Below are 51,658 nucleotides of genomic sequence, written 5' to 3'. Positions count from 1 at the left end.
TGATACCAGATCGGGCATCAATCCAGCGATCAAGAGCCAGCCTGTCCCATATCAAGCGGCGAACGCCGGTCTTAATGGGCGGGATTTCTTTCCCGATGGTAGCCTGGAATGCAGGTCGGGACAGGCCGACATATCGTGCAGCTTCCTCTGCCGACAAAAGCCGTGGCGTGATCTCACCCATTCCCACCCTCCATGGCTGCATCAATGGCGGCGCGTAGGGTGGGTGCTGTATATTTTCCATTGATAGCAGCGGGTTGATAGGGTGCATTTAGCTTGAGCATTTTTCCCAACCACTCCAACCGCCGCGTATCAGCCGCACATTCTGCCCGTGCGCGTTCTTCGGCTTCACTAATAGCGGCGGCAAGCATCATCCGGAGATTATCGGGCGTGTAATCTTCGTGGCACAAATAGGCAGAATTAACCTGCACCATTTCTTCAATTTGTTCCTCTCTCGCCCTCATGCCGCGGCCCCTAGATTGCGGATTGCTTTGGCGATATCGTTTGCTGTGCTGGTCTGAACAACGTCCCAATCACTGACTGCGTGTGGGTTTGCATTTGACCTGTGTTTCTCTGCTTCTTTTGCTGCACGCTCCCGTTCCGCCGCCAGCATTTCGTTTATCTGCGTGGGGGTGAGGACGGGGCCTTTGTAAATCCAACCACTGGTGTCTTCCTCTCCGAGAAAATCATCTGCATTCTGATAATTATATTCAGTCCACCCGCCGCCATTCTGATGCCAGTAATAAATAATATCAGTGCTTTCTAGGTCGGGCACTTCGATTGCATGTGCCCCATCACGCTCTGCAAACATAGGCACGCCGGGGCGCTTTGGGTCGGGCCAGTTTTGGGTTGTCATAGTCATGCGTGCCCCTCTTTCAAAACTGATATGCCCAATACTTCTGTTGCATATGCTGGTTCTAATGGGGCTCGTAATTCCGTGGCATCCGCGTTTACCTTGGGCGCATGTGGGCTCGCGCCGCATTCAAGGCCGATAAATCGAAATGGCAGGCCGCACTCAGCGCATTTTATGTTTATGTCTGCTGTGTAACCAGTAATAGGGCCATTATTTACAGTGGACAATCGTCCTATCGATACATTCGCAGAGAAATTCTCATGCTTGCATTTTGTATCCATCACGCCTTCTCTCCTGCGCGGGTGTTCCGTGCGGAAAAAGCTGGCATCCCAGATTCCGTGACAAAATGGCTTGGCAATTCATCATACTGGCAAAGGGGTGTGTCTTTTTCTGATGTACGCCCACAAGCGTGGCAACCAAAATTACCTCTGCATAATGGCCTTTGAAAAAAACCATCTTTGCAAACATGCCCATCAGGCTGGTAAGACCGACACGGCTTCAATTCCTCGCTCATGCTTCCTGGCCTTTCAGGGCTGCCTCAAGCAAATAAGCAGCCTTCATTGGGTTTCCATTGGCAATGCTTATGCGCGCGCCGGTCACTATCTCGTTCAACTGCGAAATAACCGCATCCGCATCGGCCTTCATAACCACGGCCCCAGATACGCCAGCGTTTGGCTCTGCTCGTAACTGCGTTGTATTGATGCCGCTGGTTGGGTCGCGTAGGGCGTCTGCCACCAGTGGGTTGATGTAGCCAACTATGGGAAGGGGATGGGTCATAGTGCATACCCCACACCTGTAAGAGCCTGATAAGGGCACTCAAAAAACAGTTTGCCATCTACCCAAACGCAAGCGCGAGTGCGCATACAATATTCACCGTTAACGTCATGCTGCAAGGTAATGCGCTCAACTATAGGCCATTCGCTTTTTGGCTTGCATGCAACGTAGCTAGGTTCCCCAACCTTAAAAAATGGACTGTCTCCGTCCGCATCAGGTGTGCCAGTTATATAGAGGCACTCTTTTACTTCATAATCGGCCATTGCAGATTTATCGGTCATTCGCCTTCTCCCGGCAGCACTTCGCGGACGTGTATTACTTCTTTTCTATACTCTGGTGTAAACGCCTGATGCGCTTGTTCTGGGCTTGTGCATGTTATGCGCCCACCAGAATTGCTAAGCGCCATCCAGAATTCACGCGGCTGCGGGACTTCCTCGGCGTTCTTTATATCCAACAGGCAAGCAATAAACCCTTCATTACTTTCGGGCCTGCTAATGAAAGCAAGCTGCCCCAAAACAGCATGAACCACGCACACCTCACCATTGAAGGCATAAGGCCCCTCATGTTCTGGCGTGTAGGGGCCGAGGATTTTTAGTTTCCGGGTCATGCTCCAGTTCCTTCCACATCACGCAGATGGAAGAACAGACGAGCGCATGCCCGAACATCCACCATGGCATCATGTGCGCCTTTGAGTGTTTCATTGAAGAAGTGCTTGATGCATTCTTCCAGTTTTGGTGCTTTGGGCTTGTCGATGCCAGCAGCGATCATGCGTTCTGTCGGCGGCAGGTTCACCAGCGGGGAGGCTGCATCCATCGTGCAGAACTTCTCGCCCAGCAGACGCCAGCCACGCGGCACACGCGCAAACATAATATCGATGATCTGCACATCGAATTTGATATTGTGCGCGACTAGAAGATCGGCCTTTTTGGTCAGATCATAGAAGGCCGCGGCTGCGATCGCTTCACGCACACCGCAACGCTGAGCCATTTCCGTTGTAATACCATGAACCTTTGCTGCCGCTTCCGGTATCGTCCACCCATCAGGATGAACGATCAGGTTCAGGCTTGCGCGTTTTGTGCCATCGTCTTCCGTCAATAGGGCCGCAAGCTGCACGCAATGCGGCTGCCGGTCGGAATTGAGGGGAGTGTACCGGTCGGGGAGGCCTGTAGTCTCCGTATCGAAAAAGAGGATCATGCCGGCACTCCATCAACAGGGGATTCGGCAGCTTTCTTGTCCAGTTCCTCGCGGCGATCAGCGATCATGTCCTGCACAGCTTCCTGCACTTCTTCACTGATCGGACGGCCTGCCTCCTGAGCCCGAGCGATAGTGGTCTGCCATAGGCTCCACTGGCTATCTACGCACGCAACATCAGGGCACTTTTCCAAGCGCGTGCGGAATAAGGCGATGTGGTCAACTGGTGGCGCAACACGCTGCTGTGCTGGCTTAGGCGTTACATCCACTGGCTCGGCCGGAATATCCTGTGCTTCTTCGCCAGAAATTAGGCCGCGCAGAACATCTGGGAAAGCATCGCGTAGAGCAAAGCCGCGGGCACGCATTTGAAGCATACGGCGCGTGTATTGCTGCCATGGCCCTTGCTTGCCAAAGAGGTTCGCTCGTTTGGCGTCTGCAATACTGAAATCGCCTATTACTTCATCACCATCTATCCGCTTGGCAACGCATACAGCGCGAAGGTTATCGCCTTCTCCTTCAAAGTATTCTTTAACCGAAGCGCATTTGCCGGATCCACGCACAAGCGCCAGCATGGCATCACCCCAAACACTAGGACGCCCATTGATCACGGCAATGTTCTGGATAGCCTGCATGGGGGCCAGGCCAAGTTCAGAACCCATCTGCACAGCGATCATGATGTTTTCTGGCTTACCCTTGTAGTCCTTGGGCATCAGATCTGAGTTTGCTGCCATTTTTGAAAACGTGAACAGCTCATTGAATGTGCTGATCTGCAAAACGGGTGCATGTGATGTCAGTGCATTACTCATTTCAACCATCCTTCCGGGCGCTAACAACCAAAACGGGAGCGCCGCCATTGCTCATTGTGACGCCGGGCAAATCTTGCTTCCGGGCCAGTTTCTTCATTTCTGTGGTTTGGAACTTATCCGGCTGGGGCTTCCAAAGTTCGGGATGGGCGGTTTGAAGCGCCTTTTCATCCGTGACCATTGGCTCCGGCAACCGTTCGCGCAGGCTGGCTTTCCAGTTGTCAGACTGAAAACCTGTTACGCCGTCCTGCTGCATCGTCTTTGCGAGTTCTGAGCGCAGAAGCTCTGCTGCCATCTTTGCCTTACGCACCAGATCCTCAGCCGCACCAATAGCTTCAAGGGCGCAGGCGTCTGTATTGGCTCCTTTCGCTCTGGATGCGATGATCTGGCTGTTCCACGCCTGCATAGCTTCACGCATGTAATCAGCGTGCGCTCTGTTGAGGGTTGCGAGGACGGCATCCATCACGCAGCCTCCAGAGCACGAAACGGATGCGCACGCCTCACCGCTTCCATGGCGTCCCGGTTTTGCAATTCCAGCCGCACGTATTCGCGTGTCAGATTGGAAAGTGCCTTCATTGCCATGTCGCGTTTATCATCTGGGACATGCTGCAGGATGAGAGAGTGCACGACCGATTCGTGTTCATTCCACGCGCTCATGCCGCGCACTCCGCAACTTTGCGCATGTCGTCATTATGTGACAGGGCGGCAGACTTAATGCTTTCCTTCCGCTTTTCGCGCAGTTCACGCACAGCGCAGACCATATTGTCGATAGCCTCTTCTGAGTATTCGATCATCGTGTCTGCAAAATCACGGTCTGAAAATTCATCCCGCTGCATGCGCGTGATGATCTGGTAGTGATGGTCTATTGCCGCTTCATATCCGCGGATTTCACGCGATACATGCTCCGGAACATTGTCCGTATTAAACATGCCATCACGCACGGCGTTTGCGTACGCCTTGTTTGTGTAAGCCATTTTCTACTCCTAGCGTGGAGAAACATTCGGCCAATGCGGCCATGCAACCCGCTGCGGACAGCGGGAAACATTGCGGCATCAGTAGGGGTAGGGAGCGCCGAACAGATTGCAGCCGATCATGACAACTAGCTCGATCAGATATTCAGCTATTTTGCGGCCCGGCTCCGTGAGAACGATGAGTGCGAACAGGCCGTAGAAAAACACAGCCAGACAGAACAACTGCCCCAGCGCCGTAAACTGCAACCAGTCGCATACATCCCGCGCACCGCTTCCGATGCGTTCGGGCCATTCTTTGTTTTGGAGAGTGTTCATTTGCTTTACCCTCAGTGCTGGCCAGATATTTTGACGAGGCGCGTAATGCCCTTTGGTGTGAAAAACACCTGCGGGCTAAAGCGCTCATCGCCGTCACGGTCGCGGTATGGGTGAAACTTTACGTAGCAATATCCAGCCTTCACCTTGTCGGAGTAGGCGTTCCATTTTCCGTTCTGTTTGAAGATGAAGCCGTTTTGCATGTGCTGCGCGTGTGAACTGGCTCAAGGGCATCTGTGCGGCTTTAGCGGACAGGTTCAGCGTGTAGAGGCCATCACTGTCTGCGATCTTCTCAGCTACTTCCGCCTTGGGGGCGAGGATGGCATTCTCTGCCTTGAGTTCTTCGACCTGCCGGACAGTGATCTGTAGCGCCTGAGCGACAATTTCCTGTTCGCTTAGTGCGGGTGCAGCGATCTGGCCCGTTACCAGTGCGTCAAAAGCGCGAATGACAGTGAGGTGGAACGCTGGGCTGATCCACATGGCGTAGGCGTAGACTAGTTCTTTTACCGCGTAGGTCCCGCCGTATCGGCCAGCCTTGGAAGAAACAGGCTCAAATTCTAATTCCCCATTTTTGAGGAGTTCCTGAATGAGGCCTTCCGTTGATGCATTGCGCGTAAAGTGCTCGACCTGCGTAGCCTTATAATCATGGCCCGCAGCGGTTGCTGCCTTATGGCAGTCGTTCAGGCAGAACCTGCCTTCCACATCCTGCCGTATCTTCGTTCCGAGAATTGAGAGAGAAGCGTTCATCGCCCATCACCTTTCGTTCGTGATGGGTGCAGTATCCACAACGGATACCTTGCCGTCAATAAGAAAATATCCTTTTTGGATACTTTCTCATATTTTTAGATCGGCGATATTAAAAAGATGCGCGGGGGATGCTTTGGTAAGCTCCCACAACAACAGCTAAAATCTGAACGTCTGGGGCCCCGTTAGAGTGCCCATCCATACCATTTCCATAGTCTCCACTTCTGTCTGCATGAAGTATCACAGGCTTGAAGTCAGGGCTGAAACTTTGCGGCCATAATATCATATCGCCGTTTTCTGACACCTGGACAGCTTTCACGGTAGCCTCAAATTCGCTACCGCATCGGGACCGTCTCAGAGCGACAGCATAGTCGCCAGTTCGCGGGCTCCTGCCAAGATCAGCATAATTTATTACAATCACAACTGTGCCATCAGGGAATACCTTATTCATACTGTCGCCACGCACTAAGAGGCCGTATCTGGGTATATTCCCATATGAGGAATCAACGGGAACGGTGATTTTATACCTATCAAAAGGTGGCCATTCCATAGCCTCCCGCCATACACCGGCCTCAACATCTCCCCGTACTTCTATTGGGGCGGCATTTACTGGATAGATGGCTTCCATAGATTTCGGGGGTTCAACATATAGGCGACGCCACTGATCGTCTTTATACCCAAGCCACGACCATATCTTCATGGCGTCTTCCGCCTTGAGGCCGCGTTCGCAGTTTACAATCTTACTAATCCCGGCCTTTTGCTTATTAATGACATCCGTTAATTCCACCTGCTTCTTGCCGTGGAAGTCGAGATAGGCGCGCAAATATTTAGCGATATTGCCACTTGGGATGGAATCTTGTGTCATGTGCTGATTATAAGTTTCCTATCTTCGGGTGTCGGTATCCGTTGTGGATATTTTTGCATTGACATTGAGTGTCCATAGCGGATACTTAATCCATGCAGCTTTCAGAATATCTTTCTCAGAATAATGAGACTGCCCGTGCTTTTGGCAGCAAAATTGGCGTCAAAGGGCCGGCAACAATCTACCGGTATATGCAGGGCATTCGGTTTCCGTCTGCTCGCATTCTCAAGAAAATTGAAGAGGCTACTAATGGAGAAGTAACGGCTAACGACTTCTTGTCGGCTTCGTGTGTTGGCACCCCAGCGCAGGAGGCGGCGCGATGAGTGCAGGAATAGCCACGCCACGGCCAGAAAGGCTAATTCCTACGCTCACAGGGTTTATTACTGCTCCTGACTGGATGTCAGACGAGGAGGTTGCTTATTATCGAGCGCCTCGCGGAGGATTTTCTTTAACCAAGCCGTGCGCTCTTTCGGAGAGAGATCGGGAGTCATTGGCGCGGTCCATTTCGTCGCGCCTTTTATCCGGCGGGGATCAGACAAATCCTTTGGTGCAGAGGTGGGCAGAATGTCCCATTCGGCGGTTATCTCCATCATTGGCATGTCTTTGTGAGGTCTTTCGTGCGCGTCCAAGACGCGCTCAGACCAAGCTGTCAAAACAAATTCCATTTTTTCGAATCTCCATGGTGGTTGTGGCGATTACCATGGTGGTGGGGCTTCGGGTGCTGGTCAATCAGCACTCGAAGCATACCCGTACAGACGGGGAGGGTGTGTGATGAGCAAACCCAAGCCATGGACGTCTGAAGAAGATGCAAAGCTAGAAGCATTGGCCAATGCCGGCGAAAGCTGGGATGCAATCGCTGCAACTTTAGGGCGGCCAAAATCTGCGCTTTGGTGTCGGGTTAGATTTGTGGGGATGCATTTGGGGCCAAAAGCCCAGAAAATTTCCCAAACAAAACAGAAGAATAAAGTGGCCAAACGCACGCGCGCCGAAAGCATAGCGATTGTTGCGCGCATGATGAAGGAAAAGGCCTCTCCAGAAGAAATAGCCAAGGCATTAAATGTTCGTGTTCCCACGGTATTTAATTGGACAGCAGAAGCGCGAAAGATAGCGTTTCCAGAAAAAGCCAAGCCGCAACCTATTAAGAGCGAGAAAAACAATTCTCGAGGGGTTTTTGGCGGCCCGCTTCCAGCGGGGCACCCGATTGCCATGAAAGGTTTATGGCGTGGGCTTGAACACTGGCGCATTCCCGGATTCCAGAAAGTGGTGAGCGCGTAATGGCTGGTTCCGTAAACAAGGTCACGCTTGTTGGTAATCTGGGCAAAGATCCGGATGTGCGCACGAGCCAGAGCGGTGCGAAGATCGTGTCTTTCTCGCTGGCCACCAGTGACACATGGAATGACAAGTCGTCTGGCGAAAAACGCGAACGCACGGAATGGCACCGCGTGGTTATTTTCAATGAACGTCTGGCAGATGTAGCCGAGCGTTTCCTGCGCAAAGGCCGCAAGGTTTATCTGGAAGGCTCCCTGCAAACCCGCAAATGGACGGATCAAGGCGGCGTAGAGCGCTTTACAACGGAAGTCGTTCTTGCGGCTTATCGTGGCGAGTTGGTGTTGCTGGATAATAAAGACGCAGGCGATGCCCCGCGCCAACAGCAGGGCCGCAGCCAGAACAATCAGCAGTCCGGTAGATGGGATAGCCCGCAAGGCAATCCCGATCTGGACGATGAAATTCCGTTCTGAGACTATCCAATGCACGCCGCATCAACCCCCAGCTTGTCGGCTACGTCCTGTAGCAAAAGCACGCGCTGCCTGATGGTGGCGTGGGGGTTGAGCTGCGCCCAGATGATCGCGCTGCGCACAATAGCGTTCCAGAGGAACGGTGTGCCGTGCGGGATGTCTGGGGCTGCATCGCAGGCATTCAGTAAATCGGGGGAGTATGTGCCCCCGAATTCTACAGTTCCGAATTCAGTCTCCTTCTTCATCGTTTCTCCGATCTCCCGTTCTCACAAAACGGAGAATGGAGGAAAACGATGTGGAATGATCGGGCAATTCACGCCCTTAAACAGTCAAAAAATGACCGAAAGTTTCCGCAAATGATGGGCGCCGTACATACGCCTGTCCGTGACAGGCTCTTGAATATGATCAAACGCGAGTTTGAGCCTTTCCGATTTGCGGCAGAAATGCTGGCCCGTTCTGCGATGAAAACGCCGCGGGCCGCGCGTAACTGGCTATCAGGAACCAATGCGCCCGATGCTGAGGCGCTTATTGAGCTGATGGCCTCCTGTGACTCTATCGCTGACGAAGTGAATGCACTCGTTCAGCAGCGCCGCAAAGAGCGCGAAGGAGAGAAATGCCGTGGATTAAACTCAGGCTCTGCCGTTTCGCATGGTTCCGAACACACAGCGGACCGCCTCCATCCGTCCACGTAACATGGGTTCATGTGTCTTGGTTTGATTGGGATACGTGGGCAGACAAAATGGACCGCGCGTTGAAGGCGGCGAGGGAAGAGTTAAAGAAATGACCCCGTTCCCAGTATCCGAAATCCGTAGCCGTTTAGCTGATGCGGTTGAACTGGCCGGTGGTCAAAGTGCGTGGTCACGTAAAACTGGTGTTTCCCGCTCAGTTGTTTCGGAAGTCCTGTCGCACAAACGCGACATACCAGAAAGCATTATCAACGCCCTTGGCTACATCGTTGTGCCGATGTGTGTGCCTGCAAAAAGAGGAATGAACCGATGAACACAACAGAAATGGCAGGCCACAACAGCAACGACCCGGCAGTTGGTGGCATTGCCGCTGACCGCCTGCGCTCCATAATCGAACGCGTTGAGCGCCTGGAAGAAGAGCGTAAGGCACTTTCAGGCGGCATTAAGGATATCTTCACGGAAGCCAAATCCGCTGGCTTCGATGTGAAAGTGCTGCGTCAGATCATCCGCATTCGTAAGCAGGAACCTGCCGAAGTGGAAGAGCAGGAAACCTTGCTTGACGTTTATCGCCGTGCATTGGGAATGTAACCATGTCCCAGCACGAAGAAGATAGGCTTCATACGTTCATCTGGAAAGCTATGCAGTTCATGCTGCCAGATGATGCTGTGGCGTGGAGCAATGAAAACCGCCAGTGCGGCCCGCGTGAAGGCTTTCGGCGCAAGCAGCGTGGCTGTGTGCCTGGTGTTCCCGATATGGTTGTGAACTGGAAGGGTAGGCCGCTCTATATCGAGATCAAAACGCCCAAAGGCACGGTCTCGAAAGTGCAGCGGGATATGCACAAGCGCCTGAAAGCAGCCGGTGCAGCCGTGGCTATATGTCGTTCGCTAGAGGATGTTGTGTATTTTCTAGAAACGCATGACGTGCCGCTGAAAGGTGCGGTGATGGCATGAGGAAAATTCCTGTATCCACAACCAACTTTTCACCTGCGACCCCGTACCCAACGGGGCGCAACCCTGCTAACATGACGAAGGCCGCCCGGCTCCCCCGAACCAGCGGCCTTCTGACCACAATCTTGGAGTAGCAAGACGATGGCTAATCACGCTATAACACCAGTGTACAATGATTTAAAGCTGATTTCCACCCCTGAAAACATCATCAGGACAGAAGGTATGCGCCGAATATTGGCCTGCCGACGTGCGCTCATGTCTGCGCTGAAAGATGCCATCAACTATGGCTATTCAGATGCCGAGATAGATGAACTGTATGAGACAGAGGCATCTGTTTTCAAGAATATGCGTGAATGGGAGGCGCTGTAATGGCTTCTCGAAATTGGTCTAAGTTTTGGTGGCAGGATTGGCAGCGTGATCCAGCACTCAATTTGTGCTCGTTAGAAGCGCGTGGCCTGTGGATGGATATGCTTTGCATCATGGCTGATGCGGAGAAAAAAGGCTTTTTAATCATCGGAAAAACGAAAGTTTCTTCAAAAGAACTCGCGCAACTTTCCAGAATTTCTGAAAAGAAATGCAAAAAACTTGTCGAAGAACTCGAAAATAATGGCGTTTTTTCTCGCGATGAAAACGGTTTTATATTCTCTCGCCGCATGGTTCGAGATGCTGGAATTTCGCGGAAATCTGCCGAAAATGGCAAGAAAGGTGGTAATCCTGCCTTAACCCAAAATGGCGATGGGGGGTTAACCCCCGGCTTAACCAAGGGGTTAAACCCCACGCGGATAAAAGCAGAAGCAGAAGCAGAAGCAGAAGCAGAAGCAGAAGAAAGAATAAATAAGAAAGAAAAAACCAACAGCTTAGGCGCTGGCAAACACACACGCCCAGACTGGGTTGAGAAATCCATTCCGCTTGGGAATGAGATTTTGGAGATCGTCGGGAAAGACCCATCTCGTGAGCGAGTGGATTTTGGCATTGTGCGCCAATGGCTGGCCGATGCCCATGACCGAGGGTATTCCGCAGAGCAGGCTCGTGAGGCGATCTTGGACGTAATCCGCACCCGTTGCGAGCGAGGGAGCGGGAAGGGTAAGCTCCCAAGGTGGTTTAATACCCCCGTGCAGGAAGCTCTGGCCTCTGGCGCCATCGCCGCTTCTGAAGCAACTGCCGCCGCAGCCGAGTCAGAATGGACGCGCCAGATGGGCAAGGATTACACGCTCTACGCTCGCAATGCGATCGGGCGTCAGGAGCGGCCCATTTCGATGCGTGAGTTTCAAACCGCGTGGATGGCGCAGCACAACATTCCGCAGGGAGAGGCGGCATGAGCGGCACATTTGACCGGGCAGAGCTAGGCGCTGAAATGCCGTTCGATCTGCAGGCTGAGCAAGCCATCCTTGGCGGGGTTATGACAAATTCCCGCGTTTATGACGATGTTTGCGATGTGCTGGAGCCGCGATATTTCTACTCTCCGCTCAACCGTCTGATCTACGAAACATCCGAACGCCTGATCATCGCCGGGACAGAGCCAAACCCGATCATGCTCCGGCAGGTCTTGGTCGGCAGCCCGGAAGTGGAGGCCGCCGGTGGATGGGAGAAGATTGCTCCGATCATCACCGGAAGCCTTGTGGGTGTGATGGGAAACCGGCGTTACGCGGAAACGGTGCGGGATCTGTGGGTGCGTAGGCAGATGCTCGAACTGTCGGGCGATATGCGGGAAATGGTGACACGCCCAGATGGTAGGACGGCGCAGGATGTTGTCGATCACGTTGAGGAAGCCATGCTGACCATCAGCCGTGATCGTTCGGACATTCGGACGGTTGGCGTGAGTGATTCCATGGCGTCCGTGCTAGAGGCGGCGCAAAGGGCTTCGCAGATCGATGGCGTAATCGGAACACCAACTGGATATGCTCGGTTCGATGCTATGTCCGGGGGGCTGGAAAACGGCACGCTGACCATTCTGGCAGGCCGTCCAGCAATGGGGAAAACCGCAGCGGGGGTTGGCATTGCCATTCGGGCAGCCAAAGCAACGGGCAAGCAGGTTCTTTACTGGTCTGGAGAAGTGAGTGACCGGCAGATTTCCCAGCGCCTCCTTGCTGCAAAAACCAATATTCCCGTTCAGTGCATCCGTTCCGGAAAGAACCGCGGCGAAGAAGTCGGGCAAGGCGAATACGCGCCAGGCACACCGTTGAGGCAGGAGCAGTGGGATCGAATTGTATCAGCCCAGCTAGACGCTGCTAAGATCCCGCTGGTGATCAACGATACTCCGGCAATCACGGTCGCAAAGCTCTACAGCGTTGCGCGGCGTATGGCGCGCTCCAAGAAGGGGCTAGCCATGGTTGTGGTGGATTATCTGGCGCTGATGCGTGGCTCCCAAACAGCGCGAAAGCAAGGACGCTATGCAGAAGTTTCCGAAATCTCCGCCGATCTGTTGGCCATGGCAAAATCTCTGAACGTGCCAGTGATCGCGTTGCAGCAGTTGAACCGAGACGTGGAAAAACGGGACAACAAGCGGCCAACAGGGGCTGACCTGCGAGATAGCGGCAACTTGGAGCAGGACGCCTCCATGATCGTGCTGCTTTACCGGGAGGAATACTATCTCGCGAAAGAGGGGCTGCCGGAGCAGAAGCAGGGCGAGACGATGGATAAATTCATGCAGCGGCAGGAGGACTACTACCGCAAGCTGGATGCATCGCGAGGTAAGGCCGTCTGGATTGTGGACAAGAACCGCCAAGGCAGCACCGGCGATATCCCAATGCTGTTCAATGGGCCGCAAACATGGTTCCGCGACATGTCCGAAGGTGAAGAAAGCCCAGCATGGTGAAAACAGCCGCGAGGTTTCACGGAGAGCGCGGTTAGAGCGTGAGAACGATAAATGGCCGCATGAGTGGTTACGGTGTGCTCTGCGGGAAGATATGGGGATTTTAGGGGTATGTCTGAATTGAACGAATGGAAGCTGATGGATACTGCTCCAATGGAGGGAACTGCTATTCAAGCGCGCATTCCCGGGCATGGTGAGGATAATATCATCGCTTGGCTCGAGCATTATGTGGATGAGAACGGAGAGGATGTTGGTGGATGGACTTTTGTTGAGGATCAAGAGCCGCCAGATTGCTGGACGGATGGAGTGTGTTGGGCGTCAAACGAAGATGGAAAGCCTTCTGTTCAGCCCACTCATTGGAAGGAGATTTCATGACCAAACCCGACCTAATAGGCTGGCACGAATGGCCGACAAACCGGCGTGAAACAGCGCAAGAGCCACACACCAATCTGCCGCCCATACACGAGCCAGAGCCGGGGTTGCTGGATGAGGAAATCCTGCCGCTTCGGGATGATTGGATGAAGGGGCCGAAAGGGTAAGTTTTCCCTGTACTTTCTGGGCGGTTTGTGATTCCATCTGCGTATGCAGGAAAAGCCGCCAATCACTAAAAAACCCTCAAATAGACCAAGGAAATCTCCTTGGGTCTCTCAAAAAGAGAGATCTGATATGTTTCGGTCTTGGGTTAATGAGGCACGCGATGAAGCTGCAAAAGTTACTCCGCGCAGGTGTTGGTTAATTCATGCATGGTCAATGTGGGAAACATTGGAAGTCGATGGAGACCAAGGATTGAATTGGCAAACGCGCCGCTGCGCTAGGTGCGGAAAGATAGAGGATAAACGCCGATGAAATGGCGCGAAAACCTCCCAGACTTTCTAAAACCCGGCAACGTGGAAACATACACAGCGCCGGTTGATTGGAATGTAGCCTGTGCGTTGCAGAATGTGCGGGCTGGCGTGCCTTTGACTGAGGTGCAGAAAGAGCTGGTCAAGAATGCGCGCGACTGACCGCACGCCGCCACGCATCGTGATCGGCCTTTGGCTGGCGTTGGCGCTTTTCGAAATTATTGCAGGACTGGGTGGGTAATATGCAGAAAGTCGCAACGAAACCACGCTACATTATTCCCCATGCGCAGGATAATAGGCCTACGCCTGAACGGGCGGCGAAATCTGTTTTCACCCGAGGCAATCCACCTCGCGTGCTGACAACTGTGCAATCATTGCTCAATGCCGAGGACATCACGCAGGACGATGCAAACGCAGGTGAGCGTTGGTATCAGGATTATACCTTCGCGTATGAAGGCATCATCGAGTTTCCAGAAAACCATGTGTCGGACACAACCGTGAAGCATGATGATCTTTCTTGGAACATGACGCGGGCAAATGCTGCAGGACGATTGTTCGATGTGCGCAGAGCTTTGGGTGAGCGGGCAAACCAGATCCTGCGGTTGATGTTGGTGGATGAGTTGAGTTTTCGGCAGTTGGGGGAGATGTTCTTTCCGCGCGTATCATCAGGGTCCGCCCATAGAAAAATATCGGCACAATGCGCAATGCTGCTGGGCCAGTTGAACGAGTTCTATAGGTCGCTGCGGTGCAAAAATAAAAAGACTTGTACCCCTAGCGAGGTTTCTGTATACGTTTAACCACAATGCAATAACTACGTTCACAAGCCGCCACAGTGCGGCTTTTTCTTTGCCCGGACAAAATGCAGATGCTCAGGCGTGGCGCTCTGTGCCTTGGTATTGTGTCCGGCCTGTCGCTTCTTTGCGACATCGTGCCCGCAACAGAAAATACATGGCACCGCGCAGACTTGCCGCTGTCGATGATGGAATGCGCGAATACGGGGCTTCGTCCTGATGTGCGTATCCGGTGTTGGCCACGGTTTGGTTTGATGCGTGGGAATGTTTCGGGGCGCGCCTCCAATGCGCTGCTGATTGCAGTCGATGGGCGTGTTCAGCGTGAAGCAATGTTGCGGCAGTTCGAAGGTAAATGGGCTGCAAAAGCCTGAATTAATAATTCAAAAAAAAATGAATGAAATTGTTAAAAAACAACGTGGTAGGCCAAAAGGTAGCCTAAGCCAAAGTGGGCGTAGAAAACGGGCGCTAAGAGACCGGGTTGAGAAAGATTTAGCGAAAAATAAAGCTACACCTCTTGAAATCATGGCCCGCGTTATGGCTGGCGACACTTCCGTAACCGAAATGCAGTTTGAGGCAGCCAAAGCGGCTGCTCCATATATCCACCCCAAACTTTCAGCAGTCCAGATGAACGCAACGGTTAGACGCTCCGTTGCAGATATGAGTGATGAGGAACTTGCCGCGCTCGCAACTGATGAAGGTGGTGAGGAAGAAGGCGCAAGCTGAAATCTCTGCCCGGCAGGCCGCACGGACTGGATGCCTTGCATTCGCTCAATACACCATGCCGGGCTATAAGGTTGGCGCGCATCACCGCTTATTATGCGAAAAGCTGGATGCCGTAGAGCGCGGAGAACTTAAGCGCCTGATGGTGTTTATGCCACCACGCCACGGCAAGTCAGAACTAACAAGCAAGCGGTTCCCTGCATGGTTTATGGGACGGAACCCTCAGAAGCAGATTATTACCGCATCCTATGGCGCGACATTGGCGCAGGGTTTTGGCCGCGATGTACGAAACATTGTGGGGTCTTCTGAATTTGCAGCACTCTTTCCGGGTGTAGGCGTAGCTTCTGATAGTTCAGCGCGCGATAACTGGCACACCAACAAGGGCGGTATTTATACCGCTATGGGCGTTGGTGGCGGTCTGACCGGCAAAGGCGCTCATGTGGCGCTGATTGATGATCCGATCAAAGATCGACAGGACGCAGAGAGCCCCGTTATTCGTGAGGCTACGTGGGACTGGTATCGGTCTGTTCTGCGTACGCGATTGATGCCGGGCGGCGCGATTGTGCTGGTGTTGACGCGCTGGCACCCTGATGATCTTGCAGGTCGCCTGCTTGACGAGATGGAGAACGGAACCGGCGAAAGCTGGGAGGTTCTGTCTCTCCCCGCGATCTGTGATGCCGAGCCAGACCCGATAGGGCGCGATATAGGCGATGCGTTGTGGCCGGACGTATTCCCTGTTTCCGAGCTGCACCAGATTGAAAAATCTGTAGGCCCTCGTGAATGGTCTGCGCTTTACCAGCAGCATCCAACCCCCGGCGATGGGGTTCTGTTCAAAACGGACATGATCTCTATCGTGGATGCACCGCCTGCATCCGGTGTGGTGTTCAGGCGTTGGGATTTGGCCGCCACAAAACAGATTGGTACGCGTGACCCAGACTGGACTGCTGGTGTTAAGATGCTGCGTACATATGAAGGGCGTTACTGCGTTCTGGATATTGTGCGCTTGCGTGGAACGCCAGATGAGGTTGAGGCAGTGATAACTGCAACGGCATCACGAGACGGGCAGCAGGTGCCAATAGTTCTGCCACAAGACCCCGGACAGGCAGGCGTAGCGCAGGTTCAGTATCTTACCCGCAGGCTGGCAGGGTACCGCGTGGAGAGTGTGCGAGAAACGGGCGACAAGGCCACGCGAGCCGCCCCGTTTGCATCGCAGGTGAATGCCGGGAACGTCTCTCTCGTACGCGCACCGTGGAACCGGGCCTTCCTTGAGGAGGCCGCGCAGTTCCCAGCCGGAACCCACGATGACCAGATAGACGCAGCTTCTGGAGCCTTCGATATGCTTGTGCAGAGCATGAGTAGACGCCCCCTTACCGACGAAGAACTTGAAGAGTTTTACTGATGGCAAAACGTAAGAAGCGCACTGCTCGGATTAACGAGGATGATCGCGCCTATGCGTTTGATGCCGAAGACCGTCTTGCGCAAGAAGGCATGACTTCCGAGCAGGTATCCGCGCTGCTTGCCCCCTACAGGCCTGAACAAAAAGGCGTTGTGCCTGCGGGTAAGGGAATACCCAAGCCAGCGCAGGATAGCGCGGAAAGCATGCGCTCCGGCTTACCGGGGTTCGGACTTCTTGGTCAGATATTCCAAGAGGGTATTGGGTTTCCCGGATACGGCTATCTGTCGTCTCTCATCCTGCGGGCAGAATATCGCAACATTTGCGATACAATCGCCTCAAAGGCATTGAGAAAATGGGGCAAGATCATCAGTCGTGATAATGACTCGTCTGATGAAAAAAATGAGCGCATCCAGAAAATAGAAGCTCGCATGCATGAGTTGCGGTGCCGGGATGTCCTGCGCCAAATGCTCGTGCATGATATGTGCTTTGGGCAGGGTAAGGCTGCGATCATTCTAAAGAACACGGCAGATGATGAATTATCAAAGCCGTTGTTTCTGGATGCAGCCAAGATTAGCAAGAAAAGCCTGATCGGGTTCCGCAACATCGAACCGTGGTGGATGACGCCATCCGCGTACGAGAGCGAGAACCCTCTGGACGAATGGTTCTACCGGCCCAAGACGTGGTGGATGATGGGGCGAGAAATACATTCATCGCGCCTGCTCAACATCACAATGAGGCCCGTGCCCGATCTGTTTAAGCCCGCGTTTAATTTTGGCGGCATGCCGTTAACGCTGATGGCTAAACCCTACGTCACAAACTGGCTCAGGGCACGCCAGAGTGTATCTGATATGCTCTATGCCTATTCAGTTGTGGTTCTAAAAACAGACCTGATAACGCTGATGTCTGCGGAAGGCAGGCGCAATCTACGCCAGCGCGTCAAGGAGTTTACCGCGCTGCGCAACAATATGGGTGTGCAGATATGCGGACAGGATGAGGAGGTTGATATTTTAGCCTCTCCGCTGACCGGACTTAATGACCTGCAAACAGCGGCCTTGGAGCAGATATGCGCTGTTTCAAAAATACCTGTTGTTGAATACACGTCCAATCAGCCCAGCGGGTTAAACGCATCCTCAGATAGCGAGCTGGAGTGCTGGCGCGATACGCTGACAGCCATTCGTGAAAACGATTGTGGGCCTGCGCTGCAATCCATGATTTCCGTTATCCAGCTTGATCTGGATGGTGAAATTGACGCCGATCTGATCTGGCGGTGGGATGATCTGAACGAGGTTTCGGAAACAGAAGCAAACAAGATGTTTGTGGAAAAAGCCCGCGCTCTGAGCCAGTTGGTTGAGGATGAAATTCTTAGGCCGTCTGAGGCGCGAGACGATCTGCGCCAAGACCCATCCAGTCCATTCAGTCGCATTGGCCTTAAGGATGAAGAAGATGATGCGCTGGATGAGCGGGCCCAAGAAGAACCTCCTAAACGCAATGATCGACCGGTAGAAGGCGACGAAGGTGAAGACGCTTAAAACGCGGCGGATGATCTACTCACAGTTGAATGAGGATGATTACCGGCGCGGTATGTTGCGTTTGATACGCCAGATGCATACGGAAGTTTCAGCAGAAATTTCCAGCATGTATGCGCCGTTCATCGCCTCATTGCAGCGTGAGAGGTTGGCGGCAAATGATGCTGATATTGTCGGCATGTTTGTTGGTCTATTTCGATCTGCCCGCAACAAATGGCGCATGATGTTTGGCATGCCATCAGAAAAGATGGCGCGGGATTTCGTGAAGGCCAATCAGGCATCAGCAAAGCGGCAGATGAAGGCAACAGTGCGCCAGATCAGAGTTGGGGCTCAAGAGGAAAGCCCCCCTGAGGATACCGCCAAACCAGAGCCTATTCCTAGGAGTAGGTTTAGGGCCGAAAGTGCCTTGCCTCCCGGACGTGTTTCCGTAAATGCCATGGTGCAGGCAAATGTCAGCCTCATTCAGTCGATACCTGAAAAGTATCTGGATGAGGTGGAATATCTGGTGATGCAGTGCGTGCAGAATGGTTCTGATATGCGCACGCTAACAGAAGAATTGCAGCACAGGTATGGGCTGACCAAGAAACGGGCAGCTTTCATAGCCAGAGATCAAAACCATAAGGTTTTTGGCCGTCTCGCGGTTAATGAGGCCGTAGAGGCTGGATTTTCTCGTGGGATATGGCAGCATAGTCGAGGCGGAAGAGAGCCGCGAGAAAGTCACGTCAAAGCAAATGGGGATGTTTTTGAACTCCCCCAAGGCTGCTTCATTGACGATGAATATATTTACCCCGGCGAAAAGATAAATTGCCGGTGTGTGTTTGAGGTTTTCGTACCAGCATGACCGAACAAAGTGTGCGCTCCACCGATGCGATGGGGCGCTTGCATGTCGCGCGTTCTGTGCTTACGCGGGAATGCGTATCCGGTTATCCGGGACGCAAGCTCAACAGGTGGCAGGAATTGGGTCTAGACCCCAACCGCACATACTTCGTGCTGCGCCCCGCCGATGAATTGGAAAAGGCTGTTTCAGGCTTTAACAGAATTGAGGTTCTGTATGAGCACGACACAGTTTCAGCCAATGACCGGGATAACAACAAGGTTATAGGAACAACAGGATCTGATGCCCGCATGGAAGATAGCGCTGTTGTTAACAGCCTGACCATCTGGGCCGAGCCTTGGGTCTCCCGCGTGCAGCAGAACATCCAGCGCGAACTGTCTGCTTCGTATTTCTACGATCTGGACATAACGCCGGGGGTTTGGAACGGGCAGCCCTATGACATGATCTTTCGGAACATCGTTCCCAATCATGTTGCTGTCGTCCCCAATGGGCGGCTGGGGAAAGCCGCCATCATTGAAGATTCCGCAGAACAACAGCCAGAGGAAAACCAAGTGGCTACAGAACCCAATAAAGGGCAGACGGGCGGTATGGAGCCGCTTGTAACGGCATTGCGCGCCATGGTGCCAGCAGAAGATGCATCTGATGATGATGTAAAAGAGTGCGCCGAAAAAATGGTGAAGGGCCTCAAAGACAAAAAGAGCGCCGAAGATGAAGCAGAGGCCAAGCGCAAAAAAGAGGAAGAGGAAGAAGCTGAGCGCAAGAAAAAAGCTGCTGAAGATGCCGCTCGCCACAAGAATCCCGCAATGGACGCTGCCGAAGTTGCGCAGGTTACTGCCGCTGCCATTGCTGATTACGATAAGGCCATGCGCGATGTGCGCCCGTTGGTAGGTGATCTGCAAATGCCTGCCATGGATAGTGTGGACGGCATGAGCATGGGCGATACCATTCGCCGCAAGGCGCTAACACTGGTGGGCGTAAATGTGCAGGGCGTGCATCCATCTGCTTACCCTGCTCTGATTGACATGGCCGTCAAAGCCAAGAGCGCCAAGCCTGCCGCTCCAGTAATGGATAGCGCAGATGCCCCCGCGGATATCGCGCAGCGTTACCCTGACCTGAAACGCTTCGGAGTATAAAAATGTCCTTTCAAACACATATGAATATTGATCCACCGCAGGCATGGCCGGGTGATTTCGCGTCTACCAACCCGCGCTATACTACCATTGGCGGCGAGGGCGCTTGCCGTGCTGGCGCTGCTTTAACGGCAGCTACATTCGGGTGGCTGCAAAGCGATGGCGTAACCGTTCTGAATAGCGGCACGACAACGCCGGACGGCTTTATTCGGCGTGGGGGTCAGGGGAATATCCCGAATTATCTGGGCAATTCCAGCATGTCTATCCCAAAAGGATTCATGGTGACGGTTTTCCCGTCTGGTGATTTCTGGGTGAAGTCCGCAGGGGCAGCTACACGCGGCGCATCCGTTTATTGTGATGGCACGGGTGCGATTGCAGATAGCGCCGCTACGGGTGCCATCAAGACCAACTTTATTTACGCAACCGCAGCTACTGCCGCTGGAGAAATGGTTGTGATTACTGCGAAGCCGGGAGTTTAATTGATGGCTGAATGGATTAAGGACGCGCCTGCTCTTGCGCGAAATGCAGGCATCATTCTGCCGGGCATTCGCTCCTATACTTCCGAAGTTGCGCGAATGCCCGCGTTTGACGCGGCTGATACGTTTACGCCGGGCGCGCCAAATACTGACCCCAATAACGGGCCGTTGATGCAGGCCCTGACCATCATTGACCCAGAAATCATCCGTATTCTGCTCTCTCCTATGCGGGCAGCTACCATTTACGGTGAAGAGAAACGCGGGGACTGGTTGCGCGACGGCATGGCCTTTTCTGTTGTTGAACAGGGCGGACAGGTTGCTGCGTATGGCGATTTTAATATGGCCGGGTATGCGCAGGCCAACATCAACTATGAATGGCGGCAACAGTTCCTTGTGCAGGCGTTTGCCGAATGGGGTGAGCGTGAAGCCGCGCGTTATGATGCTGGCGGCATGCCCTATATCATGGAGAAACGCCGCGCGGTTATCACCATTCTGAACAAATGGCAGAACCGTAGCTATTTCTTTGGCATTTCCGGGTTGCAGGCATATGGCGCGCTTAACGACCCGTCACTGCCAGCTTCCGTTGCGCCGCAGCCCCAGACCATCAATGGTTCGTCTGTAACCACATGGGAAGAGAAAGACGGGCAGGGCGTGTATGATGATATTCTGTATCTGTACACGCAGTTGGTTGACCAGACATACGGCATGGATGGTGTCACCAGCGACAGCAATTTGGTTCTGGTTCTATCCAACAGGCGCATTACCGCGCTGAACAAGACGAATGCTCAGTTCAACACGTCTGTTTATGACCTGTTGAAGAAGAACTTTCCGAATATGCGGATTGAGCAGGCCCCCGAGCTTTCCCTCGCATCTGGGGAAATGGTGCAGATGTTTGCCGAGCGCATGGACGGCACGCGTACAGTGTTCTGCGCATTTTCTGAAAAGCTGCGGGCGCATCGCCTGATGCTTTCTGACTCTGGTGCGCGTCAGAAGCAGACCAGTGGTTCTTGGGGGGCAATTATCCGCTACCCTCTCGCATTTACATCCATGGTGGGGGTCTAATCATGGCGACAGTAACAGTTGGCTGCAAATTGCTGCACGGCGTGAAGCTGCGCCTTTCTGATGGCACAGACGTGATGCTGCGCGGCGCACGGCAGGCCCCCGGATTTGATATGCGTACAGGTGAAGGCACCCCAGGTTCAGTGGGTCTGACCGAGATTGACGCCAGTGTATGGGCGCAAATTCAGAAAGAATATGCACGCTGGCCTATGCTGACGGGGGGCATGGTCTTTGCTGATGCCAAAAAATCCAAGGTCATAGATCAGGCCAAGGAAAAGGCAGAACAGAAGACGGGGCTGGAGCCGATTTCTGACAAGGAATTGGCTGCCGATAAAGTCGAGCGTATTGACCCTCCCAAAGGGCAGTAATCATGACAACAGGCGTTGTGGTATTTGATTATACTGACTGGAAAGGGGAGTTTCCCGCGCTTTCGGGGGCGGTCTCCTTAGCTATGGCGCAGCGTCTGTTCATGCAGGCAACCATCCTTCTGGATAACACGCCGCACTCTATCGTGCGCGATGTTGACCAGAGGTCTGTGTTGTATGGCTTGCTGGTTGCTCATTTGGCCGTCTTGGAGGCTGGATCAGTAACGGTTGATCAGCCAAAGGATGCAACCGGAGCGCCTATTCCGAGAACGTCTGCAACCATAACAGCAGGAACGGTGGGGCAGGTAACATCTGCCCGTGAGGGTTCTGTTTCTGTTGGTGTGCAGGCGCTCACCAGCGGATCAAGCGCCTATGGCACAGAGAGTTGGTACAACCAGACGCAATTCGGGGCGACATTCTGGGCCATGATCCAGCCATTCCTGCGCGGGGCGTATGATCCGGGGCCAGACCAATCGGCGCGATGGCTTATCCCATGACGGTAGAGATTTTTGGCATTGAACGCGCGGGGCATATCATCAATGCCGCCCGCAAGAGGGCAATGGCTGGCTCTATCGAGGTGGGATGGGATAACCGGGAGCGTTATACGGATGGAACATCTGTAGGAATGGTGGCGCTCATTCAAGAGTTTGGCACTGTTCGCGTGACCAAAGACGGCAGGCAGTGGATACCCCCGCGTCCCTTTATGCGCCAATGCGTGGAAAAGAATAAGGCCAAATGGGCGCAGGCCTTCATGAAAAGCATTGAAGAAGGCAACACGCAGATGGATGCGGCAAAGTCCGTTAGGGCTTTGATGGTGTCTGATTTGCGGGCCGCAATTATTGCGTTTGATGATCCGCAAAATATGCCTTCTACAATCCAGAGGAAGGGGTTTAACGACCCACTTGTTGATACAGGGTTAATGTTGAGATCAATCTCAAGCTCCATCACCGCAGCTCCAATTCATGCCAGCACCCCCAACCCGCAGCCAGAACCAGTTGTCGAGGATACCCCGCCACCGAAACCGAAGAGTCTATGGGGTCGTGTTGTAAACGCCGCGAAACGTATATTTGGGTTTGGTAAAAAATGAACTTGCGCTCCATTGCCAATGGCATGACCAGCCGCGTAAATGGCAACAAAACTGTTGTGTGGCGCAGGAATGCAGGGTGGGATCAAGACCCGGTTACATTCAAGCGCACCCCCAAATACCAATCTATTGTGCTCTCAGCCAATATCCAGCCAGTCAGTAGCACTGATCTGGAATTTGTAGATGGCATCAATAAGCAGGGATATTCCCGCGCTGTTTATCTCAACGCCCGCGCCATGGGGCAGTTGCGCTCAGAACTGCGTGGGGGCGACCTATTCACTTTCTGCGGGCAGGAGTGGCTTGTAACGCAGGTTCCAGAAGATTGGGATGAAAACGGATGGTGTCGTGTGATCGTGACGCGGCAGGACAAGTGCTGCCAGATCTCCTAGATAGCCGTGATATTGAAAGAGACGCACAAACAGCCCTGATGAGGTTCTTATCTTGGGTGTTTGCGCAGGAAATGGCAGAGGAAGCCGCTCCGCGCCTCAGTATTATTTTGGGTCAGGAAAACAGGAATAGCTTACCGCCCTTTCCGTTTATTGTCGTAACGCCACTTATGAGTGAGCGCCTAGCAACCAATGAGCGCAGGTATCACGCAGATGGCACAGAAACCATTCTGCAAGAAACGCGCATATCGTTTCAGGTGGATTTCTACGGAGAAGGCGTACTGCGCCGCATGACCCGGTTTTCAACCCTGTTTCGTGATGAAATTGGGTGTCAATGGTTCGTGCGGGATGGTTGCGATATCCACCCCCTTTACGCTGAGGACAGAAGGCAACTCCCATTTGTCAGCGATAGTCAGCAGTGGGTGGACAGATGGACAATCTCCGCCAGCCTTCAATTAGACCAAAAAATAAAGATCAACACCGGCAGCGCCACAACTGTAGGCGATGTTGGTATTGTGTGTGTTGACAGGAGCGCATGAATTGACAGTCTCACTCGACAGGTTTGCAAAGGTTGACCCGTCTGTATTGCAGGTGGGGGCGAATACAAACCGCCTCATTGGCCTAATGCTGACGCAGAATGCAGAATTCCCAGTCCATACAGTGAAGGCATATGCCTCCCTGGATGAGATTGGCACTGTATTTGGCATTACATCGCAGGAATATAAATCTGCGGCAGTTTACTTTGGCGGATTTGATGGATGCACACAGTATCCGCAAACTCTTTACGTTGCTGGCTGCCGCGTAGGAGATACAGTCACCGTTGATGGCGCTGATGCTGGCACCATTATGACCAATATCGCAGCGCAAAGCCAGAAATGGGCAACGGTATTTTGCGCATTTGACCCGTCCGCCATCAAGGCTGATCTGGCTACATGGCTGAATAATCAGAACGCAAAATATTTAGGCGCTATTCACGATACCACAGAAGGCATTGCGACAGCAGCGGATGGGGCATCGTGGGCGGAAACAATTGCCTCCTATAACGGTGTTGCGCCAGTTTACCTGACGCCTGAGCATGCGGCCTTCATTGCGGCCATTTCTGCATCTGTTGATTTCACGACATCAGGGAGCCGAGTCAATGCTGCATTCCGCTCACAGTCGGGACTGGCGCCATCTGTGTCTGACAACACCACGTTTGATGCACTGGCTGCCAAGGGATACAATTTCTATGTGTCCACATCCGGCCCAGATACGGATGACCAGTTCCTGTATCCCGGTTGCGTGACTGGCAAATGGGCGTGGCTTGATACCTATATCAATCAGATGTGGCTGAACCGTGCGTTTCAGGCCAATTTGTTCGCATTGCTGCGGAATGTTGGGCAGATACCATACACCACGTCTGGCACGTCCATTGCCAAAACGTCCCTACAGACGGTGATTACGCAGGCCCTAGATAATGGGGTTATCCAGCCGGGTGTGACGCTATCGGCCAGCGAGATTGCAACAATTACCAGCAAATTTGGATCGAGTGCTGCCAGCGCCATCCAGTCTACCGGGTATTATCTGTATCTCAAGATGGAGAGTACGGATTCCGCAACACGCGCATCCCGCAAAACGCCATCTCTGGCGTTCTATTACACGGATGGACAGTCTGTGCAGTCCTTTGAAATGGCAAGCGTTGAGGTTCAGTAATGACCAACCGTTCAATTACGTCCGCAAACTCGCGGCTCTCCATTATTCTGCAATCTAACGGCGTTGCGACTGACCTTGCTGTCACGGATACTGTTCTGAGCGCATTTGCTGATATTGTCGGCGTTCCCCTTGTTTTGGAGGGATGGGCGCCAGATCAGGCGTTTTCTACTGCTGCTGTCACATCTGCCGAGGTTGTGCAGGGTGTAGACGGACAGAAGCATGCAGGCTGGGTGCCATCTTTGGTGACGATATCTGGGAATGTCATGCCAGATACGGATACAGCGGCCAATCTAGGGCGTATTTTTCAGGCGCAGCGTATGATGCGAGAGACATTTATTGTAACAGGCACGCTCATTGTGCCTGCCTTGGCGCGTTCCTACTCTCTGAACAATGGTACGCTCACCCAGAACGTGCCTATTCCTGCCCATAACCGCGTGCAGGCTGCGCAGACGTTCCAGATTGTATTTCAGAGCGCCGAGGAGGCACCCTACTAATGCGCCGGAGCCACATTGTTGCCGTCAAGCATGGGCGCGATAAGGGGCGTCATTTCCAGATCACGGAAATGTGTGCTTTTGATTGTGAGGGATGGGCTCGTAATGCAGTTTCCGAGGCGTATCGCTGTGCCTTGGCATCTGATGCGCCATTGCTCCAGACGCTGGCTGGTGGCTTTCGGGACTTCTTTGAGGCACCTGAGGTTGAGCCTATCAAGCTACCATCTGACGGTAGCCTGACTGCTGATGACCCCATTATCAAGCAGGCGCAGAAAGAACGAGCGCAGGCGGCAGAAGAAGCCTCTGAGCAAAAGCGTGAACAGTCTCCCATGCAGCTTGTGGCGTCTATTGGGTTGCAACTGTTCTATCGTCTACCGCGTGCATCGCAATCTGCAATTCTGAATGAATTGATGGCATGCGTATCCGTAAAGGTAGGAGAGGCGTATCTCCCTATTATGGAGCTGCGCGATACAGGCTGGACGTTGACGGAGCAGGCGGCTGATGAATACGTGACAGACCCCTTGACTGTGCGCCTTTTGCAGCGGGAGGCATTTGCAATTCATGCCGATTTTTTTACAGCCGCCGTCCCCTACATTTATCAGGCGGTGAGGGCACGGCTGAGCCTTTACCCATAACGCGTAATGTACCCGCTACCGTTTCAACGGCTATTATGGCGGGACTGGCGACATTGCGGGAATTGCAGACCGATTACGGCATACGTGATCTGTATGACCTGATCGAGATTAGTCTGATCCAATCAGAGACAGACCTGAAGTTAAGCAGGAAGCAAGATGCCGGATAACGATGACAGCTTTATTGAAGCCGGTATTCGGTTCACGTTTGACCCGGAAGGCTTCTTGCGTGGGTCTGCTGAGGCGCAGGACGCGCTAGAAAGCACGCTGGCGGAGATGATCAATTTCCGCCGCGAAACGCAGAAGCAGGAGCAGCAGTTAAAGGATGCCATACCCGGCATTGCATCTGCTCTTGGGGCCTCTGTTGATGAGGTGAAGGATGCACTCAAGGATCTGAAAAAGACCGAGCAGGACACCGCCAAGGAAACGGCCCGCGTTCAGAAGGAGGAGGCCCGCAGCGCCCTAGCAGAGAAAAAACGGGCAGCGCGGGAGGAAGAGCAGCTTGCCCGCAAGCAGCAGCGCGAGGAAATGGCGCGTTTGCGTGAACGCCAGCAGGCCATTCGGGAGATACGTGATACAGCCCTTGCTGCGGTAGGGGCTACCAGCATGATTGGTGGCGCACGTCAGATTGTGGGTATGGTAGGGAATGTTGCCGCCAATGGGGCAAATGTTCTCAACATGGCCGAAAAAACCGGGTTTTCCTCTCGTGAGATTTTGGCGGTTGGTGAAGCTGGGGCGTTAACGCCGGGAAGCAGCAAGCAAGAAGCCCTGCAATCCATGAACGCATTGGCTCAGGCGCGGACTGAATGGCGTGCCAATGGCACGTCATCCCTGATTGACGTTCTTGCGAACAGGCATGGCGTAAATATTAACCACATTCTGAACGGCAGCTATGAAACTGCGATGCAGAACATCGTGGCTGATCTGCGCCGCCAGCACCACAGCACCCAAACAACAATCTCGTTTCTCGAACAATCTGGCCTGACATCAGGCGGATGGAGCAATGAAGTGCTGCGCGGACAGGATATGCACCGGCGGATTCAGCAGGGCTATTCCCTTACGCGGAATATGGCTGACAACCTTCAGCAGATGGAGAAGGTTGATGAGCAAATGCGGCATATCAAGGAGATTTGGGGAAAGCTGAAAAACGATATCGCCATAGATATGCTGCCAGCAATGAAATCCATTGGTGGGTTGCTGGAAAAAGCTGATGAAGTGGCAAAGGAACATCCAGATGCGGTGCGTCACGTTACGGAACTTGGCGCTGTTATTATAGCCCTTGGGCCAGTCCTCGGCGGAATTGCGAGTATGATGGGGACGGTTGGGCTTATTCGTGCCGCCTTGGGTAAAGGCGGATGCGGCTGTGTCCCATCGGGCGTGCCGGACGGACCCGAGGGTATGCCTGCGGGTAATAATCCCCAAAATCCTATCAAAAAGGGATGGTCTATCCTAGGCTTGCTGCGCTGGGGCGGAATAACTGCACTTGCAGGATATGCCGGGTACGAAGCCCATAAGGCGGATAGCAATGATTACTTTGGCGACCTTATGGACAGGCAGAGCGCAGGGGCGTCATGGCTTGATGATTGGCTCGGCAGGCACACCAATGGTTGGGTAGGCCGCACATTCGACAGGCAGAATATGGTCTCCCCAGAGCAGGCCAAGGCCAACCAGCAGAAGGCGCATGACTTCTTTATCTCGCAGGGTTGGAGTGAGGAGCAAACGGCTGGACTTCTGGCGCGTATGCAGCTTGAGAGCGGGTTCTCTCCATTTATTCGGGGAGACCATGGGGCGGCTTTCGGCTTGTTCCAATGGCATAAGGACAGGCGCGATAACTTCTTCAAGGTGTTTGGGCACCGGATGGAAGACGGTACGCTTGATGAGCAGTTAAAGTTTGCGCAGTGGGAGCTGCAGCATAGCCATGCCGGTGCTGGTGCGCATTTACATGCTGCGCGGGATAGCGCCGCTGCTGGTGAGATTGCATCACGCGAATACATAGCCCCCGGCCTTACCGAGGCAGCAAAAGCAAGGGAGGCGTTAAATACCTCTCGCCTTGCGCAGCAGATCAACGCTGCCCGTGCCATTCGTGGAGGTGCTGTACATACGGACAACAGCCAGAAAACCAACATCCATGTGGATAATTTAACGGTGAAGGCAAACAACAAGGAACAGCTTGTGAGCCAGCTTAAGCCGGGAAACAACCATATGCTCATGGCGGCATCTGTGAATACGGGAGTGGTGTAGGGTGGCAGGCAAAGGCCAGATTTCCAAACCCACACCCGTTGTGCCGTTGGTTACGGGAACCCCCACCATTCCGGGCGCGATTGATGGCGGTTATCGGGTTTCTGATTTTACGGAGACCCTAAAGGATCAGGCGTTCTCTGCCCTCTATAATATCGCGGGGGCAACGCTGATGGCGTATCGCGGTATTGCATGGGGATTATTCTCCACAGATACAGGAGTGCCGATATTCCCCAAATGCCTGTATTTTGAGGTATCATTGCAGGAGCAGGGGCAGATTACGGATGCGCCCGTAGAAGATGGCTCGTTTGTAAGCTACAACAAGGTGGATGCTCCTGCGCAATATGTGCTTGGCATGTCCCTAGGGCCGGTATCAGCGCAGCAATCAACAGATTTGGCATTGTTGCGCCAGATGCGGAGCAGCACGGATTTATATTACGTGCATATGCCCAATTTTATTTCCCCTGCGGTAAATGTAGTGGGCCTCTCCATACGCAGAACAACCCAGAGCGGCGCTGATCTTTTGCTGGTTTCCGTTATGCTGCGGGAGGTTCGCACGTTTGCGACAGCTACGCTTACAACCAAAAAGAACGGCTACAGTACCACGGCTACGCAGGTGGGTGTGGTGAGTGCGCAAACCCCAACAGCAGCGCAGGCAAAGGCGATTGCATCATGACGCAGCAGATTGTCCCCTTAGCCCAGAGCAGTAACCAGACCGTATCAGTCGCACTTGGGGGACAGGCGTGCCAGATTACGCTTACCGCATATGAGGGGATTGGTATGTTTGCATCCCTTTATGTGGCGGGAGATGCGGTGTTTCTGAATGTACCCTGCCGTGACCGCGTGGGGTTAGTGCAGCGGGAATATCTGGGCTTTAGCGGTGAGCTGATGTTCATGGATACGCAAGGCACATCAGACCCGGAATATGCGGGCCTGAATGATCGGTGGCTGTTGGTTTATAGCGGCCAGATACATTCATCATTCATTTGCTGATAATTACTCCACCCTCAGGTGGGATAGAATACCACTGAGGTGGAGTTGATATATCTTGCTCTAAGCAATAAGCGAATGTTTCTTTCATTTTTTTAGACATAAAGTCATGTATATATATTTGTATTGTATTTTCTTCTGTCTTAATAGTTAATATTCCGCCCTTAATCATCTCTTTTGCTAAATCTTCTATATCTTCATCGCGCAAGCTGGCAAATCTTAAAGTGTTAAACCGCTGCAAGGCTAAATTTGTCTTATAGGTATAATTATTAATAGAAATCTGAGCGTTTAAAAGCTCTCCCGTTCTGTCGCGCAAATCATCCCTTTTTATATCTATATACCAAGAATGAGAGACGCCTCTTTCTGGCGGTGTCGATATGTCAAAAATAATGTCTTTTTGGGATGTTAAAGCGTGACATCCCCACCTGACACCATGATTGCCAAACATAAAATCGCCCATTGCCTGTATAATTATCCATCCGCCGGGAATTTTAGCATTAGCCCCAGAGACATTTATTTCAGCGGCAAAAGCAGCGGTAGAAGATAATAACAATGCGCTAACTAGAAGAATAGAATTTCTCAAATCACCCTCCCAAAACCCCCGCACCATAGCCGTACGGAGCGCCTTGTGGGAGTCTGGGTTCTTGTACTCCGTGGTCATTGGTACTAGGCTGTCCAAATTGGACAAGAGGGAACATCATAGCCATGACGGAGCCAACAAACCTTCTCGTAAAGCTTGATAAAGTGTGGTTCGAGATAACGTCTCGTGGTTCCATTTTGATGGCTATGACGAATTCGCCATTTGTGGGCATGGAGGACTTTGAAGCTCCTGTTTTAATCGGCGAACAGGAATTCACGGCAAAATTTTCTTTCTCTGGAGTAATCTCCTTTGAAGGCGAAAATGTCAGCAGAGGTTTGTTTCGAGCCACTGAATTAAGTCAGGTGCGTTCTCAATGCCCTTCGAAATCAAATCAGGTATTAAATCTTTCAGGGCCGCAGTTCCCATAGATTTTATGCGCTGCTTGAGGGTGGTTTTTTCTGCATCTGGGGCAGAAGATCGCTCAACAGCACTGCATATCAGGGCTTTGATTGTGTCTTCATCCAATTTGACTGTGATGATTTTTTCTTCGGCAGTCAGGCCGCCGTCTTCACTAAGATAATCAAGTCCGGTGGCCGTAAGTTGAGCTCCACCCCAAGTCCAACCATTATCCATCATCTGCTGGCAGTGGTTTTGAATGTAACCGTGAGCATCAAGATAAGATAATGCCCGGAATAAGGCCTCTCTATCTACACCACTAAACACATTGATATCGGCAATATAGTCCATTCCGTAGGGCTGCATTCTTCTCAAAACATCCAGCCATTGTTCACGAAAACTATTCATTCGAATCTCCCTTCCCGTAGAGTTTGCCCGTACGGGGAGGGGTTGTGGAGTCAGGGTCTAGAAAGTGATAATCCTCGATAAGAATCATACAGGGGATTGAGATGTTACGCTTTATTGTTATTTTATTTATAGCTTTTGTTGGGTATAAATCATTTCAGATTTACACATCAATACAAGATGATAATAAAAGAAATGCAGAAAAATTAGTTGCCCATCCATGCATAAAGGATTGGCATGCCTGCAAAGATATTAGCGAATTAATGAATTATAATGAAGAAATTGATAAAGCGAGAATGGATTGTGATATAAAATTAGACAATTTTGGGCATTATGGATCGCCTGTCTGGGAAAGTAGTTTTCATAAGCATTTTGATAGTTGGTATAAAAACAATAATTTTAAAAAATCTGGATATGCTGTTTTAGTAGATAATAAAGCATTTTTGCCTACAGAAGACGGTGGTAAGGAAAGAGTGGTTCTGCAATGTTTTTACGACCTGAATAAACATAGAGTTGATAATGTATTAAGAGGTGATTAATATTTTAAAAACAAATAAATGTATATGATACGTGATGCATCTAATCATCTTCGCGCCTCATACCGCAATCATATTCAGCCATAACTTTTACTATCTGAAGAACGGCTTCTTTGTTGGGTTCGTCAAGGCAGCGCCATGCGACCATGAGATTTTCTTCAAATAGATCCCGAGGCTTAAGATCGTCCTTAAATTTCTCTAACTCTCTCCGTAAGGGCGGTGCGAAAAAAGTAGATTCCAATCTTTGTACAATTTCGGCATTCAAAGAACGGCGATTGTCCGCAGATGCTTCTTCCACTCTTTTTTTGAGATCTTCAGGGAGGCGCAGCTTTAGTTGGGGAGTCAGTCTTCATCCGTCAAAAGTTTGCTCGTGAATAAGGATAGAAGTAGCTTTTGGTTGCGAGGGCTTAGATTGCGCCAGAAATTAATCATATGCGCTTCATTTTCATCGTAACCAGATCGCCTTCTTTCATCCTCTGACAGAATGGCTTGGGCTAAGACAAGAGCCTTATTAATATCTATTTCTGTCTTCCCCGGCTCAGCAAGGGAAGGATTGAAGCTCGACTCTATTCTTGTGACGACTTCAGAATTTAAAGATCGGCCATTGGCCTTTGCTTCGCGCTCAAGGCTGTCCTTTAATTCTTCAGAAACTCTTAGGTGGATCATTGGATCACGTCTGGCCATGCAGCAAAATTATATCACAATGATATTGACGGCAATGATATCCCGGTGATAGGCAAGAAAATGTAACACGGTGTTAGGGGAGAATATGGCACGAAGTGATACAATGATCCATGTCCGTTTAGCTCCTGAATTGAAGGAGTTCATTCGCCTGAGGGCCAAAGACCAAGAGAGGAGCATAAATGCTCACGTAGTATTTTTGATCAGACAGGAAATGGAAAAAGAAAAGGCGTCAGACCTCGCCGTAGGAAAGCAGTCTGACGCCTCAATCACGAACGAATAGGATATATTCGCTATGACGAATGATAGCACAAATAACCCGAAATGGACAATCGGCTCTGAGTGCCCAGAAGGGGCCATGTATATCGGCTCAGATGGAGAGCCAAAAATCACCCCTTACGGATTGGGATATCTGGCCGCAGAGTTTGCAAAAGAGCAAAAACAGCCTTTGGTCGAGGCCATTCTTTACGCATCCAAAGTTTCCGCAAACCACTTCGCTGGGTGTTTGGATCGCGGCCACTCAGAAGAAGAAGCGAAAAAGCGTTCCGATGAAGTATTGGCCTCCGCAAAAATGCGCCTAGAAGAGCTATATCGCGGGGCGTCTAAAACAGGAGGTCGAGCATGAGCGCAAATCTCCCCATCCCCGCAGAGTTCGCTGAAATTGCCGCTATCTGCGTTGCGGCAGAAGGTATGATCGGGAACCGTTCCGCCCTGACAGTCAATGCCCGCGATCTTCACACAGGATTGCAAGTGAGGCGAGATTTCTCGAACTGGATCAAAGGTCGCGTCAGTAGGTTTGGATTCGTTGAGCATCAGGATTTTGAATCCTATGCTGATTTGAGCTCGCCCGATTTGGCGAGCCCAAAAGCGAGGGCTCAGGAGACCAAGGAATACCGCCTTACTCTCGACATGGCCAAGGAACTCTCCATGGTCGAGAACAACGAGAAGGGCCGGTTGGCTCGGCGGTATTTCATCTGGCGCGAACAGCAGGCGCTTTCTGCACAACCTTCTGTCTCGGTTGCGGAAATAGAACGCCGCATGATGCAGGCCCTCGGCGGTATGGTGAAGAGCGTCGTTAACAAGCAGATCACACCCAAGATCGAGCAGCTTTCGCAAAAAGTCGATGGCGTTCTTGCTGTCCGCCCCGCAGGTGTGGCGGTAACAAGCAGCCGCACGGCCCGTGGATGGTTGCAGCATTATGGCGTGGTGAAGCGTAAGCGCGGCATGTCGCAAAGGGTATCGAGCGCCCTTAAGAGTCTGTCTTTCCGAATGGGCTATGTGGTCAGCCAAACAGCGGAGGAGGGGAAGCTCTGTTTCCATGAAGTTGTAGCAAACGCCTATTTTGGCGTTGGCGCGGGCCGTCACCTTTTGCCTAAGACTGTTAAAGACCAGAAGGAAATGGGTTTGGAGCCCGCACCATCCCCTTTTACGAAAACACCAGCGTAAGCGCCGTAACGGCCAGCCACCCTTTCGGGGGTGGCAACGCTGGTGTGAGGATGAGCGATACAGAAATTGGGCAGGCCCTGTTTAACGCATCTCTGGTAGCGCCAACCGTTAGGTGCAACTTCCGCAGAACGCGGCCAGAACTTATGGCATTTCTGAAAGAAGGCGCGAAAGCCATCACCCAACTCTGGCACGATCTTGAGGAAGAGGATCGGGCTAGTGTGGAGCGGACGGCTTTGGCTTAGTCCTTGTACCCTAGCGAGGTTTGTGGCATATATCGGTATATCGTCGCCTGTTGTGTATCTAGCCGCTCCTTTTTGGGGCGGCTTTTTTGTTGGTGGAGTGTCGCGTGAGCGGAACAATTACGGTTCACGGCCAACGGCATTATGGGAACGAGCCATTCACCAAGAAAAATCTTTCCCTGCAAATTACGTTGCCGCCGGGGTTGCAGAAAAACAACTTCCGCGTTGCTGGGGCGATTGAGAGCGTAGTGCTGCCAAATGGCGCTAACCAGATTTCCCTGTCTGGCTTTGCCATGAATGCTTCCGTTGTGGCGCTGGGTATGGTGGACGGCGTGACCATGCAGGCGCAGGTTTACAATCTGCCCCACGATATCATGGCTATGCTGGCAGGTTACGGAAACAAGGGTGTTTTTGTTTTCGATTCATCGGATAGCGCGGCGGGTGGCTCTGGCGGCATAGATATTGAACTGTTTGCCAGCGAGAGAACAACAGCTACCGCACAAACGGATGCGGATTTCCGCAAAACGGCTGCATCGCGCGTGTTTTACGGAACACTATTGGCGGCTGAGGCTGATTTTTCATCTACGCCCACGCCATCGCTTACAATTATCGCCAATGCCCTGCATGCATCGCGCCTGACGGTAGCCGATCCTATCTCCATAAAGGGGGAGGCCAAGGCTGCTGATCTGTTCGCGGAACTGGCAAGAAAAATGGGCCTGACATTTGAAAACAATGGCGTAGATGCCGTTGTGAATGACCCATACTATGCAGGCTCATTATGGGACCAGGTGCGCGAATTGTGCGAGGATATCGCGTGCGATTACATTGTAGATAATGGCGTTCTGGCGGTGTGCGCGGCGGGCGTTGCGCGTGATGGTGTGGTTTCTACCGTATCGTCTCGCAATGGCTTGATTGGGTATCCATCTTTTGATGGAAGCGGAATTGTATTTCGCGCCATTTACAGGCCGAACTTTCAGTATCTTGGTCCTGTTAATGTGAAGTCGGATTTTCCCAACGCCACGGGCACATACCGCATTTACTATATCGCCCATCACCTCTCCTGCCAAATGCCCGGCGGACCGTGGGAAACGGAAATCAAAGCTAGCTTCCAAGGTGCGCCTGCGGGCGAAACATACGTACCACCAGAGGGTAACGATTAATGACGGTTACCCGTTCATGGGGGTTTATGAGCCTAGAGGCTCAGAATAGTGGCAACAACGCCCTGTTCTGGTTTGTGCAACGCATGTTGCGCAAAAGTGTAAACACATGCCTGCCGTGTAAGGTCATTAGTCTGGATGCATCGGCGCAGACGGTAGATGTGCAGCCAATGGTTATGCAGGTAACGCCTGACTATAAGCCCAAAGAGCATGGCGTTATCTACAGCGTCCCCTATGGGTTGCAGCGTGGAGGGAGTGCCGTTCTGGATATCCCACCTACGGTAGGTGATATCGGACTTGTGGCGTTTGCCAGCAGAGACGTATCCCGTGTGAAGTCCACGAAAAAGGCCGCGCCGCCCGCAACCATGCGCAGCCATTCCCTGCAAGATGGATTTTATGTCTGCACGCTATGGAGTGACGCAACGCCAGAGCATATCATATCGGCAACGCCAGATGGTGGTATAGCCATCACATCTCCAAAAACCGTCACCATTAACGCCAAGAGCCAGTTCAATGGGGATGTAGGTATCTCTGGTAACCTGATAGCGAGCGGCGATGTAAAGGCAGGGAATATCAGCCTGCAAGACCACACGCACTCAGTGACAAGCGCCCCCGGCACAACCAGTAAGCCTGAATAATGGAATTATTTCTGGAATTGACGAATTGGGATCTGATCGCAGATGCCAACGGGAATATTGCGACCTGCTCAGACGGATATGACATTGCTCAGGCAGTCGCCAATGAGATCAAACTGTTCAAGGGGGAGGGCTGGTATGACCCATCGCAGGGATGCCCGCATTTCTCTGTTGAACTGGGGCAACCGGCACAGGCTGGAGCTATATCCTCTATGATAGAAGATGCAGCAAAACGTGTTCCCGGCGTGGTTTCTGCTCAATGCAATCTTTCCATCAACCGGTCAGCCCGCAAGATGGGCGGCGTTGTAATTGTTACCACAACCAAGGGCGTCACTTATAATGTCGCAATATGAAAGCAGCACATCCGTTCCCGTGCCATCGTTTACTGCGCAGGGGCTTTCTATTCCGTCTGAAAGTGAAATTCTTACGGGAGTTATTGCCGATATCAATAATGCCTTTGCGGGGGGGCTGACATTTTACGATAGCAGCGGAAACCTTCTGGTATCGCGCCCCCATGTGCAGCTTGCTAGCACCGTTTCCGCCATTATCAATGATTGCTACGGGGTGATGGCGCAGTTTTACCGCGGAGTTGACCCGACCTACGCAACAGGCGCTTTACAGGACGCTATCGGGCAAATCTATTTTCTGGAACGCAAATCAGCCACAGCAACCGTTGTTGCGTGCGTATGCTCTGGTATTGCTGGCACAGTTATCCCCGCAGGCGCTACCGCTCAAGATGGTTCTGGATACACGTATTCCTGCACATCAGGCGGCACGATTGGAGCCGATGGCACAGTTACGCTTGATTTCCAGAATGAAACTGCGGGCGCTATTGCCTGCGCTGCCGGAACCCTCACGACAATCGCCTCTGGCGTATCGGGATGGACTGCAATCATCAACCCCGCTGATGGTGTTGTTGGAGCGGATGAGGAAAGTGCTACAGAGTTTGAAGCCCGGCGCGCGGAAAGCGTAGCGCTTAACGCAGTTGGAACCGTTGACGCCATCCTAGCCAATGTACGCTCAGTAGATGGCGTTATAGATGCATATGTCTATGCCAACGATACGGCTGCTGATGCGACTGTAGGCAGCGTGGATATTCCCGCTCACTGCATATATGTGTGCGTATCCGGGGGATCTGATACGGATGTTGCCACTGCCATATGGAAGAAGAAGCCGCCCGGTATTCCCACTACGGGCAGCACAACCGTTACCGTAACGGATAGCGGGAATGGTTATGCAACGCCACCTAGCTATAACATCTCCTTTACGCGCGCCGCAGCGCAGGCTGTGCATGTTCTGGTTACGCTATCTGCCAGCGTTCTAACGCCGCAGGATTATGCCAGCCAGATACAATCGGCAGTGCTATCTGCCTTTGAAAACGCGGCAGAAACAAAGATTGCGGGCACCGTTTACGCCTCCATCTTCTATTCTGCGGTTGCAGCCTTGGGCAGTTGGGTGCGGATTGTAAACATCAAGGTATCGCTTGATGGTACAACATGGGCGGATGATGTTGCGGCCTCAGCCGCGCAGATACCAACGCTTTCCAGCGCAGATATTACGGTTGCATCCTCATGATAGATTATCGGCAGACGGTTATCACGCAATACCGCGATAGCCTAACGCTGATGCGGTTGCTGGATGACTGGAACGATGACATTGACCCGCGTGCATTTTTCTCGGCATGGCTGGTTAATGTCTGGAACATCGAAACTGCTACCGGATACGGGCTGGATATATGGGGCAGAATTGTTGGTGTTTCGCGCATTATTAAAATTCAGTCTGGGAAATATCTGGGCTTTTCTGAGGCAGATGATCTTACAGAAGAGCCGTGGAATACTGCTCCGTGGTATGTTGGGAATGGCAATACCAACAGTTCCAACCTAACCGATGAGGCGTTTCGTACCCTAATATTTGCTAAGGCTTTGGCGAATATATCGGACGGCTCCATATCCTCTCTCAATCATATTCTTACCATTCTGTTTTCAGCAGATGGCCCTGTCTATGTGCGCGATAATGGCGATCTAACCATGACGTATGTGTTTTCATTCGCGCCGTCCGATCTGCAAATATCCATAGTCGAGCTTGACGGTCTTCTGCCTACGCCCGCAGGCGTGACGGTAGGATACGAGGTGGCATCGTGAAATACTCTGAACTTCCTTCTGTAATTACCTCTCTGTTTGCATCCGGCGCGTCTAGTTCTGCTGTTACGGATATTCCCGATACGCAGGCGTCTAGCGGAGATGGCCGCGTATCGTGGAAATTGGGGTATCCTCCAGAAACCATGATTGCCCGCTCTGCTGGTGGCGTGCCTCCATATGGGCAGGATGCCAACGGTATCGGGAAGAAACTATCCCAATACATTCAGGCTTTGCAGGCCGGGAACATACCCAAGTGGACGCAAGATTTTGCCAATGCCATTGGGGGATATCCATCGGGCGCATTAGCAGCAGACCCATCAACAGTTGGTGTATTCTGGGTTTCTACAGCGGACGACAATACAACGCAGCCCGGCGCAAATGGTGCCAGTTGGCAGAGCCTATTTACGGGCTACGTGAAAAAATCCGGCGATACCATGAGCGGGCTTTTGAACAACTCCTCATGGATTGCGGGCGGTGTAGGCGGCGGCTGGAACAATAATAACCCAGCTAATGGTGAATATGTGTTCACCAAAGGCCTTGAATTCGGAAATCCGGCCAATAATGGATATTTCCGGGGGACATGGTGCGTAACTGATGTTCACGGGAATGGGGCAGCATATCAGTCTGGCCTAAACCTAACAGGTTATGATGCGGCGGGTACAACGTATCAATGGTATTTCCCATGGAACGGCAACATTGTAACCCCGAAAGGGTTGGTCGCATTCCAGTCTGATTTGGGCGGCTATCTGAAAAATGCCAACGGCGGCATTGGTGGCGAGCAATCGGGCACGTCTCTTGTCTATCAGATAAGCGCGGGGCGTCCTTTTTTCTCATATAACAACAATGGTGCTGGCGGTAATCTTGCGTGGTATGCGGACGTGCAGACGGAAACGCAGGCTCGCGTAAACGCCGTTACATCTGAGGCAAATGCCCGCGAAACTGCTGACACTACGCTGCAAAATAATATCAACCAAAAGGTATCTGGTCTTGCGGCAGGCAAAATCATGCAGGACTTTGTTGTCGCGGTTGACGGCAGTGGTGTCCACGACATCAAGTTTCCTCGAGCGTTTTCGGGAGTCCCCACGACAATCGTTATTAGTCACGGATTAACGAATGGCAGTAATAGTCCTGTTTCTGTTTTGGGTGGGTGGACGGCAACGGGGTTTCGGATCCAGACAAATGGATCAACGAGCGTTAATTTCTTGGCGGTAGGACCTGCATGACCGCGCCCAATAATCTTCCATTCTCTGGATGGACGGTAAGCCCGCAGCGTACGGTAACGCTTGCGGGAAATGGCTCATTGCCATGTGTATGTTCTGATGGCGTATCCGCATACGGCGCTCCTGCGTGGGTGGCAAAAGCAAGTGCGGACAACCTAGATTACGCCATAGACTGCACCGCTTGGCTTCGTGCCGGGAATGATACGCTTGCGTCTGTTCAGGCTTGGGTAAGTGATGGTGATGGCGCTCTTGTAGTGCTCTCTCCCGGCTGGTCTTCTATTATGCGGGATGCTGAAAGTGGCAGGGTTTATGCAGTCATCTGGCTACGGCGTGTCGTCAGTTAAGCAGGATGATGATTGAGGCGAACTGCACGGCTGCGAGGAAGGTCGATTTCAGTTTATCGTAGCGGGTTGCGATAGCGCGAAACTGCTTGAGTTTATTGAAGAACCTCTCAACAAGGTTCCGTTCGCGATAGAGAGAAAAATCGGTTTTCCGTCGTGTCGTTCTGTTGCGTTTTGGCGGGATGACCGGGGTAATCCCGCGCTGTATCAGCCGATCGATCAACCTGTCCGCGTCATACGCCTTGTCAGCAAGGAAAGCATCCGGTTCGATGTTTTCCAGAAGTGGTTCTGCCTGGGTGATATCGGCATCCTGTCCCGGTGTGATGCCGAGTTCCACTGGATTGCCCAGAGCGTCGCAGATGGCATGGATCTTTGTAGTTAGCCCGCCTCGTGATCGTCCGATGGCCTGATCCGTGCCCCTTTTTTGAGAGCTCCGGCACTATGCTGATGCGCTCGGACAATTGTGCTGTCGATCATCATGTATTCGTTGTCGTAATCAGCGGCCAGATAACGAAATATCCGTTCGATGACGCCGCTTTCACACCAGCGGCGCAGACGCCGGTGCACGTTTTTCCAGTCACCGAAACGGGCAGGAAGGTCGCGCCATGGAATACCCGCGCGATAGCGATACAGCACCGCCTCCACGAACAGACGGTTGTTCACCGCAGTGCCGCCGACATAGCCTTCTCGACCAGGAAGAAGATCCTTTATCCGCTCCCACTGGTCATCGCGTAAACTATAGCGCCGCATCTGTCTGTCTCCCCAAAAAATGGGAAAACAGTCAGCACACGCAGACACAAAGTACAACCCTCACGTGCCACTCTCAGGGCTTAACTGACGACACGCCGTAGGTGGGGGCACCCCATCATCGCTGTATAGCGTAGAAATTGTTCTTACTACGCTATCGGGCAGGCAGATTACGGCATCCGTTTATATGCCGGTCAATGCTCTTTCTAGCGGGACTGATGCCACCCCCGTTCCCACGCTCTCAGACGGAACGCCTATACCTCCCAACGCATTGCGACTGCCGGACAATTCCATTCTGTCCCTAGATAGTAGTCACACTAATCAGATTTCGTTAGATCGCTTGCTGTCAACTGATGGCACGCATTTAACATCCCCATCCGGTACAGATCTTCTGAACCAGATTTTTCAGACCCGGACGGACGTTCTTCTTATCGCATAATCAGGAGGTGCCATTGTCTGGCACAACTCAATCGGGAACCCCGATCAGCAGCTTGCCGCAGGCGAGTGCTGTATCCGGTACGGACACACTTGTGGGTGTTGTTACATCAGGTGGCACGACGCAAGCAGAACAGATTCCTGTTTCCGTTTTAGCGGCGGGTGTTTCGGAAGCAATCGGCCTGACTGCTGCAGTTGAAGCAGCGCAAGCCGCAGCAGCTTCGGCAGCGGCCCAAGCAGAACAGGCAACCGAGAATGCAGCCAATGGTGTAAACGCAGCACGCGGTAAAGCGGGCGGCGTAGCTGCTTTGGACGCAAACGGCAATCTGGCACTGACAGACGGTACGGCTTTGCAATCTGCGCTGACCGTTGAGCCAGCCACGCAGACGCAGGCAGCCACGCTTAAGCCTCTTTTAACACTTGATGAAAGCGCAAAGGTACGGACTGCATCAGGTGATGTTGCGCTTTCTGATATGGCTACGACCATGCAGGATGGTGATTACCTGACTGTTCTGGGTGGTGCAGTGGTGGCGCGGCCTAGCGTTACGGGCACTGTTCCATCAGATTTCACCGTGAACGGGAATGTGTATGTCGCGCCTGCGTCTTACGTCAGCAATCCTTCATCTCTGCCTGCTGGTCTGTCTGTTGATGCCGGTACCGGAATTGTTCTGACAGACGGCAGCGTTTTCTTCCCTAACACAATCAATAACATCGGCGTTCTATGCGCCGTTTCGGAGTAATTTTACAATGGCTACAACTTACGGCGCACCTACCGGTCTTGATCTTTCTGCCTGTTCTGTAACGGCTACAGGCGGGACAACCAGCCAGACCCTTGCAGATATGGGCAAGGCTGTTGAAGATAATGCCACTGCGGTTGCATCTGCCCAAAGTGCAGCAACATCCGCCGCAGATACTGCCTCATCCGCTGTTACTGCTGCACAGGCAGCTACGAATGCAATAAATGATCTGGGCAATACATATATCCCACAGACTGCATACATGAAGCCGGGCGGGACAGTTAAACTAGACCAAAATGCACAGTTTATATTTCCTCCTGCTTGCTCAACTCAGCAATGGATTAATTTTGGTTATATTCTTAATTCTGATGGTACTGCTTCACAAGATCCAAACTGTGAAGAAATTATTATTCAGTATAGTATTAGCGGGCGTACCTCGGGTACTATTCTTAAGGAAGTTGTTTGGGGAACGGGTGTTGGTTCTGCTATTATTTATAAATCCTTTAATGGTACATCATTCCACTCAAATGTAGATGGTGTATCTAACTTAGGTATGGCAGATCATGCTTGGGGCAATATTTACTCTAAAACGGCTGTACAGGTTACATCTGATATTAACCAGAAAACAGTTATTGGCTCTCTAGGCGATACATCCTACGCAGACGGCCAGAAACTGGCAGATGCCCTGTTTGGTCTGGATACCACGATGTTCCAGCTTAATGCATCTATTGCTGAAAAAGGGGCTGCAAACGCCCGTTTGCATGCGGGCTTTATTGCCCAGACGGTGCAGGCAGCGATCACGAACGCAGGTCTTGACCCAGCAAAATACGCCTTGTGGACAAATTCGCCTGTGTATGAAACCACCGAGGTGGATACTGGTAAAAAGGACAGTTCCGGTAACCCTATCACCACACGCACTGTAGCGCTTAAAAAAGACGCCCAAGGCAATCAGGTCTATACGCAGATGCTGCGTTACGAACAGATACTGTGCGTGCTGTTCGAGGCCGCAAAAGCTAAGATCACGGCACAGGAAAGTGCCCTGTCTGCTCTGACAGCGCGTGTTGCGGCTCTTGAAGCCAAGGCAGGTGCATGATGTCAACCCTGCTTGATTTTTCGGCAGGGGTTGCAACTGGAGCGGGTGGCGACACCCTCTCCGGCGGTCAGATTGTGGATGCCGTGACAAGCGGCACACCGTTGCTGACCAAAGCAAACCCCGGCGCGTCCTGTAACCTGCCTTTCGCAAACCGCGGCAACATTGGCTATCGCATCCTGCCTAACGAAAATTGCGCCCTATCTGTATCAGGCGGTAACGTTAGCGAATTGCAGATCATACGTGTTCTTATCCAACAGCCTTATGGCGGTAATTGCGAAATTACATGGCCTGATAACGTAATCTGGCCTGAAGGTGCTGCCTTTGTGGACAGCCGTATTGGCGCTGTCTGCTGTGTGGAAATCATGTGGGATGGTGCATCCCGTTATTACGGGAGGTTGATCTTTGGCTAAGGTGGCACAACCCACAACAGGGTTTATTGATAACGGTGGCCTTGTTCAGCTTGGTGCGGACAATGCTTCTGAACAATGGGATTATATTACCCTTGCGGCTCCTTCCGCGCCGTGGCGTATTCTGGTTGAAGGCGATCTGCCCACAACCAGCACCACCCCCAATATGTCGGTTACGTTTTTCGAAGGCAAAATCCCGCTGTTTTCAGCTTCCGGGACATGGCAGACACAGGGGCAGACCAGTGACAATGCCAACAAGCACAACTGGAAACTGAAACTGAAAAACGCCGATACTGGCAATAAGCTGGGTGTGCGTATCGGCAGTTGGTTCCCCATGACCAGCATTACCCTGAAAGGGTATGGCACAGACCGGACGCTTGTGCGGGATAGCATGACAACCGCGCTTTGGAGCGCAATGCACAAATATCCATCAGGGCTGCTGGCACCGAAATCTGCTTATGCTTATTGGGTTGATACGGATTTTGGTGAACATACGGGTGCCCTGTTTACCACGCGCGGTTTTCCGGTTGAGTTGTGGCAGAATGGTGCATTTCTGGGTCTGTATGTGTTGCGGTCGCCCGCTGATAATCCTGACTATCTAATGGATGATGCCAACAACCAACACATTCTCATTCAGCCGCAACACGCGGGGAATATCTGGAACGGCAATTTTGTATCCACAGAATGGGTCGTCCAGTCCCCATCCATTTCCGGGTATAAAAATCAGGACGATATCACCACCACAGCGCCGGATGTGAATGCCGCGTGCCAACGTATCGTAAAATGGATGGGGGATTGCGTGAGTGGAGCGGTGGATGCACGCGCAACCTATCGCCAATATCTCGATCTCAATTCGTTTCTTGATTACGTTCTGCTGTGTGAAGTGGCGGGTTCGTTTGACAGTATGCAGAACAACTTCATGCTGGGGGCATGGGGTGCCACCTCTACATCCGGTATCTGGTATTTCTGGCCCTATGATGAAGATGAAACATGGGGGCTTGTATGGGGGCTAACCGGCACCCAATCGGATGCTGACCAAATTGGCTGGGTTATGGATGAAGCTACATTGATTACCAGCCAGAACCCCGGCTTTTTCAAATTGGCGCATACAGTGTTCAAGCCGGAACTGCGCGCGCGTTGGCGGCAGTTGCGAGATGCGGGCATTATTTCCGCAGCCAATATCAACCGTCTCATCAAGGAGCAGTCAGATCTGATTGATCCGACCATGATGGTGCAGGATATTGCAAACTGGTCATTGACGGGTGCAACAGGTGCCCCGGCCAATATGGCAGCCGGGGGGAAATGGTCTATCCCGTATATCATGAACTATGCGGAAACCCGTATTGCATGGATTGATGCACAATGGGGATATAGCGGCGCATACCCGCATGGGCTGCCTATAAGCGGGCAGCCCGTTTTTCTCGGACAAAATAATGACAGATGAACAGAGCGCGGGAACCCCCTGCGTGACTGATGGTGACCTGCGCGAAATTGTGTACAGCCATGGTCGGCGCCTGGATGAGGTTGAAGATGATCTGGGATCTCTCAAGTCTGGGCAAAGTTCCATGTTGGAACGCTTGATTTCTATTGAAGCGCAAGGGCAGGAACGAGAAAGAAATTGGGCGCAGGAATCAGCGCAAAACCGTGCAGCTCTCACTGTATTTTCGCAACAACTAGCAGCCCAGAACGGAGCGCAGCAGGAGCGTAACCGTATTGAACAGCAAAAGCTTTTGCAGGCCCAGACCGATGCGGCGCGTGCGCAGAAATCCGAGGCTGATGCGAACGCTGCTGCAGCGAAGATTAAATACTGGACTGCCATTGCTGGCTTCCTGGTAGGTGTGCTTGCTGCTGTTGGCGCAACGCTTTTGTCCAGTCAGACATGGGATGATTATGCGTTCGGGAACGTACAATTCCTGCATCGGAAACATGCACCTGCACAACCGGCACCCCAGTCGCAGGCGACACAGTTCATTCTTCCCCCGCGCAAAATGGAGGCGGCATGACTGCTAAATATGTGTGGGGAGCAAACCTTTCTGTCATCAAGCACCTGACTATTCTTCCAGCATTGGAAGCTATCAACCTTAGTGGTGAAGCAGCAGTTAATCTGGTGACAGGAACAGGGCTTGTCGAAAGTGGGTTTATCCATGACCGGCAAATCAACGGACCTGCGCTGGGCTGGTTCCAGATGGAACCCAGAACACACGATGATATCTGGCGGAACTTTCTGCGTTACCGACCCGATCTTGCTAACCGCGTTCTGGCGGCAAGCAGTTTGACTGGTCTGCCTGGAGCAGAAAACCTTGTACAGAACAGGGCTTATTCAGCCTGCATGTGCAGAGTGCAATACCTGCGCACACCTGAACCATTGCCCTCGGCCACAGATGCAGCAGCCCTCAGTGCCTATCACAAGCAGCACTACAACACGGCGCTTGGGCTGGCGAATGCCAGCGCAAACGTCTCCCTATTCCAGCAGGCCATCAATGCATGAGGCGGGTTCTCCTGCCTCTTATGCGCCAGTTGGCATGGCGATTACTCAGAAAGGAAACCTATGGGGTTTTACACCGAAAACGAACTGCGCAGGATTGCGCGCATGATGGCGGAAGAAATGCGCGAAGATCTGCGGAAAGACGTGCATCGCAGCCCGAACGGAAATCTCATGATTGAGGTTGTGGATGTAAACACACTCCCACCCAGCTTGCGCGGCGGCATGGCACATGACTGACGCACCCATCCCCGTAGCGCCAAAACGCTCTGCAGTTCTGGCACAGACAGCAAAGGCCGTTGCCGCGGGCTTGTCTATGCCCACGCTTATTGCTGCGCTGCCGCAGCCAGAAGCAACGTGGGTGCTTTATGCCTGCGCTGTATTTGCCTCAGCAGGATTTGCGGCAACTCTGATCCCACTTCCAGCCAATCAGTCCGGCAAGCTATGGCTGGTGTACCGGATCATCAACTTCCTTGCTCTTAACTGGAAGTACGCAGCCAACGCAGCCGTCATGCTGCGAGGCGCAGCGTCCTCCAAATCTGAACCGCCCAAAGCTGGACCCGGTTCTGTTGTGACCATTCCGAAAGACGATACGAAATGAAGAAAGCACTTCTCGCTCTGGGGCTACTGCCTCTCCTTGCTGCCTGCGGTACGACAAAGCAGGCCAAACTGAACCAGGCTGTTTTCGATACGGACAGCGCCTACCATGTGTTGGCCACCCCGATGCCGGATGTAATGGCGGGGAAGGTGCCGGGCGTAACGCTGACCGACACACAGAAGGCCATTGCCAAGCGTGCCAGTCAGTCTGTGTTCAATGAAATCCAGTCTCTGGAAACCTCTATCGAGGGCGGAGATAGCATTACGCAGACGGCAGTATCCGCACTGCAGACAGACTTCGCATCATTCGAAACCTGCTGGGCAGGCCTGAAAACCGGCACCACGCCGGATGCCTGTGCAGCTATTGGCGGGAGCAAGTAACATGAATGCAGCAGAAACCAGCGCTATCCTTGGTGTAGTGACCACCGTTGCAGGTCTGGCCGAGAGATACGGGCCGGAAGTGTACGAAACGGTGAAGCAGGCCATCGAACAGTCCAAGAGCAAAACCGGGCCGAGTGTGGCGGATATTCAGGCCATCTTTGCCAAGTGCAAGGCTGACAACGCGGCTATCCAGTCCGCATGACGCCGGACTTTGAGTGCGGGATGGTTTTGGGTGGCGGGGGAGTTACCTTCGCCATCGTCCTTTTTGTCTGGATAGACAGCGTGCTGCGCGAACATTCCAGTTTTTGGCGGAATATCAGGGGCAACACCGAATAGCTCCGGTCTTCATGTTAACAAAACGGCGTTTCGTTAACATCAAAGCTTCTTGTCGTTAAAAACTGATCGACAAATTAACATGAGGTGCCGGGCTTCCACCAGCTGCGAGATATGCCACGCGACTAAGGCCGCGCCGTCCAGATCCCTCTGCATTTCCTGCTACCGTCTAGCGGCGGCCCTCAGTTTTACCGGCGTTACGTTTCCGTCCCCGACCGAGCGTTCCCGGAAATGACTTTATCCAGAAGTCGAGGCCCCTAATCTCAACATCAGGAAAGTATGTGAAAGCGATGGTACGATATCACCCCATGCTTCTAGTACGGCTTGGGGATGGGTACAAGGGAAATATCCCAAAGGCGGGATGTAAAACAAAAACCGCCCTTGTGTAAAACCGCTCCAAAGACCCGCAGAAAACTGCCAAATATTAAGACCATTCGGGAACGGTGCGGGACCCCGAACCCCTGCCCGTAGGCCACCCCATTGCCATGCGGGGGCTCTGGAAAGGGCTGGAACACTGGCAACCCGCGCCACACACCCCCCCCCCCACCACCACATGGCAGCAGGATGAAGCCGCCCTTGCCCAAGCCCTGCTGTGGAACGGAGGTGCCGCCTAATGCCCCGTTCTGCTGCCTCAGCCTCATCTCCCGCAACACCCGCAGCCACACCCGCCAGCACGCGGCGCAGGTGGTCCAAGTTCTGGTGGCAGGATCATGAGCGAGACCCCGCCTTGCGGTTGTGCAGCTTGGCAGCTCAAGGTTTGTGGATGCGCCTGCTATGCCTGATGCACGAGGCCGAGCCCTACGGCCATTTATGTGTAAACGGCAAACCCCTGCACCCGCGCCAGATTGCCCAGATGGTGGGCGTAGGCCCCCAGCAGGTGCGCCGCTATATGGCAGAACTGCAAGATGCCGGCGTGTATGCCACCACGGCGGAGGGGGTGCCGTATTCTCGCCGCCTGGTGCGAGACCGCGCAGCATCCGATGCCGGGGCCGCATGGGGCCGCACCGGGGGCAACCCGCAGCTTAAGCCCGATGCCCCCGCAACCAAGGCAGGGCAGGGGATAACACCCCCACCCGAAGCCAAGGTTATGCTCCAAGAAGCAGAGGCAGAAACAGAAACAGAAGCAGAAGCAGAACATCCCCTCACCAAGTTCGGGCCGGACACGGATGCGCGCACGCATCTGTTCAAATCTGGTCTGGCGTTTTTGAAAAAGGCTACCGGCAGGCCAGATCGTTCCGCCCGGGCCATTCTGGGCCGCTGGCTGAAGCTGACGGGGGATGATGCCGCCGTGGTGCTGAACGTGCTGGCCGAATGTGCCCGCTTTAACCCCGCAGAACCCGTGGCGTGGATAGATGCCACCCTGCGCACCCAGTTGCAGATGCGCCCCGCGCCAGAAGAACCCACCAGCCAGCACGCTCGCCGTATGGCCGCGTGGGAAGGCGTGCCGGATGTGGAGGGCGTGTAAGTGCCGCACCCTTACCCCATGCAGGCGCAGGGGGCGCGTGCCGTAACGCACCCACCCCACGGCGGAGGCTACACGCCTGCGCCGCCCGATATACAGGACCTGTTTGCCGCAAGGCGTGAGGGTGTGGCGTTAACCGCGCAAGATATGCCCCCCAATATGGAGGCACAGGTGCAGGCGTGCTGGCAGCGCGTGCAACTGGCCATGCAGCCGGTAAGCCAACCCATTGTGGCGGCGTGGCTGAAAAAAGCTGGGGCAGTTGGTTTCCAACCCACCGGGGGCGGCCGATGCCGCAGCGCAGTGCCGCGCCATTTATGAAGTGTGTGCTGATATGCCTGCCGGGGCGTGGTGCCCGCAGGCGCGTTTGGCATGGGCGCGGCAGCCTGCGCGCAATGGTTACCCGGTGGGCGCGCGCTGGCCTGCTCCGGCAGAATTGCGGGCTGTGCTGCTGCCTTTTGCCAACACCATCTGGCGCGATGCCCACGGTTGCAAGGCCCTGCTGGGGCTGCACACGCGCACGCCATAACCCACCCACATTTTGCAAACACCCTTAAAAACACGGAACACACATGAAAACACAGGCCGCAGCCCAGCCCACAACATCCGCCCCCGCTGGCCTTATGGCGCAGGCCACGCTTAACAGGCCGCGCCGCACGGTGCAGGGGTTGCTACAAGCGGGGGATATTACGCAGGAGGCCGCCGATGCCGCAGAGCGATGGTGCCGCAACTATGTGTTTGGGTATTTTGATTATCTGGAACACACCACCCCAGCGCCGCAGGGGCAAAGCGTGCGGCATGATGCCGTATCCTGGCAGATGGTGCGGGCCAAGGCCATGGCGCGCATTACGGCGGTGCGCGATGCGCTGGGCCTGTGTGCGCACCAGCGTTTGCGCATGATGCTGGTGGATGATCTTTCCTTCCGCGCAATGGGGGAGGCGTTGTTCCCCAATATTTCCAGCAGCTCTGCCCAGCGCAAGATTGCGGCGCAATGTGCCCTGGTGCTGGAGCAGCTTGCCGCGCTGGAGGCCACATTCCGCCGTGCAGAGCAGGCTAAAAAGGCCGGAAGGCGTAAAAATGCACGCACGGAAAAGGAAGTTTTGCAGGGCTGAACCGCAGGCACGCACGCAAGAAAAAAAGGAGCCAATGCACCCGCACTGGCTCCTTTTTTGCAAAGCATATGCTGTGCTGTGCGGTTTTTTACGCCAGAGCAGCCTGCACCTGCGCCGTATGTGCGGGCACGGTGTAAGCCCCTGTTGCCAAAACCTGCACATGCAGCAGGCAAAGCCCCTGCAACGTGGCAGGCAGCGGCAGCTTGGCGTGGCCGTTTGTCCACCGTGCGTGGCCAGATACTTCTGCCGCGTGCCAACCTTGCAGATCTTCGGCCTCAAGATGCGCGGTTACGGGCTGGTGCGTGCCAGCGGATGTAATGCTGACTTGCCCTACGGCTACGCCCAATGTGCGCCGGTCATCTACAAACGGGCCTTCTGCATCGCACGGGCGGAAGGTGCGAGATGCCAGATACACATTTTGTGCCCCCTGTGCGGGCAGCATAAAGGTGTAAATGCCGTTTTCATGCCGCAGCGGGTGCACGCTATGGCCCTGCGCGGTAACCAGATGCAAATTGGGCTGGGCAGATGTGTGTGCAGCCTGTTGTGCAGTGGTGTTTGCGTAAAGTGTGCTGCCACGTTCTGCCAGAGTGCGGAACAGGGGTTCTACAAACGTGCGGGAGGTTTCCAGCTTGGCGGCGGCATCCTGCGCCCAGCTTTTTACGGCGCCACCAATGCGGGCCACGGGGCCTGCCTGCGTAAAGCTGGCGCGGTTGCCTGTATCCAGATAGCTTTCTGTAAGCATACCGTTGGCCATGATAACGGCGTGGCCTTCGGTTTCTATATGGTAGTAATCATACCCGGCAAAGCTTGTATCGTACACAATGGATGTGCCGTTTACCAGCATGCGTGCAGGCACAAAACTGCCTTGCATGTACAGGCAATGTTCTGGCGTAATCAGCAAATCTGCTGCGGGCACGCCATCAGCAATGGCGTTGGCACGCACGCGCACGGGGTAGCCGGCAACATCATCCGCCGCAGCCGGGTTGGTGCGGGCGTGGGCCTTGCCTGCCCATGTAATGCGGCGGGCAACAGGCTGGCCATCTGCTGCAAATGTAAGAACTTCCTGCCCTGCAACAAGGTTTTCTACTGCCACATCACCTTTGGGTGTGCGGATCATGCTGCCGGGCAAAAAGCAAACCAGAACACCCGTTGAGCCGCTGCTGTTTTGCGCTGTGGCGCTAAGGTAAAGGTTGCCCCCGCTGGTGGCCTGATAAAGCGTTTTGGTGGCGGGGGTGTGATCTCCATTCACAACAACGGTAATGCCGGTGTTGGTGGTAATGGTTGTGTCCGAGCCATTATACGTGGCGTTTGTAACGTAGCCCGCGCCGGGAATTTCGATAGTGGCCCCTGCGTTGCTAAAACCATCAATATTGGTGAATGTTAGAATTTCTACGCCGCTTGCGGGTGTGACCACCAGCGTGCCGCCACCGCTGCCAAATGTAATACCTGCCCCGCTGAGCGCGGAAATTTCGGATTGCTGCACAACACCCATATTAATGGTGCCACCGTTTTCTATAGTGTATGTTGTGCCGCTAAGAGCGGTAATAATATTGGCGCCGGTAAGGGAAATGGTGCCGCCATCTGCTGTAAAGGAGGCACCCGTAAGCGCACCCACCACGGTAGAGCCGATATCAACGGTAACGTTTGCGCCATCTTCTGCCGTAACGCTGTAGGGGTTAATGAGAGCAGCAAGTGATGAGGCAAAATTGAGCTTGGCGGTAACATTGCTTCCTTTAAATGTAGCACCACCTCCGCCGACGGCTGCAACGATCGGAACCCAAAGCGCAGGAACGAGTGTATAGCTACCGCTGGTGGTGACAGTGTTGCCATAACCATAAAGGATAGTGGACATCGACATATTCCTAAATGCTGTACTGGAAATAAAGAATATTTCTGATTCTTGCATGTATAGTATGGGAGAACGCTGATGAGGCGGTATGGATATTTATTTTCATAAATAGTAAAGTTATGAAAAAACTGTTTAAATATAAACAACAGTTACAAAATTAAAATTAAGACACAATTAAAAATAGGCTGTTTTTGGTACGGATTGTTTCTATATGATGAAAGCGGTGCTATAAGGCCGCCGAAAAGTTTGAAACTTTTTTGAAAAACAAGGAAATTTTATCAAATTTCACACGAAGATATTATCTGCACATGGAGATGATTATGAGTATAGGATATGTGAGTGCAGATTGCCCATTTGTAAGCCGGGATGAGCAAAAAAGGATTCTGGAAGAATCGGGATGCCAGTTTATATTTACTGGCTCTTTTTCAAAAAACGGATCTTCTTTTTTGCACTTTGTGGCACGGCAGAAGATGGGCACACACATTGCTGTGGCGCAAATGGACTGCATTGTAAGCAGTTGGCGGCATTTGCGTGATATTATCTTGCAGGTTCAAAAACAGGAGTGCACGCTGGTTTCCCTAAAGGAACCATGGGTGAACACGTGTGCAAAACACGGCGCGCTGATGCTGGAAGTGCTGGGCGGGCTGGAAAAACTTGAAAAATGCTTTATACGCCAGCGTATGTCTACAGGCAGGCACAAGGCCATGTCTGCCGGGTGCCGCATGGGGCGGCCCAGCAAATTAACGCAACAGCAGTACGAGGCCGTGGCGCAGGCACGCGCCAAAGGCTGCACGCTGCGTGAAATTGCTGAAGAATATGATGTAAGCATCAGCATGATTTCGCGGTTATTGAAAAAAATACCCCGCCAATCATGAAAGATACGTTCTGAACCATAGCCCCGCAAAAACACG

Annotated in this window: 80 protein-coding genes and 2 pseudogenes (1 of these 82 cut by a window edge); 59 read left to right on the top strand and 23 right to left on the bottom strand. The window is 52.9% G+C overall.

Annotation, left to right across the window (positions count from 1 at the left end; all coding sequences use genetic code 11):
* The 15 genes from ABNV41_RS08990 to ABNV41_RS08920 all read right to left on the bottom strand — a co-directional run.
* Positions 1 to 181: the 5' portion of an AlpA family transcriptional regulator gene (locus tag ABNV41_RS08990; RefSeq protein WP_064775815.1), read on the bottom strand. The gene continues 50 nt to the left of window position 1, outside the view; the window shows 181 of its 231 coding nt (coding positions 1–181); it begins with the start codon at positions 179 to 181; its stop codon lies beyond the left edge, outside the window.
* On the bottom strand, positions 174 to 461 hold the full coding sequence (locus tag ABNV41_RS08985; RefSeq protein ID WP_349934607.1) for a hypothetical protein: 288 nt from the start codon (positions 459 to 461) through the stop codon (positions 174 to 176). The genes ABNV41_RS08990 and ABNV41_RS08985 overlap by 8 nt, the downstream gene beginning before the upstream one ends.
* Positions 458 to 859: a hypothetical protein gene (locus ABNV41_RS08980; protein ID WP_349934606.1), complete on the bottom strand. Its 402-nt coding sequence runs from the start codon at positions 857 to 859 to the stop codon at positions 458 to 460. Before ABNV41_RS08980 ends, ABNV41_RS08985 begins: the two co-directional genes overlap by 4 nt.
* A gap of 501 nt (positions 860 to 1,360) precedes the next feature.
* Entirely contained in the window at positions 1,361 to 1,627 is a 267-nt protein-coding gene (locus ABNV41_RS08975) for a hypothetical protein (RefSeq protein ID WP_050819152.1), read from the bottom strand.
* Positions 1,624 to 1,905, bottom strand: a complete 282-nt coding sequence (locus ABNV41_RS08970) for a hypothetical protein (protein ID WP_050819153.1) — start codon at positions 1,903 to 1,905, stop codon at positions 1,624 to 1,626. Before ABNV41_RS08970 ends, ABNV41_RS08975 begins: the two co-directional genes overlap by 4 nt.
* A complete protein-coding gene (locus ABNV41_RS08965) occupies positions 1,902 to 2,231 on the bottom strand; it encodes a hypothetical protein (RefSeq protein WP_349934605.1) in 330 nt (109 codons plus the stop codon). Before ABNV41_RS08965 ends, ABNV41_RS08970 begins: the two co-directional genes overlap by 4 nt.
* Positions 2,228 to 2,818 carry a 3'-5' exonuclease gene (locus tag ABNV41_RS08960; RefSeq protein WP_349934604.1) on the bottom strand — a complete coding sequence of 197 codons (591 nt, stop codon included), beginning with the start codon at positions 2,816 to 2,818 and terminating at the stop codon, positions 2,228 to 2,230. Before ABNV41_RS08960 ends, ABNV41_RS08965 begins: the two co-directional genes overlap by 4 nt.
* Positions 2,815 to 3,621 carry a hypothetical protein gene (locus ABNV41_RS08955; RefSeq protein WP_349934603.1) on the bottom strand — a complete coding sequence of 269 codons (807 nt, stop codon included), beginning with the start codon at positions 3,619 to 3,621 and terminating at the stop codon, positions 2,815 to 2,817. The genes ABNV41_RS08960 and ABNV41_RS08955 overlap by 4 nt, the downstream gene beginning before the upstream one ends.
* Position 3,622: 1 nt before the next feature.
* Complete coding sequence (locus tag ABNV41_RS08950; RefSeq protein WP_349934602.1) at positions 3,623 to 4,084, bottom strand: hypothetical protein; 462 nt, start codon at positions 4,082 to 4,084, stop codon at positions 3,623 to 3,625.
* Positions 4,081 to 4,275, bottom strand: a complete 195-nt coding sequence (locus ABNV41_RS08945) for a hypothetical protein (RefSeq protein WP_050819977.1) — start codon at positions 4,273 to 4,275, stop codon at positions 4,081 to 4,083. The genes ABNV41_RS08950 and ABNV41_RS08945 overlap by 4 nt, the downstream gene beginning before the upstream one ends.
* Positions 4,272 to 4,592: a hypothetical protein gene (locus tag ABNV41_RS08940; RefSeq protein ID WP_087651715.1), complete on the bottom strand. Its 321-nt coding sequence runs from the start codon at positions 4,590 to 4,592 to the stop codon at positions 4,272 to 4,274. The genes ABNV41_RS08945 and ABNV41_RS08940 overlap by 4 nt, the downstream gene beginning before the upstream one ends.
* A gap of 78 nt (positions 4,593 to 4,670) precedes the next feature.
* Entirely contained in the window at positions 4,671 to 4,904 is a 234-nt protein-coding gene (locus ABNV41_RS08935; RefSeq protein WP_349934601.1) for a hypothetical protein, read from the bottom strand.
* A gap of 11 nt (positions 4,905 to 4,915) precedes the next feature.
* Complete coding sequence (locus ABNV41_RS08930) at positions 4,916 to 5,047, bottom strand: hypothetical protein (RefSeq protein WP_349934600.1); 132 nt, start codon at positions 5,045 to 5,047, stop codon at positions 4,916 to 4,918.
* A complete protein-coding gene (locus tag ABNV41_RS08925; protein ID WP_349934599.1) occupies positions 4,998 to 5,648 on the bottom strand; it encodes a KilA-N domain-containing protein in 651 nt (216 codons plus the stop codon). The genes ABNV41_RS08930 and ABNV41_RS08925 overlap by 50 nt, the downstream gene beginning before the upstream one ends.
* A 109-nt stretch (positions 5,649 to 5,757) precedes the next feature.
* A complete protein-coding gene (locus ABNV41_RS08920; protein WP_349934598.1) occupies positions 5,758 to 6,510 on the bottom strand; it encodes a S24 family peptidase in 753 nt (250 codons plus the stop codon).
* Positions 6,511 to 6,602: 92 nt separating this feature from the next.
* On the opposite strand from ABNV41_RS08920, the gene ABNV41_RS08915 reads away from it, so the two are divergent.
* Positions 6,603 to 6,830, top strand: a complete 228-nt coding sequence (locus ABNV41_RS08915) for a helix-turn-helix transcriptional regulator (protein WP_349934597.1) — start codon at positions 6,603 to 6,605, stop codon at positions 6,828 to 6,830.
* 57 nt (positions 6,831 to 6,887) lie between these two features.
* Here ABNV41_RS08915 and ABNV41_RS08910 read toward each other — a convergent pair whose 3' ends face one another.
* On the bottom strand, positions 6,888 to 7,172 hold the full coding sequence (locus tag ABNV41_RS08910) for a hypothetical protein (protein WP_349934596.1): 285 nt from the start codon (positions 7,170 to 7,172) through the stop codon (positions 6,888 to 6,890).
* 253 nt (positions 7,173 to 7,425) lie between these two features.
* On the opposite strand from ABNV41_RS08910, the gene ABNV41_RS08905 reads away from it, so the two are divergent.
* A complete protein-coding gene (locus tag ABNV41_RS08905) occupies positions 7,426 to 7,782 on the top strand; it encodes a hypothetical protein (protein WP_349934595.1) in 357 nt (118 codons plus the stop codon).
* Complete coding sequence (gene ssb / locus ABNV41_RS08900) at positions 7,782 to 8,246, top strand: single-stranded DNA-binding protein (protein ID WP_050819965.1); 465 nt, start codon at positions 7,782 to 7,784, stop codon at positions 8,244 to 8,246. Before ABNV41_RS08905 ends, ssb begins: the two co-directional genes overlap by 1 nt.
* Positions 8,247 to 8,248: 2 nt before the next feature.
* Here ssb and ABNV41_RS08895 read toward each other — a convergent pair whose 3' ends face one another.
* The gene (locus ABNV41_RS08895; RefSeq protein ID WP_019089565.1) at positions 8,249 to 8,488 is read right to left on the bottom strand and encodes a hypothetical protein; all 240 of its coding nucleotides are present in this window, start codon (positions 8,486 to 8,488) and stop codon (positions 8,249 to 8,251) included.
* Positions 8,489 to 8,536: 48 nt separating this feature from the next.
* On the opposite strand from ABNV41_RS08895, the gene ABNV41_RS08890 reads away from it, so the two are divergent.
* The 30 genes from ABNV41_RS08890 (at position 8,537) to ABNV41_RS08745 (ending at position 29,344) form a co-directional block, all read left to right on the top strand.
* The gene (locus ABNV41_RS08890; RefSeq protein ID WP_349934594.1) at positions 8,537 to 8,935 is read left to right on the top strand and encodes a hypothetical protein; all 399 of its coding nucleotides are present in this window, start codon (positions 8,537 to 8,539) and stop codon (positions 8,933 to 8,935) included.
* Between the two features lie 88 nt (positions 8,936 to 9,023).
* A complete protein-coding gene (locus ABNV41_RS08885; RefSeq protein ID WP_230455081.1) occupies positions 9,024 to 9,242 on the top strand; it encodes a helix-turn-helix domain-containing protein in 219 nt (72 codons plus the stop codon).
* On the top strand, positions 9,239 to 9,517 hold the full coding sequence (locus tag ABNV41_RS08880) for a DUF2312 domain-containing protein (protein ID WP_349934593.1): 279 nt from the start codon (positions 9,239 to 9,241) through the stop codon (positions 9,515 to 9,517). The genes ABNV41_RS08885 and ABNV41_RS08880 overlap by 4 nt, the downstream gene beginning before the upstream one ends.
* Before the next feature lie 2 nt (positions 9,518 to 9,519).
* A complete protein-coding gene (locus ABNV41_RS08875) occupies positions 9,520 to 9,879 on the top strand; it encodes a VRR-NUC domain-containing protein (protein ID WP_087651801.1) in 360 nt (119 codons plus the stop codon).
* Positions 9,880 to 10,017: 138 nt separating this feature from the next.
* A complete protein-coding gene (locus ABNV41_RS08870; RefSeq protein ID WP_088364743.1) occupies positions 10,018 to 10,245 on the top strand; it encodes a hypothetical protein in 228 nt (75 codons plus the stop codon).
* The gene (locus ABNV41_RS08865; protein WP_349934592.1) at positions 10,245 to 11,195 is read left to right on the top strand and encodes a hypothetical protein; all 951 of its coding nucleotides are present in this window, start codon (positions 10,245 to 10,247) and stop codon (positions 11,193 to 11,195) included. The genes ABNV41_RS08870 and ABNV41_RS08865 overlap by 1 nt, the downstream gene beginning before the upstream one ends.
* On the top strand, positions 11,192 to 12,691 hold the full coding sequence (locus ABNV41_RS08860; RefSeq protein WP_349934591.1) for a replicative DNA helicase: 1,500 nt from the start codon (positions 11,192 to 11,194) through the stop codon (positions 12,689 to 12,691). The genes ABNV41_RS08865 and ABNV41_RS08860 overlap by 4 nt, the downstream gene beginning before the upstream one ends.
* Positions 12,692 to 12,799: 108 nt before the next feature.
* Positions 12,800 to 13,063, top strand: a complete 264-nt coding sequence (locus tag ABNV41_RS08855; protein WP_349934590.1) for a hypothetical protein — start codon at positions 12,800 to 12,802, stop codon at positions 13,061 to 13,063.
* Complete coding sequence (locus ABNV41_RS08850; protein WP_349934589.1) at positions 13,060 to 13,227, top strand: hypothetical protein; 168 nt, start codon at positions 13,060 to 13,062, stop codon at positions 13,225 to 13,227. Before ABNV41_RS08855 ends, ABNV41_RS08850 begins: the two co-directional genes overlap by 4 nt.
* A gap of 303 nt (positions 13,228 to 13,530) precedes the next feature.
* Positions 13,531 to 13,692: a hypothetical protein gene (locus ABNV41_RS08845; RefSeq protein ID WP_349934588.1), complete on the top strand. Its 162-nt coding sequence runs from the start codon at positions 13,531 to 13,533 to the stop codon at positions 13,690 to 13,692.
* Between the two features lie 191 nt (positions 13,693 to 13,883).
* Positions 13,884 to 14,327: a hypothetical protein gene (locus tag ABNV41_RS08840; protein WP_349934587.1), complete on the top strand. Its 444-nt coding sequence runs from the start codon at positions 13,884 to 13,886 to the stop codon at positions 14,325 to 14,327.
* Between the two features lie 35 nt (positions 14,328 to 14,362).
* The gene (locus ABNV41_RS08835) at positions 14,363 to 14,692 is read left to right on the top strand and encodes a hypothetical protein (RefSeq protein ID WP_349934586.1); all 330 of its coding nucleotides are present in this window, start codon (positions 14,363 to 14,365) and stop codon (positions 14,690 to 14,692) included.
* Positions 14,643 to 15,044 (top strand): hypothetical protein, encoded by a 402-nt coding sequence (locus ABNV41_RS08830; protein ID WP_349934585.1) that lies wholly within the window; start codon positions 14,643 to 14,645, stop codon positions 15,042 to 15,044. Before ABNV41_RS08835 ends, ABNV41_RS08830 begins: the two co-directional genes overlap by 50 nt.
* Positions 15,013 to 16,440 (top strand): phage terminase large subunit, encoded by a 1,428-nt coding sequence (gene terL, locus ABNV41_RS08825; RefSeq protein ID WP_408871385.1) that lies wholly within the window; start codon positions 15,013 to 15,015, stop codon positions 16,438 to 16,440. The genes ABNV41_RS08830 and terL overlap by 32 nt, the downstream gene beginning before the upstream one ends.
* Positions 16,440 to 17,966 (top strand): DUF1073 domain-containing protein, encoded by a 1,527-nt coding sequence (locus ABNV41_RS08820; RefSeq protein WP_349934583.1) that lies wholly within the window; start codon positions 16,440 to 16,442, stop codon positions 17,964 to 17,966. The genes terL and ABNV41_RS08820 overlap by 1 nt, the downstream gene beginning before the upstream one ends.
* 145 nt (positions 17,967 to 18,111) lie before the next feature.
* Positions 18,112 to 18,804 (top strand): phage minor head protein, encoded by a 693-nt coding sequence (locus ABNV41_RS08815; protein WP_349934582.1) that lies wholly within the window; start codon positions 18,112 to 18,114, stop codon positions 18,802 to 18,804.
* Positions 18,801 to 19,931 (top strand): DUF2213 domain-containing protein, encoded by a 1,131-nt coding sequence (locus ABNV41_RS08810; RefSeq protein ID WP_349934581.1) that lies wholly within the window; start codon positions 18,801 to 18,803, stop codon positions 19,929 to 19,931. Before ABNV41_RS08815 ends, ABNV41_RS08810 begins: the two co-directional genes overlap by 4 nt.
* Before the next feature lie 2 nt (positions 19,932 to 19,933).
* Positions 19,934 to 20,407 carry a hypothetical protein gene (locus ABNV41_RS08805; RefSeq protein WP_349934580.1) on the top strand — a complete coding sequence of 158 codons (474 nt, stop codon included), beginning with the start codon at positions 19,934 to 19,936 and terminating at the stop codon, positions 20,405 to 20,407.
* Between the two features lie 3 nt (positions 20,408 to 20,410).
* Positions 20,411 to 21,466 (top strand): DUF2184 domain-containing protein, encoded by a 1,056-nt coding sequence (locus ABNV41_RS08800; protein ID WP_349934579.1) that lies wholly within the window; start codon positions 20,411 to 20,413, stop codon positions 21,464 to 21,466.
* A 2-nt stretch (positions 21,467 to 21,468) separates the two neighbouring features.
* Complete coding sequence (locus tag ABNV41_RS08795) at positions 21,469 to 21,831, top strand: hypothetical protein (RefSeq protein WP_349934578.1); 363 nt, start codon at positions 21,469 to 21,471, stop codon at positions 21,829 to 21,831.
* A gap of 2 nt (positions 21,832 to 21,833) precedes the next feature.
* Positions 21,834 to 22,325: a DUF4054 domain-containing protein gene (locus ABNV41_RS08790; protein ID WP_349934577.1), complete on the top strand. Its 492-nt coding sequence runs from the start codon at positions 21,834 to 21,836 to the stop codon at positions 22,323 to 22,325.
* Entirely contained in the window at positions 22,322 to 22,915 is a 594-nt protein-coding gene (locus ABNV41_RS08785; RefSeq protein WP_349934576.1) for a hypothetical protein, read from the top strand. The genes ABNV41_RS08790 and ABNV41_RS08785 overlap by 4 nt, the downstream gene beginning before the upstream one ends.
* On the top strand, positions 22,912 to 23,301 hold the full coding sequence (locus ABNV41_RS08780; RefSeq protein ID WP_349934575.1) for a hypothetical protein: 390 nt from the start codon (positions 22,912 to 22,914) through the stop codon (positions 23,299 to 23,301). Before ABNV41_RS08785 ends, ABNV41_RS08780 begins: the two co-directional genes overlap by 4 nt.
* A gap of 71 nt (positions 23,302 to 23,372) precedes the next feature.
* Positions 23,373 to 23,837: an LIC_12616 family protein gene (locus tag ABNV41_RS08775; protein ID WP_349934574.1), complete on the top strand. Its 465-nt coding sequence runs from the start codon at positions 23,373 to 23,375 to the stop codon at positions 23,835 to 23,837.
* A 1-nt stretch (position 23,838) separates the two neighbouring features.
* The gene (locus ABNV41_RS08770) at positions 23,839 to 24,990 is read left to right on the top strand and encodes a DUF3383 family protein (protein WP_349934573.1); all 1,152 of its coding nucleotides are present in this window, start codon (positions 23,839 to 23,841) and stop codon (positions 24,988 to 24,990) included.
* Positions 24,990 to 25,484, top strand: a complete 495-nt coding sequence (locus ABNV41_RS08765; protein ID WP_349934572.1) for a phage tail fiber protein — start codon at positions 24,990 to 24,992, stop codon at positions 25,482 to 25,484. The genes ABNV41_RS08770 and ABNV41_RS08765 overlap by 1 nt, the downstream gene beginning before the upstream one ends.
* Positions 25,484 to 26,116, top strand: a complete 633-nt coding sequence (locus ABNV41_RS08760) for a hypothetical protein (protein WP_349934571.1) — start codon at positions 25,484 to 25,486, stop codon at positions 26,114 to 26,116. Before ABNV41_RS08765 ends, ABNV41_RS08760 begins: the two co-directional genes overlap by 1 nt.
* A 156-nt stretch (positions 26,117 to 26,272) precedes the next feature.
* Positions 26,273 to 28,354 carry a phage tail tip lysozyme gene (locus ABNV41_RS08755; protein ID WP_349934570.1) on the top strand — a complete coding sequence of 694 codons (2,082 nt, stop codon included), beginning with the start codon at positions 26,273 to 26,275 and terminating at the stop codon, positions 28,352 to 28,354.
* Between the two features lies 1 nt (position 28,355).
* The gene (locus ABNV41_RS08750) at positions 28,356 to 29,027 is read left to right on the top strand and encodes a phage baseplate protein (protein WP_349934569.1); all 672 of its coding nucleotides are present in this window, start codon (positions 28,356 to 28,358) and stop codon (positions 29,025 to 29,027) included.
* On the top strand, positions 29,024 to 29,344 hold the full coding sequence (locus tag ABNV41_RS08745; protein WP_349934568.1) for a hypothetical protein: 321 nt from the start codon (positions 29,024 to 29,026) through the stop codon (positions 29,342 to 29,344). Before ABNV41_RS08750 ends, ABNV41_RS08745 begins: the two co-directional genes overlap by 4 nt.
* Here ABNV41_RS08745 and ABNV41_RS08740 read toward each other — a convergent pair.
* Both ABNV41_RS08740 and ABNV41_RS08735 read right to left on the bottom strand, forming a co-directional pair.
* Positions 29,334 to 30,002 (bottom strand): hypothetical protein, encoded by a 669-nt coding sequence (locus tag ABNV41_RS08740; protein ID WP_349934567.1) that lies wholly within the window; start codon positions 30,000 to 30,002, stop codon positions 29,334 to 29,336. The two genes, ABNV41_RS08745 and ABNV41_RS08740, sit on opposite strands and share 11 nt — an antisense overlap.
* Before the next feature lie 243 nt (positions 30,003 to 30,245).
* Positions 30,246 to 30,725, bottom strand: a complete 480-nt coding sequence (locus tag ABNV41_RS08735; RefSeq protein ID WP_349934566.1) for a hypothetical protein — start codon at positions 30,723 to 30,725, stop codon at positions 30,246 to 30,248.
* A 101-nt stretch (positions 30,726 to 30,826) separates the two neighbouring features.
* Here ABNV41_RS08735 and ABNV41_RS08730 point away from each other — a divergent pair, with 101 nt between their 5' ends.
* Positions 30,827 to 31,261 (top strand): hypothetical protein, encoded by a 435-nt coding sequence (locus tag ABNV41_RS08730; protein WP_349934565.1) that lies wholly within the window; start codon positions 30,827 to 30,829, stop codon positions 31,259 to 31,261.
* A 40-nt stretch (positions 31,262 to 31,301) separates the two neighbouring features.
* On the opposite strand, the gene ABNV41_RS08725 is transcribed toward ABNV41_RS08730, so the two are convergent.
* The gene (locus tag ABNV41_RS08725; protein WP_349935101.1) at positions 31,302 to 31,604 is read right to left on the bottom strand and encodes an Arc family DNA-binding protein; all 303 of its coding nucleotides are present in this window, start codon (positions 31,602 to 31,604) and stop codon (positions 31,302 to 31,304) included.
* The gene (locus ABNV41_RS08720) at positions 31,601 to 31,942 is read right to left on the bottom strand and encodes an Arc family DNA-binding protein (RefSeq protein ID WP_349934564.1); all 342 of its coding nucleotides are present in this window, start codon (positions 31,940 to 31,942) and stop codon (positions 31,601 to 31,603) included. Before ABNV41_RS08720 ends, ABNV41_RS08725 begins: the two co-directional genes overlap by 4 nt.
* 292 nt (positions 31,943 to 32,234) lie before the next feature.
* On the opposite strand from ABNV41_RS08720, the gene ABNV41_RS08715 reads away from it, so the two are divergent.
* From ABNV41_RS08715 to ABNV41_RS08670, 10 genes are all read left to right on the top strand, one after another.
* On the top strand, positions 32,235 to 32,564 hold the full coding sequence (locus ABNV41_RS08715; protein WP_349934563.1) for a hypothetical protein: 330 nt from the start codon (positions 32,235 to 32,237) through the stop codon (positions 32,562 to 32,564).
* Entirely contained in the window at positions 32,561 to 33,385 is an 825-nt protein-coding gene (locus ABNV41_RS08710) for an antA/AntB antirepressor family protein (protein WP_349934562.1), read from the top strand. Before ABNV41_RS08715 ends, ABNV41_RS08710 begins: the two co-directional genes overlap by 4 nt.
* A 50-nt stretch (positions 33,386 to 33,435) precedes the next feature.
* Positions 33,436 to 33,627, top strand: coding sequence for a hypothetical protein (locus ABNV41_RS08705; protein ID WP_349934561.1), 192 nt, complete (start codon positions 33,436 to 33,438; stop codon positions 33,625 to 33,627).
* Between the two features lie 104 nt (positions 33,628 to 33,731).
* The gene (locus ABNV41_RS08700; protein WP_087651832.1) at positions 33,732 to 34,784 is read left to right on the top strand and encodes a baseplate hub protein; all 1,053 of its coding nucleotides are present in this window, start codon (positions 33,732 to 33,734) and stop codon (positions 34,782 to 34,784) included.
* A complete protein-coding gene (locus tag ABNV41_RS08695) occupies positions 34,784 to 35,419 on the top strand; it encodes a Gp138 family membrane-puncturing spike protein (RefSeq protein ID WP_087651833.1) in 636 nt (211 codons plus the stop codon). Before ABNV41_RS08700 ends, ABNV41_RS08695 begins: the two co-directional genes overlap by 1 nt.
* A 17-nt stretch (positions 35,420 to 35,436) precedes the next feature.
* Positions 35,437 to 35,769, top strand: coding sequence for a hypothetical protein (locus tag ABNV41_RS08690; RefSeq protein ID WP_197687327.1), 333 nt, complete (start codon positions 35,437 to 35,439; stop codon positions 35,767 to 35,769).
* Entirely contained in the window at positions 35,756 to 36,991 is a 1,236-nt protein-coding gene (locus tag ABNV41_RS08685) for a baseplate J/gp47 family protein (RefSeq protein ID WP_349934560.1), read from the top strand. The genes ABNV41_RS08690 and ABNV41_RS08685 overlap by 14 nt, the downstream gene beginning before the upstream one ends.
* Positions 36,988 to 37,557: a DUF2612 domain-containing protein gene (locus ABNV41_RS08680; RefSeq protein ID WP_349934559.1), complete on the top strand. Its 570-nt coding sequence runs from the start codon at positions 36,988 to 36,990 to the stop codon at positions 37,555 to 37,557. The genes ABNV41_RS08685 and ABNV41_RS08680 overlap by 4 nt, the downstream gene beginning before the upstream one ends.
* Positions 37,554 to 38,777 carry a hypothetical protein gene (locus ABNV41_RS08675; protein WP_349934558.1) on the top strand — a complete coding sequence of 408 codons (1,224 nt, stop codon included), beginning with the start codon at positions 37,554 to 37,556 and terminating at the stop codon, positions 38,775 to 38,777. The genes ABNV41_RS08680 and ABNV41_RS08675 overlap by 4 nt, the downstream gene beginning before the upstream one ends.
* Complete coding sequence (locus tag ABNV41_RS08670; RefSeq protein ID WP_349934557.1) at positions 38,774 to 39,118, top strand: hypothetical protein; 345 nt, start codon at positions 38,774 to 38,776, stop codon at positions 39,116 to 39,118. Before ABNV41_RS08675 ends, ABNV41_RS08670 begins: the two co-directional genes overlap by 4 nt.
* Here ABNV41_RS08670 and ABNV41_RS08665 read toward each other — a convergent pair.
* A protein-coding gene (locus tag ABNV41_RS08665) for an IS5 family transposase (RefSeq protein WP_087651418.1) occupies positions 39,111 to 39,865 on the bottom strand; the annotation gives its coding sequence in 2 pieces (ribosomal slippage) (positions 39,111 to 39,526 and positions 39,526 to 39,865; 756 coding nt in all). The genes ABNV41_RS08670 and ABNV41_RS08665 overlap by 8 nt on opposite strands.
* A gap of 449 nt (positions 39,866 to 40,314) precedes the next feature.
* On the opposite strand from ABNV41_RS08665, the gene ABNV41_RS08660 reads away from it, so the two are divergent.
* From ABNV41_RS08660 to ABNV41_RS08595, 14 genes and pseudogenes are all read left to right on the top strand, one after another.
* Complete coding sequence (locus tag ABNV41_RS08660; RefSeq protein ID WP_349934556.1) at positions 40,315 to 41,037, top strand: hypothetical protein; 723 nt, start codon at positions 40,315 to 40,317, stop codon at positions 41,035 to 41,037.
* A gap of 7 nt (positions 41,038 to 41,044) precedes the next feature.
* Positions 41,045 to 42,127, top strand: a complete 1,083-nt coding sequence (locus ABNV41_RS08655) for a tail fiber domain-containing protein (protein WP_349934555.1) — start codon at positions 41,045 to 41,047, stop codon at positions 42,125 to 42,127.
* On the top strand, positions 42,124 to 42,537 hold the full coding sequence (locus ABNV41_RS08650; RefSeq protein ID WP_349934554.1) for a hypothetical protein: 414 nt from the start codon (positions 42,124 to 42,126) through the stop codon (positions 42,535 to 42,537). Before ABNV41_RS08655 ends, ABNV41_RS08650 begins: the two co-directional genes overlap by 4 nt.
* A 1-nt stretch (position 42,538) precedes the next feature.
* Positions 42,539 to 43,978 (top strand): CotH kinase family protein, encoded by a 1,440-nt coding sequence (locus ABNV41_RS08645; protein WP_349935100.1) that lies wholly within the window; start codon positions 42,539 to 42,541, stop codon positions 43,976 to 43,978.
* A gap of 22 nt (positions 43,979 to 44,000) precedes the next feature.
* On the top strand, positions 44,001 to 44,537 hold the full coding sequence (locus tag ABNV41_RS08640) for a hypothetical protein (protein ID WP_230844517.1): 537 nt from the start codon (positions 44,001 to 44,003) through the stop codon (positions 44,535 to 44,537).
* Positions 44,534 to 45,022: a hypothetical protein gene (locus ABNV41_RS08635; RefSeq protein ID WP_349934553.1), complete on the top strand. Its 489-nt coding sequence runs from the start codon at positions 44,534 to 44,536 to the stop codon at positions 45,020 to 45,022. The genes ABNV41_RS08640 and ABNV41_RS08635 overlap by 4 nt, the downstream gene beginning before the upstream one ends.
* Before the next feature lie 102 nt (positions 45,023 to 45,124).
* Entirely contained in the window at positions 45,125 to 45,256 is a 132-nt protein-coding gene (locus tag ABNV41_RS08630; protein ID WP_349934551.1) for a hypothetical protein, read from the top strand.
* The gene (locus tag ABNV41_RS08625; protein WP_349934550.1) at positions 45,249 to 45,617 is read left to right on the top strand and encodes a hypothetical protein; all 369 of its coding nucleotides are present in this window, start codon (positions 45,249 to 45,251) and stop codon (positions 45,615 to 45,617) included. The genes ABNV41_RS08630 and ABNV41_RS08625 overlap by 8 nt, the downstream gene beginning before the upstream one ends.
* Positions 45,614 to 45,994: a hypothetical protein gene (locus ABNV41_RS08620; RefSeq protein WP_349934549.1), complete on the top strand. Its 381-nt coding sequence runs from the start codon at positions 45,614 to 45,616 to the stop codon at positions 45,992 to 45,994. The genes ABNV41_RS08625 and ABNV41_RS08620 overlap by 4 nt, the downstream gene beginning before the upstream one ends.
* A 1-nt stretch (position 45,995) precedes the next feature.
* Entirely contained in the window at positions 45,996 to 46,196 is a 201-nt protein-coding gene (locus tag ABNV41_RS08615; protein ID WP_349934548.1) for a hypothetical protein, read from the top strand.
* A 574-nt stretch (positions 46,197 to 46,770) separates the two neighbouring features.
* Positions 46,771 to 46,941 (top strand): annotated as a pseudogene (locus tag ABNV41_RS08610) (hypothetical protein); the annotation flags it as partial.
* Positions 46,941 to 47,792: a hypothetical protein gene (locus ABNV41_RS08605; protein ID WP_050819312.1), complete on the top strand. Its 852-nt coding sequence runs from the start codon at positions 46,941 to 46,943 to the stop codon at positions 47,790 to 47,792. The pseudogene ABNV41_RS08610 and the gene ABNV41_RS08605, both read left to right, overlap by 1 nt.
* Positions 47,793 to 47,813: 21 nt before the next feature.
* Positions 47,814 to 48,315: pseudogene (locus ABNV41_RS08600) on the top strand (hypothetical protein); the annotation flags it as partial.
* A 43-nt stretch (positions 48,316 to 48,358) separates the two neighbouring features.
* The gene (locus tag ABNV41_RS08595; RefSeq protein ID WP_050819313.1) at positions 48,359 to 48,898 is read left to right on the top strand and encodes a hypothetical protein; all 540 of its coding nucleotides are present in this window, start codon (positions 48,359 to 48,361) and stop codon (positions 48,896 to 48,898) included.
* Positions 48,899 to 48,986: 88 nt separating this feature from the next.
* On the opposite strand, the gene ABNV41_RS08590 is transcribed toward ABNV41_RS08595, so the two are convergent.
* Positions 48,987 to 50,750: a Hint domain-containing protein gene (locus ABNV41_RS08590; RefSeq protein WP_050819314.1), complete on the bottom strand. Its 1,764-nt coding sequence runs from the start codon at positions 50,748 to 50,750 to the stop codon at positions 48,987 to 48,989.
* Between the two features lie 467 nt (positions 50,751 to 51,217).
* On the opposite strand from ABNV41_RS08590, the gene ABNV41_RS08585 reads away from it, so the two are divergent.
* Positions 51,218 to 51,622, top strand: a complete 405-nt coding sequence (locus ABNV41_RS08585; protein WP_250698164.1) for a recombinase family protein — start codon at positions 51,218 to 51,220, stop codon at positions 51,620 to 51,622.
* The last annotated feature ends 36 nt before the right edge of the window (positions 51,623 to 51,658 follow it).

The sequence above is a fragment of the Acetobacter sp. A11-2 genome, from assembly GCF_040208445.1.
Lineage (GTDB): Bacteria > Pseudomonadota > Alphaproteobacteria > Acetobacterales > Acetobacteraceae > Acetobacter > Acetobacter oryzoeni.
The sequence above is the reverse complement of the archived record's forward strand: the minus strand, read 5'-3'. Positions and strand labels throughout refer to the sequence as shown.

Bases quoted from the DNA above. Each gene is read 5' to 3' on its own strand.
- ABNV41_RS08985 (WP_349934607.1), bottom strand. From the start codon at position 461: ATGAGGGCGAGAGAGGAACAAATTGAAGAAATGGTGCAGGTTAATTCT.
- ABNV41_RS08980 (WP_349934606.1), bottom strand. From the start codon at position 859: ATGACTATGACAACCCAAAACTGGCCCGACCCAAAGCGCCCCGGCGTG.
- ABNV41_RS08975 (WP_050819152.1), bottom strand. From the start codon at position 1,627: ATGACCCATCCCCTTCCCATAGTTGGCTACATCAACCCACTGGTGGCA.
- ABNV41_RS08970 (WP_050819153.1), bottom strand. From the start codon at position 1,905: ATGACCGATAAATCTGCAATGGCCGATTATGAAGTAAAAGAGTGCCTC.
- ABNV41_RS08965 (WP_349934605.1), bottom strand. From the start codon at position 2,231: ATGACCCGGAAACTAAAAATCCTCGGCCCCTACACGCCAGAACATGAG.
- ABNV41_RS08960 (WP_349934604.1), bottom strand. From the start codon at position 2,818: ATGATCCTCTTTTTCGATACGGAGACTACAGGCCTCCCCGACCGGTAC.
- ABNV41_RS08955 (WP_349934603.1), bottom strand. From the start codon at position 3,621: ATGAGTAATGCACTGACATCACATGCACCCGTTTTGCAGATCAGCACA.
- ABNV41_RS08945 (WP_050819977.1), bottom strand. From the start codon at position 4,275: ATGAGCGCGTGGAATGAACACGAATCGGTCGTGCACTCTCTCATCCTG.
- ABNV41_RS08940 (WP_087651715.1), bottom strand. From the start codon at position 4,592: ATGGCTTACACAAACAAGGCGTACGCAAACGCCGTGCGTGATGGCATG.
- ABNV41_RS08935 (WP_349934601.1), bottom strand. From the start codon at position 4,904: ATGAACACTCTCCAAAACAAAGAATGGCCCGAACGCATCGGAAGCGGT.
- ABNV41_RS08925 (WP_349934599.1), bottom strand. From the start codon at position 5,648: ATGAACGCTTCTCTCTCAATTCTCGGAACGAAGATACGGCAGGATGTG.
- ABNV41_RS08920 (WP_349934598.1), bottom strand. From the start codon at position 6,510: ATGACACAAGATTCCATCCCAAGTGGCAATATCGCTAAATATTTGCGC.
- ABNV41_RS08915 (WP_349934597.1), top strand. From the start codon at position 6,603: ATGCAGCTTTCAGAATATCTTTCTCAGAATAATGAGACTGCCCGTGCT.
- ABNV41_RS08910 (WP_349934596.1), bottom strand. From the start codon at position 7,172: ATGGAATTTGTTTTGACAGCTTGGTCTGAGCGCGTCTTGGACGCGCAC.
- ssb (WP_050819965.1), top strand. From the start codon at position 7,782: ATGGCTGGTTCCGTAAACAAGGTCACGCTTGTTGGTAATCTGGGCAAA.
- ABNV41_RS08895 (WP_019089565.1), bottom strand. From the start codon at position 8,488: ATGAAGAAGGAGACTGAATTCGGAACTGTAGAATTCGGGGGCACATAC.
- ABNV41_RS08890 (WP_349934594.1), top strand. From the start codon at position 8,537: ATGTGGAATGATCGGGCAATTCACGCCCTTAAACAGTCAAAAAATGAC.
- ABNV41_RS08885 (WP_230455081.1), top strand. From the start codon at position 9,024: ATGACCCCGTTCCCAGTATCCGAAATCCGTAGCCGTTTAGCTGATGCG.
- ABNV41_RS08880 (WP_349934593.1), top strand. From the start codon at position 9,239: ATGAACACAACAGAAATGGCAGGCCACAACAGCAACGACCCGGCAGTT.
- ABNV41_RS08875 (WP_087651801.1), top strand. From the start codon at position 9,520: ATGTCCCAGCACGAAGAAGATAGGCTTCATACGTTCATCTGGAAAGCT.
- ABNV41_RS08870 (WP_088364743.1), top strand. From the start codon at position 10,018: ATGGCTAATCACGCTATAACACCAGTGTACAATGATTTAAAGCTGATT.
- ABNV41_RS08865 (WP_349934592.1), top strand. From the start codon at position 10,245: ATGGCTTCTCGAAATTGGTCTAAGTTTTGGTGGCAGGATTGGCAGCGT.
- ABNV41_RS08860 (WP_349934591.1), top strand. From the start codon at position 11,192: ATGAGCGGCACATTTGACCGGGCAGAGCTAGGCGCTGAAATGCCGTTC.
- ABNV41_RS08855 (WP_349934590.1), top strand. From the start codon at position 12,800: ATGTCTGAATTGAACGAATGGAAGCTGATGGATACTGCTCCAATGGAG.
- ABNV41_RS08850 (WP_349934589.1), top strand. From the start codon at position 13,060: ATGACCAAACCCGACCTAATAGGCTGGCACGAATGGCCGACAAACCGG.
- ABNV41_RS08845 (WP_349934588.1), top strand. From the start codon at position 13,531: ATGAAATGGCGCGAAAACCTCCCAGACTTTCTAAAACCCGGCAACGTG.
- terL (WP_408871385.1), top strand. From the start codon at position 15,013: ATGAAGGTGGTGAGGAAGAAGGCGCAAGCTGAAATCTCTGCCCGGCAG.
- ABNV41_RS08820 (WP_349934583.1), top strand. From the start codon at position 16,440: ATGGCAAAACGTAAGAAGCGCACTGCTCGGATTAACGAGGATGATCGC.
- ABNV41_RS08810 (WP_349934581.1), top strand. From the start codon at position 18,801: ATGACCGAACAAAGTGTGCGCTCCACCGATGCGATGGGGCGCTTGCAT.
- ABNV41_RS08805 (WP_349934580.1), top strand. From the start codon at position 19,934: ATGTCCTTTCAAACACATATGAATATTGATCCACCGCAGGCATGGCCG.
- ABNV41_RS08800 (WP_349934579.1), top strand. From the start codon at position 20,411: ATGGCTGAATGGATTAAGGACGCGCCTGCTCTTGCGCGAAATGCAGGC.
- ABNV41_RS08795 (WP_349934578.1), top strand. From the start codon at position 21,469: ATGGCGACAGTAACAGTTGGCTGCAAATTGCTGCACGGCGTGAAGCTG.
- ABNV41_RS08790 (WP_349934577.1), top strand. From the start codon at position 21,834: ATGACAACAGGCGTTGTGGTATTTGATTATACTGACTGGAAAGGGGAG.
- ABNV41_RS08785 (WP_349934576.1), top strand. From the start codon at position 22,322: ATGACGGTAGAGATTTTTGGCATTGAACGCGCGGGGCATATCATCAAT.
- ABNV41_RS08780 (WP_349934575.1), top strand. From the start codon at position 22,912: ATGAACTTGCGCTCCATTGCCAATGGCATGACCAGCCGCGTAAATGGC.
- ABNV41_RS08775 (WP_349934574.1), top strand. From the start codon at position 23,373: ATGGCAGAGGAAGCCGCTCCGCGCCTCAGTATTATTTTGGGTCAGGAA.
- ABNV41_RS08765 (WP_349934572.1), top strand. From the start codon at position 24,990: ATGACCAACCGTTCAATTACGTCCGCAAACTCGCGGCTCTCCATTATT.
- ABNV41_RS08760 (WP_349934571.1), top strand. From the start codon at position 25,484: ATGCGCCGGAGCCACATTGTTGCCGTCAAGCATGGGCGCGATAAGGGG.
- ABNV41_RS08755 (WP_349934570.1), top strand. From the start codon at position 26,273: ATGCCGGATAACGATGACAGCTTTATTGAAGCCGGTATTCGGTTCACG.
- ABNV41_RS08745 (WP_349934568.1), top strand. From the start codon at position 29,024: ATGACGCAGCAGATTGTCCCCTTAGCCCAGAGCAGTAACCAGACCGTA.
- ABNV41_RS08740 (WP_349934567.1), bottom strand. From the start codon at position 30,002: ATGACCACGGAGTACAAGAACCCAGACTCCCACAAGGCGCTCCGTACG.
- ABNV41_RS08735 (WP_349934566.1), bottom strand. From the start codon at position 30,725: ATGAATAGTTTTCGTGAACAATGGCTGGATGTTTTGAGAAGAATGCAG.
- ABNV41_RS08730 (WP_349934565.1), top strand. From the start codon at position 30,827: ATGTTACGCTTTATTGTTATTTTATTTATAGCTTTTGTTGGGTATAAA.
- ABNV41_RS08720 (WP_349934564.1), bottom strand. From the start codon at position 31,942: ATGGCCAGACGTGATCCAATGATCCACCTAAGAGTTTCTGAAGAATTA.
- ABNV41_RS08715 (WP_349934563.1), top strand. From the start codon at position 32,235: ATGACGAATGATAGCACAAATAACCCGAAATGGACAATCGGCTCTGAG.
- ABNV41_RS08710 (WP_349934562.1), top strand. From the start codon at position 32,561: ATGAGCGCAAATCTCCCCATCCCCGCAGAGTTCGCTGAAATTGCCGCT.
- ABNV41_RS08705 (WP_349934561.1), top strand. From the start codon at position 33,436: ATGAGCGATACAGAAATTGGGCAGGCCCTGTTTAACGCATCTCTGGTA.
- ABNV41_RS08695 (WP_087651833.1), top strand. From the start codon at position 34,784: ATGACGGTTACCCGTTCATGGGGGTTTATGAGCCTAGAGGCTCAGAAT.
- ABNV41_RS08685 (WP_349934560.1), top strand. From the start codon at position 35,756: ATGTCGCAATATGAAAGCAGCACATCCGTTCCCGTGCCATCGTTTACT.
- ABNV41_RS08680 (WP_349934559.1), top strand. From the start codon at position 36,988: ATGATAGATTATCGGCAGACGGTTATCACGCAATACCGCGATAGCCTA.
- ABNV41_RS08670 (WP_349934557.1), top strand. From the start codon at position 38,774: ATGACCGCGCCCAATAATCTTCCATTCTCTGGATGGACGGTAAGCCCG.
- ABNV41_RS08655 (WP_349934555.1), top strand. From the start codon at position 41,045: ATGGCTACAACTTACGGCGCACCTACCGGTCTTGATCTTTCTGCCTGT.
- ABNV41_RS08650 (WP_349934554.1), top strand. From the start codon at position 42,124: ATGATGTCAACCCTGCTTGATTTTTCGGCAGGGGTTGCAACTGGAGCG.
- ABNV41_RS08635 (WP_349934553.1), top strand. From the start codon at position 44,534: ATGACTGCTAAATATGTGTGGGGAGCAAACCTTTCTGTCATCAAGCAC.
- ABNV41_RS08630 (WP_349934551.1), top strand. From the start codon at position 45,125: ATGATGGCGGAAGAAATGCGCGAAGATCTGCGGAAAGACGTGCATCGC.
- ABNV41_RS08625 (WP_349934550.1), top strand. From the start codon at position 45,249: ATGACTGACGCACCCATCCCCGTAGCGCCAAAACGCTCTGCAGTTCTG.
- ABNV41_RS08620 (WP_349934549.1), top strand. From the start codon at position 45,614: ATGAAGAAAGCACTTCTCGCTCTGGGGCTACTGCCTCTCCTTGCTGCC.
- ABNV41_RS08615 (WP_349934548.1), top strand. From the start codon at position 45,996: ATGAATGCAGCAGAAACCAGCGCTATCCTTGGTGTAGTGACCACCGTT.
- ABNV41_RS08605 (WP_050819312.1), top strand. From the start codon at position 46,941: ATGCCCCGTTCTGCTGCCTCAGCCTCATCTCCCGCAACACCCGCAGCC.
- ABNV41_RS08595 (WP_050819313.1), top strand. From the start codon at position 48,359: ATGAAAACACAGGCCGCAGCCCAGCCCACAACATCCGCCCCCGCTGGC.
- ABNV41_RS08590 (WP_050819314.1), bottom strand. From the start codon at position 50,750: ATGTCCACTATCCTTTATGGTTATGGCAACACTGTCACCACCAGCGGT.
- ABNV41_RS08585 (WP_250698164.1), top strand. From the start codon at position 51,218: ATGGGCACACACATTGCTGTGGCGCAAATGGACTGCATTGTAAGCAGT.